Raw genomic sequence first — 54,509 nt, forward strand, 5'->3', positions numbered from 1 at the left:
TCCCAAGACGGTCTGCATCTCGCGCAACCACGTGGTCTGCCACGGCATCCCGGGCGACTGGACCCTGCGCGAAGGCGACATCGCCAACATCGACGTCACCGTCATCGTCGACGGCTGGCACGGCGACACCTCGCGCATGTACGGCGTGGGCGACGTCGGCCCGCGCGCCCGCCGCCTGGTCGACATCACCTACGAAAGCCTGGCCCGGGGCCTGGCGGCGGTGAAGCCGGGCGCGACGCTGGGCGATATCGGCCACGCCATCCAGTCCTATGTCGAGGCTCAGCGCTGCAGCGTCGTGCGCGACTTCTGCGGCCACGGCCTGGGCAAGGTTTTCCACGACGCCCCCAACATCCTGCACTTTGGCCGTCCCGGTCAGGGCGCGGTGCTGAAGGCGGGCATGTTCTTCACCGTCGAGCCGATGGTGAACCTGGGCAAGCCGGCGGTGAAGGTGCTGGGCGACGGCTGGACGGCCGTGACCCGCGACAAGTCGCTGTCGGCCCAGTGCGAGCATTCGATCGGCGTGACCGAGGACGGCTGCGAGATTTTCACGGCCTCGCCCACGGGCCTGTTCCAGCCGCCGATGCAGGGCGCCTGAGGCCAAGACCCTTACGGGCGCGAAGCCACTAGGCGAAACTGACATTTCAGCCTACCTATCAGTCCGAGGATAATACTCGGAGCGGTTTCGTGCGCCAGCCTTCGCCCCCTCGGGCCCCTGACGACGCCCCCTACAACGTCGCTGGCGGCGGCGCGCGCTCGCGCATGCTGGTGCTGGACGTCTGCTCCTCGTCGGGCCTGGAAGACTGGTCGCCCGACCTGCAGAAGGCCAAGGTCTACGAGAAGATCCTGCTGGACCTGATCCTGGGCGAGCTGCCGCCGGGCGCGCGCCTGGACGAGCAGTCGCTGGCGGCGCGCTACGACGCGGGCCTGGCCGGGGTGCGCGACGCGCTGGGGCGCCTGGCGCTGGAGGGGCTGGTGATCCGCCGCGCCCGTTCGGGCACCACGGTGGCGCCGCTGGACCTGGTCGACCTGCGCCAGGGCTACGAGGCCCGCGCCCTGATCGAGCCGCACTGCGCGGGCCTGGCCGCCCGCCACGCCTCCAAGGCCGACATCGCCGCCATCAAGGCCGTGTTCGACGACGCCGAGGCCGCCGCCAAGGCTCGCGACCTGCCGGCCCTGGTGGCCATGGACCAGCGCTTCCACGCCGCCGTGGCGCGCGCTTCGGGCAACCTGGCGCTGGCGCGGATCCTGATCCCGCTGCAGCACAAGGCCGCCCGCTTCTGGGTGTTCTCGTTCGGCGGCGCTACCGAGGCCGAGCTGATGGCCGACATCGAGCAGCACCGCGAGGTCGCCGACGTGATCGCCAGCGGCGACGTCGAGGCCTCCAAGGCCGCCATGATGCGCGTGCTCAGCGTCACGCCCGAGGCCGTGCAGCGGCCGCCTGTGGAGGCTTAAGGGCGGATCGACATTCATCCAACCGCGACGCCCATTAGGCCGATTTTCCCCGCGGAGGCGGGGATCCAAGCTGACGTTCAGGCTTGGGCGCGGCCGTGGACTATCGGCGACCTCGGCTTGGGTCCCCGCCTTCGCGGGGATGCTCGGTGAAAATCGGGGCAAGCGATTGAATGTCGATCCGCCCTAAGGGCCTTCATCCTTCGCGTCGTCATCCCGGCCGTGGCGTCGGGACGGCAAGGCAAGCAGGCGTCCTCTTTCGAAAAGTCCAAATTTGGACTATATGTGGATCTGGATGGAGGTCCGCATGTCGCTCGCCAAGCACAGACCTGTCGAAGTCGCCGCCGGTCCGGGCGTGCTGGACCTGTCGCGGTTCTCGGCCGCCAATCGCCGCCGGCTGAGCGGGGCGGGGCTTCGCACCTTCCTGTCGATCGCCGACCTGTGGGGCCTGACCGAGGACGAGCGCCTGCTGGTGCTGGGCCTGCCGTCGCGCTCGACCTACTACAACTGGATCAAGGCGGTGCGGGAGCATCGCGACATCACCCTCGACCTCGACATGCTGACCCGCATCTCGGCGGTGCTGGGCGTGCACCAGGCCCTGGGCGTGTTGCATGCGAGCGAGCGCGAGGGGATCGCCTGGCTGCGCAGCCCCCACGCCGCCCCGCTGTTCGGCGGCCGCCCGCCCATGGCGCTCCTGACCTGCGGAACGCAGGACGGCCTGATCAGCGTGCGCCGCTTCCTCGACGCCGCACGGGGCGGGCTCTACATGCCGCCGGGCGACATCGATCGCGACTTCCGCCCGTACGAAGACGGCGAGATCGTCTTTTCGTGAGCGGCGAGCCCCACGCGCCCGCGCCGCGTCCGGCCTGGCGCCTGATCCCCTCGCGCTTTCCGCCGATCGGCCTATTCGACACCGTGGCGACGGCGGCCGACCTCGACGCGGTGATGGACCTGGCCGGCTGGACCAACGATCGGCTGGTGGCCGAGCGCATCGCGCGCCTGCCGGCCGACGAGCGGGTCTATGGCCGGCCCAACGCCAGCATCGTCATGGCCTCGTTCCTGCACGTCGCGCCCGGCGGTATGCGCTTCAACGGCCCGGATCTCGGCGCCTGGTACGCCGCCGAGCGCCTGACGACGGCCGTGGCCGAGGTGGCCCATCACCTGCGCCGCGAGGCGGTCGCGACGGGCGTCGAGACGATCAGCCGCCAGTACCGTGTCTACACCGCGCGGCTGGAGGGCGACTATCTCGACATCCGCGGCCAGCAGGCGTCGCGGCCGGAGGTCTACGCCAGCGACGACTACGCCGCCGGCCAGGTGCTGGGCGAGGCGGTGCGGGCCTCGGGCGGGGCGGGGATCCTGTTCGACAGCCTGCGCCACGCCGGCGGCGTCAATGTCGCGGCCCATCGCCCCCGTAACGTTCAAGACGTGACGCAGGGCGACCACTACGAACTGCGGGTGCAGGCCGCCTCGCGCCGCATCAAGGCCAAGCGGCTGGCGGCCTGAGACTTTCTCAGCTCCGTCCTTCCCCGCCTTCGCGGGGAAGGACGGGCAGGAGCCGGAACATCCCGCCAACTGTGAGGCTTTCCCGACACAGGCCTTCGCAATCGGGTGTAAAATGTCAGAAGAGATTTTGACGAACGTCAAGTCATCCCCATTTGGTGCGGCGAGACGGGGTCATGGCCCCGCTCTTCGGAGCCCGCTTGCATGTCCCGCCGCCTCGCCCTGCTCGCCGCCGCCTCGTTCATCGGGGCCTTCGCCGGCCTCGCCGCCGCCTCAGTCGCGCATGCCGATGACCAGCTGGCCGAGGTCGACGCCGTGGTGGTGGTCGCCCGCGACCGCAATGCGGGCCTCCTGGAAAAGCAGCCGAACGACACGGTCTTCGGCCTGGACAAGCCGCTGATCGAGACGCCGCGCTCGGCCAGCTTCGTCTCGGGCCTGACCCTGCAGCGCTATGGCATCGAGACCCTCGACGGCCTGACGGCGGTGTCGCCGGGGACCTACACCGCCAGCTTCTACGGCGTGCCCGGCGCGCTCAACATCCGCGGCACCCTGGCCGAGAACTACTTCCGCGGCTTCAAGCGCATCGAGAACCGCGGCACCTATTCGACCCCGATCGGCGCGGCCGACCAGATCCAGATCGTGCGGGGACCGCCCACCCCGATCTACGGCTCGGGCAAGGTCGGCGGGATGCTGAACTTCATTCCCAAGTCCGGGAAGGGCGAGGGCGGCTACCTGACCGCGCCCGAGGGCGAGCTGACCGCCACCTTCGGCAGCTACAACCGCAAGAACGCCACCGCCCAGATCGGCTTGCCCGCCAACTTTGGCGAGGTGGTCGGCGGCGTGCATGTCTACGGCGAGATCGAAGACAGCCACAGCTACTACAAGGGCGTCTATCCGCGCCGCCAGACCCTGCAGGTCTCGTCCGACTTCGACCTGGGGAACGGCTGGAGCACGGCGCTGGGCGGCATGGTCTATCGCTCGAAGGGCGACGTGCAGACCGCCGGCTGGAACCGCCTGACCCAGGACCTGATCGACAACGGAACCTACGTCACCGGCCGCGATACGAGCCTTGTCGACGTCGACGGCAACGGCCGCCTGACGCCGGGCGAGATCGGCGGGGCGCTGTACCTGCCCTATTACGGGTTCCCGAGCAGCGACGCCGCCCACACCCTGGACGTCGGCGTCGGCGCGACCAAGCTGTCGCCGCGCACCGTCTACATCTCGGGCGCAGACTTCTCGAAGACCGCGACCAACACCCTCTATTTCGACATCGCCCGGAAGCTGTCGCCCGACAGCGCGGTGAAGCTGCAGCTGTTCTACGACGACCTGGAGAACAAGCGCTTCGTCTCCTACGGCTATCCGGCGCGCTTCGACAGCAAGGTCTGGGAGGCGCGGGCGACCTACGAGTTCGCCAATCGCTTCCTCGACGACGCCGTGACGGCCCGCTCGTTCGTCGGCGCCTCGTACCGTTCGTTCAAGGGCCGTCGGCGCGAGAGCTACAACAGCGGCCTGATCGCGCTGGACCGGCGCGACCTGTCGGTGGGCCAGACCGCCACCGACCTGATCGGCAGCCCGTTCACCGATCCGTCGATGACCGGGGAGAACGACAACCACACCACGTGGACGCAGGCCGGGATCTTCTTCACCACCGACATCAAGGTGGGCGAGCGCCTGAACCTGATGCTGGGCGGCCGCTACGACGACTACGACGTAACCTCCGAAGACACCGGCTCGCTCAGCTTTACCACGCCCGGCGTGCAGAGCGACGCCAAGGGCAAGGGGACCTACACCGCCAGCATCACCTACAAGGCGCCCTTCGGCCTGATGCCCTATGTCTCCTACGCTAAGGCCAGCGCCCTGGAGATGAGCCAGGCCGGCGACGTCAATCCGAGCCTGGTGGCCGACGCGGGCGACGCCTGGCTGTCGGACAGCGACCTCGCCGAGGCCGGCGTGAAGTTCCAGTGGCTGAAGGGGGCGCTGATCGGCTCGCTGGCCGGCTATCGCCAGAACCGCACCCAGCTGATGGGCATCAACGGCGATCCGGCCGGCACGCGATCCAAGGGCGTCGAGCTGGAAGTGCGCTGGCTGGCCTCGCAGCACTTCAGCTTCACCTTCTCGGGCAACACCCAGCACACGACGGTGAAGGGCCCCGACACCTCGTTCCAGTACGTGCCGACCTATACGGCCGGCGTGTCCGGCGCGCAGGGCTATGGCGGCTCGTACGTGGTGTGGAGCTTCGCCAGCGTCCGGCCGGGCGACTACGACTACACCCTGATCCCGAAATCGGTGGTCAGCCTGTACGGCGCCTACGCCTCGGACCAGCACGACTGGGGCAAGCTTTATGGAACCCTGGGCGTGACCCATGTGACCAAGACCTCGGGCACGGTTCCGGGCGCGGTGGTCTATCCGGCCTATGCGGTGGTCAATGGTTCGCTGGCCTATGAGTACGGCCCCTACACGGCCACGCTCAACGTCGATAACCTGCTCGACGAGCTCTATTTCACGCCCGTCGCCGACACCTACGCCAATCTCGCCGCCCTTCCGGGCAAGGGGCGCGAGTGGCGGATCACCCTCGCAAGGCGCTTCTGATGACCAACCACCAGATCCAGCACCGCCCCTGGCTGCTGCTGGGCGCCTTTTCCCTGCTGCTGTTCCTGATCACGGCGGCGACCTATTCGTCGCTGGGCGTGATGATCCCGGCCATGGTCCCGGAACTGGGCTGGAGCTGGCAGAACGCCTTCCTCGGCTTCACCGTCATGGGCGTGGCCACCGGCGCCTCGTCCTGGCTGCCGACGATGCTGATCCGCCGCTGGGGCGTACGCGCGACGCTGGTGGCGGGCGCGGCGGTGATGGCCGCCGGCCTGGCCTTGCTGGCCAAGGTGCAGGGCCTGCCGGCCTATTTCCTGGCCACGGCGCTGCTGGGCGTCGGCTTCCAGGCCGCGGCCCTGATCCCGGGCACCCATGTGCTGTCGGCGATCTTCCGCCAGCGGGCCCTGCCGTTCGGGATCTACTTCACCTGCGGCGCCCTGGGCGGCGTCGCCGGGCCGCTGCTGGTGCTGGCCAGCCAGGGCGTCTTCGACGGCCAGTGGCGGATGTACTGGGCGCTGCAGGCGGTGGTCATCGGCTTCTTGGGCCTTCTGTGCGCCGCCGTGGTCGGCGGTCCGAAGTGGCTGGAAGAGGCCGGCCGGGCCATGGACCGCCTGACCGCCGCCGAGGCCAAGGCCGCCCCGGCCCACCCGCGCGTCTATCGCACCGACCATGACTGGAGTGTCCGCGACGCCGTGCGCACCCCGCAGTTCGCCATCCTGGTGGCGGCCTATTTCAGCCACCTGCTGGCCGGTGTCACCGCCGCCAGCCTGACCCAGGCGCACCTGACGCAGTTGGGCGTGGCCGGCGTCGTCGCGGCCGGGGCGCTCAGCGCCGAGGGCCTGATGCAGGTCGTCGCGCGGATGGCCGGCGGAGCGGTGGGCGACCGCATCGATCCGCGCTGGCTGCTGGTGCTGGCCCAGGGGCTGCTGGTCGCGGGCCTGCTGGCCCTGGCCCACGCCACCACCCTGCCGCTGCAGGCGCTGTACGCCGTGGGGGTGGGCCTGGGGTTTGGCCTGACGGTGCTGGCGGTCAGCCTGCTGCTGCTCAACTATTTCGGCCGCCGCAACAACGTCGAGCTGTTCTCGCTGGTCTGTCTGGTGGGCGCGGTGTCGGCGGCCGGCCCGTTCGTCGGCGGCTTCATGCGCGACCGCCTGGGCAGCTTCACCCCGACCTTCCAGCTGTTCGCGGCCCTGACGGCGGTGGTGTTCCTGGCCGTCCTGATGATGCGGCCGCCCAAGCCCCGTGCCGCGGTCGTCGAAGCCGAGCCCGAGGCCGCGACCACGCCCTGAGGCTCGTCCCAGGCTCTCGCGCCATCGTCCTTTTGGTCTATGGTCGCCCCGACTCGCCGGCAGGGCGAGCGCGGCGGGAGGCGACGATGGGGCAAGACGGCGGGCGCAAGGAATTCGGCGTCTTCCTGCCCGTGGCCAACGGCGGCTGGATCGTCTCCAGCACCACGCCGCCCCTCGACGGCCTCTATCCGCAGAACCGCGCCGCCGCCGTGCTGGCCGACCAGATCGGCCTGGACTTCGTGATGTCGATGGCCAAGTTCCGCGGCTTCGGCGGCGAGACTGACCACTGGGGCGCGGCGTTGGAATCGGTGACGCTGATGGCCGCGATCGCCGAGGCGACGTCGCAGGTGAAGATCTGGGCCACCCTGCATCCGCTGCTGCAAAACCCGGCCGTGGCGGCCAAGATGATCGCTACGCTCGATCACATCAGCGGCGGCCGCGCCGGCCTCAACATCGTCGCCGGAGCCTATCGCGACGAGTTCGCCCAGATGAGCGCCTGGGACGACGCGCTGTCCCACGACGACCGCTACGCCCTGGCCGAGGAGTGGACGCGGCTGGTCAAGCGCCTGTGGACCGAGGACAGCGTCAGCCACCAGGGTCGCTTCTTCACGCTGACCGACTGCCAGTCCAAGCCCAAGCCGCTCAGCAAGCCCCGTCCGGAGTTGATCTGCGCGGGCGTTTCGGAGCGGGGCTTTTCCTTCGCCGTGGCCGAGGCCGACGCCTGCTTCATCGGCGGCGAGGACGAGGCGGCCCTGCGCGACGCCAGCCGCCGCGCGAGGACGCGGGCCGCCGACCTGGGCAAGACCATCCGGACCTACGCCATGTGCACGGTCGTGCACGCGGACACCGACGCGCAGGCCCAGGCCCTGGCGGATCGCTATCGCGACGGGGTGGACATGGGCGCGGTCACCACCATGTTGTCCAACTGGGGCGTGCCGCCCGAGCGCCTGGCCGAGACGGCCGCGCGGCAGGGGGCGTTCATGACCCGCACCGTGATCGGCGCGCCGGCGACCTGCGGCGCGCGGATCGGCGACCTGGTGGAAACCTGCGAACTGGACGGGCTGATGCTGATCTTCCCCGACTACGAGGCGGGCCTGGCGATGTTCGGGGCCGAGATCCTGCCGGGCCTGCGCGAGGCCTATCCGTGAACGCCCTGCCGACCGACGAAGCGCGCGGCCTGGCCGCCTGGATCGCGCCGTCGCGAACGGCGCTGGTGATCGTCGACATGCAGGTGGACTTCGCCGCGCCCGACGGCGTCATCGGCCGGTTCGGGGTCGACCTGGCGTCGACGGCCAAGGCCGTGGAGACGGCGACCTGGCTGGCCGATGCGGCGCGGGAGGCCGGGGCGCCGGTGGTGTTCGTCGGCCTGGAGACGACGCCGGGCAGCGACTCGCCGGTGATGCTGGAGCGCATGCGCCGGCGCGGCGGCGACCCGGAGATCGAACGGGTGATCTGCCGCAAGGGCACGCCCGGCGCGCAGTTCTACGGCCCCACGCCAGAGCCGGGCGAACTGGTGGTGTGGAAGCCGCGCTACAGCGGTTTCGTCGGCACCGACCTCGACGCGCGGCTGCGGGCGCGGGGCGTCGATACGCTGGTCGTGTGCGGCCTGACCACCGAGTGCTGCGTCGACAGCACGGTGCGCGACGCCTTCCACCGCGACTACCACGTGTTCGTGGTCAACGACGCCTGCGCGGCCTACGAGGCCGACCTGCACGAGGGCGCGCTGAAGAGCCTTGGCCTGTCCTTTGCCCTGGTGCTGGGGTCGAGCGAGGTCTCGGCGGCCTGGGGCGTCGGCTGAGCGCACGAAAAAGCCGCCCGGGATGACCCGGGCGGCTCGTTCGTCGTTCCGAAAGCCGTAGCTTAGAACGAGGCCTTCAGCGACACCGCGACGCGCGAGTCGTAGATGTTGCCCCACTCGTGGGCGTCGGTGTCCCAGTAGCGCAGGTCGAGCGACAGCTTGTCGTTCAGGGCGTAGGCGACGCCCAGGTTCCAGGTGGTGTAGTTGGCCGAGTCTTCGATCGCCTGCTTGCCCAGGGCGCCGCTCAGCGAGAACTTGTCGGTCAGCGGGTACGAGCCGTTCACTTCCACGTAGGTGGCGCTGCCCAGGTCGCCCGGCCATTCCGGCGAGAAGTACACGGCGCCGCCGATGGTGGCCTTGGCGATCGGCTTCGACACGGCGGCCTTCAGCTCGGTGTAGCTGTACTTGCCCGGGTTCAGGCCCTTGTCCTTCGAGTAGCCGTAGTAGAGCACGCCGAAGTCCATCGACACGTCGCCGACGGTCGGCTTGATGCCGGCGTAGAAGTCGACTTCCACGGTCGGGTCGTCGGTGCCGAAGTCGACGTTCGAAGCCCACACGCCGGCGTAGCCGACGCCGTAGCCGAGGTCGACGCCGCCGAACACCTGCGGATCTTCCTGGGTCTGGCTGACGCCGCGGAACACGTAGTCGCTGGCGATGCCGACGTTGTACGAGAGGCTGATTTCCTCAGCCATGGCGGCGCCGCCGAGAGCGACCGAGGCGGTGGCGGCGGCCAGCGCGAGCTTGAAGATCTTCATCCGTGTTATCCCCTTTTTTGTGTAGCCCGCCGGGAGTGTGGTCCCAACTTGTGCGGCGCCTGCAAGCGCGTTCCTTCACAAGCCGGGATTAACCGCGGGCCATGCTTTAGTTGCAATCAGCGGGGGCACAGCGCCAGCAATAAGAACATGGATCGCTCAAAACATGAGCAACTGTGGCGTATTTGCCGCGCAAGCGGCAGGTTGGCCACAGTTGTTCGCAAGTTGTCGATCTGCGTTTGCGTGCGACTTCAGCGCATCGACAGGCCCGCCGCGCCCAGATGCAGGCCGGCGTCGACCAGCAGGGTCTCGCCGGTGACGTGACGGGCGGCGGGCGAGGCCAGGAACACGGCGGCGCCGGCGACGTCCTCGGCGGTGGAGGCCACCTGCAGCGGCGTGGCCGCCGCCGCTCCGGCCCGGAGGCGCGCCACCCGGTCCTCGTCCATGGCCTTGCCGAACCACGGGGTGTCGATGAAGCCGGGGCAGATGGCGTTGACCCGGATCTTCGGGGCCAGGGCGCGGGCCAGCGACAGGGTCATGGTGGTCATCGCGCCCTTCGAGGCGGCGTAGGGCACCGACGAGCCGTTGCCCATCACCCCGGCGATCGAGCTGGTGTTGACCACGGCGCCCGGACGGGGCGCGGCCTCCAGCAGGCTGCGGGCGGCGCGGACCATCTGGAAGGCGCCGACCACATTGACCGAATAGAGCTTGAGGAAGTCCTCGGCGCTCACCGCATCGAGGTCGCCGTGCTGCGGGGCGAACTTGGTCATGCCGGCGTTGTTGAACAGGGCGTCGATGCGGCCCGACGGCGCCGCGGCCTCGACGATCCGGCGGCAGTCGGCGTCGTCGGCGACGTCGCCCTGAGCCAGGACGGCCTTGGCGCCCAGCGCCTCGACCTGGCGGGCGGTCTCTTCGGCTTCCTGCGCGCTGCGGGCGAAATTGACGACCACCAGGCCCGCGCCCCGGCGGGCCGTCTCGACCGCGATCGCCCGGCCCAGGCCCGTCGAGGCGCCCGTCACCACCACCGTGAAGCCGTCGAAGTCCGTCATGGCGTCTCTCCCAAACGATTGTTTGCGACACCGTAGCGGGGGCGCCGGCGCTTGTCTCGCCGCGGGCGGAGGCCTAAATCGCCGCCATGACCGAACTTTCCGTGACCCAGCTGGGCCAGACCGTCGCCGCTCCCGAAAGCCCGGAAGCCGCCGTCCTCGAGGCCGTGCCGAACCCGCAGAGCGACGTGCTGTACCTGGCGCGCTTCGTGGCGCCCGAATTCACCTCGCTGTGCCCGGTGACGGGCCAGCCCGACTTCGCCCACCTCGTCATCGACTACGCGCCGGGCGACTGGCTGATCGAGAGCAAGTCGCTGAAGCTCTACCTGACCAGCTTCCGCAATCACGGCTCGTTCCACGAGGACTGCACGGTCAAGGTGGCCCGCAAGATCGTCGAGGTCGCCAAGCCCCGCTGGCTGCGCATCGGCGGCTACTGGTACCCGCGCGGCGGCATCCCGATCGACGTGTTCTGGCAGACCGGCCCGGCGCCGGAAGGCCTGTGGGTGCCCGACCAGGGCGTGGCCCCGTATCGCGGCCGGGGGTGACCGCCCAAGACCTCCGATCCCTCTCCCCCTGCGGGAGAGGGTGGCCTCCCGAAGGGAGGTCGGGTGAGGGGTCTCTCAAAAGCAAGACGCCGCGGCAGCCGATCAGCTGCCGCGGCGTTGTTCGTGGGTGCGACCCCTCATCCGTCAGCTGCGCTGACACCTTCTCCCGCAAGGGGAGAAGGGGTTACGCGCTCCACTCGCTGGTGATCGCCGCGATATCCGGCCGCACGCGTTCCTGCGGCTGTTCGGCCGAGGTGCCGATGTAGAGGAAGCCGGCGACCTTCTCGTCGGCGCCGGCGCCGAGGATGTTGAGGGCCTGCTGGTCGAAGCTGTACCAGTCGGTGATCCAGTTGGCGCCGTAGCCCATGGCCGAGGCGGCCAGCAGCAGTTGGGTGCAGACCGCGCCGGCGCTGAGCACCTGCTCCCATTCGGGCACCTCGTGCGGCGCGGGGCGCGAGATCACCGCGATCGCCAGCGGCGGGGTCGTCAGCTTGCGCATGGCGGCCGTGGCCTTGGTCGGGTTGGCCTGGTCGGCGGCCAGCGGCGCGATCCTGGCCGCGAAGGCGGCCTTGGCCTCGCCGCGCAGGATCACGAACCGCCAGGGAAAGAGTTTGCCGTGGTCGGGCACGCGCGCGGCCAGGCGCAGCAGGTCGGAAAGCTCGTCCTCGCTGGGGCCCGGCGCGACCAGGGCCATCGCCGAGGCAGAGCGGCGGCGCGCCAGGAAGGCGAGAACCTCGGGCGCCGCCTCGATCGCGATCGGTTCGCCGAATTCGGGGGCGGGGGGAATGGAACCGGCCAAGACGATCTCCTGAAAGCGCGCTACAGGCACGTCACCTATGGCCGAGCCACGGCCGGCACAAGTCGCGAGCCGTTCGCATGTCCGAGAAATTCGCCTGGCTGAAACCACACGGCGAGGCCTGGGGCGTCACCAGCGCCAAGGTCGTCTACGACAATCCCTGGATCGAGGTGACCGAGTATCAGGCGGTCGCCCCGACCGGCCGTCCGGCCCTGTACGGCAAGGTCCGCTTCAAGAACCAGGCGATCGGCGTCGTGCCGCTGCATGCCGACGGCACGGTGACCCTGGTCGGCCAGGCTCGCTTTCCGCGCGGCAACTACAGCTGGGAGATCCCCGAGGGCGGCGCGCCCATGGGCGAGGATCCGCTGGACGGGGCCAAGCGGGAACTGGCCGAGGAGGTCGGCCTGGCCGCCGCCGACTGGCGGCCGATCCTGACCATGGAGCTCTCCAACTCGATCAGCGACGAGATCGCCTACGGCTTTCTGGCGCTCGATCTTTCGCCGACCAGGGCCGAGCCCGACGACACCGAGGACCTGGCCGTGGCGCGCGTGCCGTTCGGCGAGGCTCTCCACGCGGCGGTCACGGGAAAGATGCCGGACTCGTTGACGGTGGCGTTACTGCTCCGGGTGCACCATATGGCGTCCGTGGGCGAGCTGCCGGCCGATCTGGCCGCGCTCGTCTGCGCCGCTAAGTCTGCGTCGCCTGTTCGGCTGGAGCGTTTTGAATAAATATGCTCTAGTCTCCGCTGGGAAGGGAGAGCCCCGTGGCCAAGCCTCTGGAAGTCGTGACCGATAAGGCCGCGCCGCCCGTCTGGGCCGCGCTGCGCAACCAGGCCGAACACGCCGCCAAGGCCGAGCCGGCCCTGGCCTCGCTGCTCAACGCCGTGATCCTCAGCCACGACAACCTCGCTGACGCCCTGACCTTCCAACTAGCCCGCAAGCTGGGCGACCAGGAGATGCGGGCGATGACCGCCCGCGAATTCGCCGCCGAGGCCTTCGAGCGCGACCCGGCCCTGGTGGCCGCCGCCGAGGCCGACCTGCGCGCGGTGTTCGAGCGCGACCCGGCCACCAAGGGCTATGTCCAGCCGTTCCTGTTCTTCAAGGGCTTCCTGGCCCTGCAGACCCACCGCGTGTCGCACTGGCTGTGGGAGAACAATCGCGAGACCCTGGCCTTCTACCTGCAGAGCCGGGCCAGCGAGGTCTTCCAGGTCGACATCCACCCCGCCTCGCGCGTGGGCGCGGGCGTGTTCATCGACCACGGCACCGGCATCGTCATCGGCGAGACGGCGGTGGTCGGCGACGACGTCTCGATGCTGCACGGCGTGACCCTGGGCGGCACCGGCGCCGAGCGCGGCGACCGCCACCCGAAGATTGGCAAGGGCGTGCTGCTGGGCGCGGGCGCCAAGGTGCTGGGCAACATCCAGATCGGCGACTACGCCAAGGTGGCCTCCGGCTCGGTGGTGCTCAAGCCCATCCCGCCGCACTGCACGGCCGCCGGCGTGCCCGCCCGCATCGTCAACTGCCCCACCTGCGAAGAGCCGGCCCGGACCATGGACCACACCCTGGCCGACGTGGTGTACGACTACGTGATCTGAGTGCGTTGCGTCCTTCGAGGCTCGCCTTCGGCTCGCACCTCAGGATGAGGTGATCAGTGCAGGGACGTCCTCATCCTGAGGCGCCCGCGCAGCGGGCCTCGAAGGACGCACGTCCGGTCAGCCGAGCCTGCTCGGGCCTCTCGGCCGGCTTGGCCGTCATCCCGTAGATCGCCAGCGCCCACAGGGCCGCGATCGCCGCCCACTGGGCCGGCGTGATCTTCCGCGTTCTGTCCATGCGTTCGCTTATCCGGCGGTTGCGGTCGCGCGGCTAACGACTTATCGGTCGAGGTCTGTGAGGTTTCATCACATGGCCCGACGTCCGCTGCCGCCGCTGAACGCCCTGCGCGCCTTCGAGGCCTTCGGCCGCCGTGGCCGCATGACCCTGGCCGCCGACGAGCTGTGCGTCACCCATGGCGCGGTCAGCCGCCAGATCCGGCAGCTGGAAGATCACTTGGGCGTGGCCCTGACCGAAGGGCCGCGCAACCGCCTGACCATGACCGAAGCCGGGCTGAGGCTGGCCCAGGGCCTGACGCGGGCCTTCGACATCCTGGACGAGGCCGTGCCGCGGCCGCCCGAGGACGAGCCGCGCCCGACGGTGGTGTCGTGCCTGCCGACCTTCGCCATGAAGTGGCTGATCCCGCGCCTGCCCGACTTCCTCGAGCGCTTTCCCGACACGCCGGTGCGGGTGGCCGAATCCAACGGGCCGTTCGACTTCCGCGCCGACGGGATCGATCTGGCCATCCGCATGCGCGATCCCGACGGGCCAGCCTCGCCGGACGGCGAGGCGACGGCCTTCCTCGACACCCATGTCGGTCCGGTCGTCGCGCCGGACCTGGCGGCCAGGGCCTCCAGCGTCCAGGGCCTGCTGACCCTGCCGCGTCTGCACACCAGGACCTTCCTGCACGGCTGGAACCAGTGGGCGAACGGGGCGGGCGTCGCCCTGCCGCCGGCCGGGGTGGTGCGCGAGTTCGACCACTATTTCTACATGATCGAGGCCGCGGCGGCGGGGCTGGGCGTGGCCATGGTCCCGCACGCCTTCGTCGAGCGCGACCTTGCGGCCGGACGGCTGGTGGCGCCGCTCGGCATGGTCCCGCAGCCCACCCTGCTATGCGCGCTGACCCCCAAGGCGGGAGCCTCGCGCGGGGCGCGGCGGTTCCGCGACTGGCTGGTCGAGCAGGGCAGGGCCGCCTCGCCGCCGCGGTTTTCTCAACAGACCTGAGCGGGCGCCCGCGCAAAAGGCCTTACACTTTGCGCCGTGGACCTCTAGTTTCCCGCCATTCCGCCCCACGGGGGCGAAAGACCAACAACGAGATCAGGAGCCCCCCGTGGACGCCGCCGCCATCGCCAAGCTCGAAGCCCACCTGAAGCGCACCTTCGGCAACCCGCACATCGCCGTGAAGGCCCGTCCCAAGCAGAAGGACTCGGCCGAGGTCGAGGTGAAGGGCGAATTCATCGGCGTCGTCTTCCAGGACGAGGACGAGGACGGCTCGTACATGTTCGAGATGGCCATCCTGGCCGAAGACCTCGACTAAGCCTCTAAGCGCCTTCGGCTTTGAAAAAACGACCACCCTGGCTATCCTGCCCGGGTGGTCGTTTTCTTTGGTGAGGGCGTCATGCCTGACGGGACCTGGAGCCTGGCAGAAGCCGAGGCCAAGTTCGGCGAGGTGGTCGAGCGCGCCCGCACGCAGGGGCCCCAGCACCTGACTCGGGACGGCCAGGACGCCGCCGTCGTGCTGTCGGCCGAAGAGTACGAGCGGCTGCGAGCCGCCGCGCCGGGCGCGTCGAGATCCGTCATCGACGTACTGTTGGATCCCAGCATTCGTGGTCTTCTGACCAACGAGGAAACCGACGAACTTTTCGCCCGCGACAAGGACCCCGGACGGATCATCGAGCTCTGATGTTTCTGCTCGACACCAATACGGTCTGTGAGCCCTTCAAGGATCGCGGAGACACCGCCGTGCTCGCTTGGATTCGAGCTTGCCCGCCGGATCAGGTGTTCGTCAGCTCGCTCACCATCGCCGAGATCAGTTATGGCTTGGAAAGAGTGGCGCCCAGCCGCAAAGCGGAACGTATCAGGGTCTGGCGGGACCAGTTGATCGTCGACTTGGCCGGTCGCGTCCTGCCGGTGGACGCGGAAGTCGCCAAGGCGCAGGCCCGCATACGCCGTGCCGCCGAGAACGCTCGGCGGACTATTCCCATCATCGACTCGTTCCTGGCCGCCACCGCCGAGGTGCACGGCCTGACGCTGGTCACCCGAAACGTCCGCGATTTCGAGGCCTGGGGCGGCGCCGTGCTCGATCCCTGGAGCGCCTAGACCGCCGCCGCCTTCACCTCGCGGCGGATCAGCAGCGAGGCGCCCGCCGCGATCAGGCCGGCCACGCCCGCCAGCACGAAGGCCTGGACGTACTGGCCCTGGGCCGCGCGGATCATGCCCGCGCCCACGGCCGCCGTCGCCGCGCCCAGCTGGTGGCCGGCGGCGATCCAGCCGAACACGATCGGGCCGTCTCGGTCGCCGAAGGCCTGGGTGGCCAGGCGCGCGGTCGGCGGCACGGTGGCGATCCAGTCCAGGCCGTAGAACACCGCGAACACCGACAGGCTGACGATCGAGAAGTCCGAATAGGGCAGGTAGATCAGCGAGAGGCCGCGCAGGGCGTAGTAGACGAAGAGCAGCTTGCGCGGGTCGTAGCGGTCGGTCAGCCACCCCGAAGCGGTGGTGCCGAAGAGGTCGAACAGGCCCATCAGCGCCAGCAGGCCGGCGGCGCGCACCTCGGGCATGCCGCGGTCGCCGCAGAAGGCGATCATGTGCACGCCGATCAGGCCGTTGGTGGTCAGGCCGCAGATGAAGAAGCCCAGGAACAGCAGCCAGAAGGTGCGGGTCTTGGATGCGCGGGCAAGGGCCCCGAAGGCGCCGGCCAGGGCGTTGGAAGCCGAGCCGCGCGGCGGCTCCACCCAGTCCTCGCCCGCGCCGAACGGCTTGTGGCCGATGTCGGAGGGGCGCTCGGGGATCAGCAGCCAGGCGATGGGGGCCATGAGGGCGGCGACGGCGGCCACGGTCAGCACCACGGGGCGCCAGCCGCCGTGTTCGGCGATGAAGGCCATGGCCGGCAGGAAGATCAGCGAGCCGGTCGCCGTGGCGGCGGTCAGCAGGCCCAGCATCAGGCCGCGCCGCTCGACGAACCAGCGATTGACGATCGTCGCGCCCAGCACCATGGCCACCGCGCCGCTGCCAAAGCCCGCCAGTACGCCCCAGGTGGCCACGTAGTGCCAGCTCTGCGTCATGAAGGCCGAAAGGCCGGTGGAGATCGCCATCAGCACCAGGGCCAGGCTGACGGTCTTGCGCACGCCGAACGACTGCATCAGCGCGGCCGCGAAGGGGCCGGTCAGGCCGTAGAGGAAGATGCCGATGGCCGCGGCCAGCGAGATCGAGCCGCGATCCCAGCCGAAGCTCTTTTCCAGCGGCAGGATCAGCGCGCCCGGCGCGGCCCGCAGGCCGGCCGCGGCCAGCAGGGCCAGGAAGGTCACGCCCGCCACCACGAAGGCGTAGTTGCGGCCGAAGGGGCGTCGGATCGTCGCCATGCGGGCTTCCTCGTGGAAAATGTAACCGATCGGTACGGGTCTTGATGGCGTTGTACGTACCGGTTAGTAACATCGTCAAGAGGCCTTCTGAGCTATGACGAAAAACGACGCCGACACCCCCCTCCACCTGCAGCCGTACGCGCCCGGCGCGCGGGCGGCCGAGAAGATCTTCGAGACGGCCCGCGACCTCTTCTATCGCGAGGGCATCCGCGCCGTCGGGGTGGACGAGATCGTCAGCAGGGCCGGCGTGACCAAGCCCAGCCTCTATCGCAGCTTCAAGTCCAAGGACGACCTGGTCGCCGCGGTGCTGCGCGAGGTGGAGGACGGTTTCTGGGATCGCTTCAAGTCGGCCGAGGATGCGTTTCCCGACGACCCGAAGGCGCAGATGATCGCCTATTTCGAAGGCCTGGCCGCGCGTTCGGGCGGCGCCGATTATCGCGGCTGCGCGCTCAGCAACGCGGTGGTCGAGTATCCCGACCGCGCCCATGCCGGCCGCGCCGTGTCGCAGGCGCACAAGCAGGACCTGCGTGACCGCCTGCGTGAAAAGGCCGCCCATATGGGCGCGTCCGACCCCAAGGCCCTGGGCGATGCGATGATGCTGCTGATCGAAGGCGTCTTCACCTCCAGCCAGATGTTCGACGACGACGACAAGCCGGCCCTGGCGGTGGTGGGTGCGGTGAAGGCCCTGATCGCGGCCTATTGCTGAGGCTTGGGCGCCGAGGCCAGGCAGGCGTCGGCGGCCTTGAGTATCGGAACGACGTGGGCCTCGACCGCCTTGCTCGTGGTCTCCAGGGTCACGGCGCCGTCCTCGCGCATCAGGCCCAGGGTGTAGACCCATTGGCTGGAGTGCGGCATGGGCGCTCTTAGAACGGCGTCCTTGCCGACGCCGAAAAGGTCCAGCCGCAGATCAAGGCTCGCCGCGTCGAGCGCCGCGAAGGCCTTGGCCATGGCGGGGCAGTCGCGGGAATCGACACGCTCGATCCGAAGTTCGGCTTTCAGGGCGGCGGCCGGCGAGGCCGAGGCGGCGAAGATCCTGGCGCGGTCGGCGAACCACCAGTCGGTCTGCGGCGAGACGCCTTCGGCCTTCAGATGCCGGGCGAGGGCGGGGCCGTCGAAGTTCTCGCGCATCCAGCGTGACAGCGAGGTCGGCTTGCTGTGGCCGCCGACCTCGACCGGGATGCTGACCTTGCGCAGCACGATGTGGCAGCTGTCCTTGTCGAAGCCGTAGGGCTGAGCGGGCCTGCAAAAGAGCTGGGCGTCGCCGCCGGCGAACAGGCCCATCTCCCCAAAGCCCTTGAAATATAGCTGCCGCTGTCCGAACGCCCTTTCGCCCGGCGGAGGCGTGGCGGGCGTGTCGATCACCGCCTCGATGATCGGACCCTTGCTGTGCTCGATCCAGTACCACCACAGCTGGTAAGGCGTGCGCAGGTCGTAGCCGTCGATCGGCTTTTCCAGTTCCGGCGGGGTGGGAACGGGCGGCGGCGGCGCGGCGCCGCCAGGGCCGGCGACCATTAGGGCCAGGGCGAGGCTCGCGATCGCGGCTGCGGACTTCATCGGCGCCTTTCGGGTGGCGGTGGGGGCGATGCAATCCTAGATCGCTGTCGTCGGCGGCGAAACCTCTGTGAAGCTCGCGTCGCGTTGCAGGGAGCCGCCATGTCCGCCCATCCTCTCGATCGTCCCGTCTGGTCCAGCCTGACCGGCCGGCAGGCGCATCTGGCGATCCCGCGCGGCGGGGCGCTGCGGATGGATCCGGACTTCGGCCTGTTCGCCGCGCTGGCCGACGAGACGGCCGAGAGCCTGGCGGCCCTGGGCGAACTGGTGCGCGAGCATGGACCCTCGGGCCTCGTGGAGCTTTCCCCGCCGCCGCCGGTTCCCGGCGCCGACGCAGCCTCCAGCGCCCTGTGCTGGCAGATGACGGCGCGGGCGATCACGCCGCTGAAGCCGCTCGACTTCGAGATCATTTCGCTGGGCGACGCCGACGCGGCCGACATGCTGGCCCTGGCCACGCTGACCAAGCCCGGCCCGTTCTTCTCGCGCACCCACGAACTGGGCGACTTCGTCGGCGTGAAGGTCGGCGGCGAACTGGCGGCCATGGCCGGCGAGCGGATGCGGCCCGACGGTTTCACCGAGGTCAGCGGCGTCTGCACCGGGCCCGACTTTCGCGGCAAGGGCTACGCCGCCGGCCTGATGGCCCACGTGGCGGGCGCGATCCTGGCGCGGGGCGAGACGCCGTTCCTGCACAGCTACGCCTACAACGCCGGGGCCAACGCGCTGTACCAGGCCCTGGGGTTCGCACGGCGGGCCGACGTGTGGTTCACGGTGCTGGCGGCGGCGTAGGCGGTCCATATTTCCGCACCCCTAATCCGAGCATCCCCGTGCAGGCGGGGATCCAAGCAGGGCAGGCGGATGATCCATGGGCGCGCCTCTTCCTGAAAGACAGCTTGGATCCCCGCCTGCGCGGGGAAGCTCGGTGAAGAATGAGCGGAGCCTGCTAGCATGGCCCCTAAACGAAAAGACCCCGGAAGGCGCTGGCCGTCCGGGGTCTTCGTCTATCCGCGGAGAGAGACCGATCAGGCCTCTTCCATCTTCCGCGCCTGGATCCGGCACCAGCCGTAGAGGCCGGCGACCACGACCGCCGCGACGATGATGGCGATGATCATGCCCAGGTGCTCGGGCGGCGGGTTGGCGATGGCCAGCGGCGCGCCCTTGTTGGTCGAGACGATCAGCAGGGCCAGGGCCACGTTGAACAGGCTCTCGCCGACGATGAAGCCCGAGGCGATCAGCACGCCCAGGCGCTTGGCGACCTMGGCCTTGCGGTCCCTGGAGACCACGCGCTCGAAGATCCAGCCGGCCAGGGCGCCGACGACCACCGGGGCGGTCACGGCGCTGGGCAGGTAGATGGCCAGGCCGACGCCCAGCGGCGGCAGGCTGAAGCGGTCCTTGCTGGCGCGGCGCAGCACGATGTCGACCACCACCAGCGCCAGGCCGATCAGGGCGCCGACGCCCAGGAGGTCCCACTGCAGGTTATGGCCGATGACGCCCTTGGCCAGGGTCGAGATCAGCGTCGCCTGCGGCGCGGCCAGCGGTTCGGCGCCGGGCACGACGTTGAGGTTCGGCGCGCCGACGAAGCCGTTGGACTTGGCCAGCAGGTCCAGCACGAAGGGGATCACCACGGCGCCCGACAGCACGCCGATCACCAGGGCCGACTGCTGCTTCCACGGGGTGGCGTCGACCAGCTGGCCGGTCTTCAGGTCCTGCAGGTTGTCGTTGGCCACGACGGCCACGGCCAGCACGGTGGCGGTGACGTAGAGGGCGAAGGCGACCAGGGCCTTGGCGGCGTCCGGACCGATCAGGCCGCGGCCGATGGCCCCGACCAGCAGCGAGGCGCCCAGCACCGTCAGGATGGCGATGCCCGAGACGGGGCTGTTGGACGAGCCGATCAGGCCGGCCATGTAGCCGCAGACGGCGGCGGCCAGAAGGCCGGCGAACACCAGGTAGGCGACGGCGGCGATGGTCAGCGGCAGGGCCAGGGCGCCGGCCGGACCGCCCAGCGCGAAGGCCGCCAGCAGCCAGCCGGCCGGAGCCAGCAGGGCCACCGACACCAGGCCGACGACGAACAGCGGGATGTCCTGCTCGACGCGCGGCAGGTCGCCGCCGCCCGAGCGACGGGCCTTGCCCGCCTCGAAGGCCGAGACCAGGCCGCGCCAGATCGGAACGACCAGCTTGCCCAGGGTCCAGATGGCGGCCGCGCCGATGACGCCGGCGCCCAGGAAGCGCACCTTGGTGGCCCAGACGGTCAGGGCGTGGTCGGCGACGCTGGCGCCGGCTTCGGCTGGGAACACGCCGGTCAGGATCGGCACCAGCACCGCCCAGGCGATGAACAGGCCGGTGAACATGGCGATGCCGACGGTGATGCCCATCAGGTGGCCCGCGCCCATCAGGGCCAGCGAGCTGGACGCGCCGATGCCGGTCGCGCCCTTGCCCACCTTGACGAAGGCGGCGACCTCGGCGGCGAAGATCTTGGCCGCGCCCAGGGCGGCGAAGGCCGCCGAGCTGAGGGTGCCGGCGATCACGGCCCACAGGCCCGCCTTGCCCTCGGCCGCGCCTTCGCGCGAGCCCGAGCCCACCTTCAGCACCTCGGCGGCGGCGACGCCTTCGGGGTAGGGCAGGGGCGAGTTGGTCACCAGGGCCCGGCGAAGGGGGATGGTGTACATCACGCCCAGGATGCCGCCGACGGCGCAGATGCCGAAGGTGGCCAGGAACGGGATGTTCGACCACCAGCCGATCATCAGCAGGCCCGGCAGCACGAAGATCACCGACGACAGCGTGCCCGCGGCCGAGGCGATCGTCTGGACGATGTTGTTTTCCTGGATCGTCGAGGTCTGGAAGAAGCGCAGCAGCGCCATCGAGATCACCGCGGCCGGGATCGAGGTGGCGAAGGTCAGGCCGACCTTCAGCCCCAGATAGACCTGGGCGGCCGTGAAGACGACGGTGATGAGTATGCCCAGGATCACGCCGCGGAGCGTGAACTCCGAGCGCGGGGCGGCGGTGATATCGGACATGCGGGTTCCGCAAAAAGTTAAGGCGGCCGGACCTTGCCGTCCGACCGCCCCATACTCAAGCCCGGAAGGGCATGAACTGTTATGAAATTACAGAATGAGGGTCACAGAACGCCCAGCATCTCGGCCACCAACGGATGGCGGACGATGTCCTGGTCGGCCAGGCGGACCACGGCGATGTTCGACATCTGCTCGAAGCGATCGGCCACGTCGCCCAGGCCCGAGATGCCCGGCAGCAGGTCCGACTGGTTCGGGTCGCCCGTGACCACCATGGTCGAATGCCAGCCCAGGCGCGTCAGCAGCATCTTCAGCTGCATGTAGGTGCAGTTCTGGGCCTCGTCGATCACCACGAAGGCGTTGTTCAGCGTGCGGCCGCGCATGAAGCCGACCGGCGCGATCTCGATCGCCCCCTCGGCCATCAGGGCCCGCATGCGCTTGACCGACAGGCGGTCGGTCAGGGCGTCGTAGAGCGGCCGCAGGTAGGGGGCCAGCTTGTCTTCCATGTCGCCCGGCAGGTAGCCGATCGACTCCCCGGCCTCGACGGCGGGGCGCGACAGGACGATGCGGTTGACCCGGCCGGCCTCCAGCGCCTCGACGGCCTTGGCGATGGCCAGGTAGGTCTTGCCGGTGCCGGCCGGACCCAGCGCCATGACTAGGTTCTTGCTGTCCATCGCTTCCAGCAGTTGCGCCTGGCCTGGCGATTTCGGTTTTATCGTCTTGATGTAGCTCTGATCCCGGGGCGCGTTGTCCGCTTCACCCAGCGGCGACCAGCCGCCGCGATGCTCCACCGGCAGGCGACGCACCTTGGCGTCGTCGTCGTAGCGGCCGTCAGCGCCTTCGCGCACCATCCGCTTCAGGGCTCGCTTGGTCATCAAAGCCTCCATTCAGGCATAAAAAAAAGGACGAGGCCGTAAGGCGTCGTCCTTGGGTCGATGAGAGGAGCAGAAGACGGAGCCGCAGGCGCGGCCAGGCGGCTCGGTGGAGCCCCAGGAAGGCGGTGCTGTACGCCGGAACGCCGAACGCAAGACCTGTTTCTCCGTCGTCAGGAGGCCGCGGACGGTATGGACCGCGGCGGATACGGTAGGAAAGTCCCCCGATGGAAGGATGTTCCACCCCGAATCACCGGATCTACAATAGGGGCTTTTATGGTTTATGAGCGATTAAAGGTCGCAGCCTTGGAAGAACACGGGGTGTACGGATGACTGTCTATTCGTTGGGCGATATCGCGCCGAACCTTCCGTCGGAAGACGAATACTGGATCGCGCCGACCGCCAGCGTGATGGGCAATGTCGTGCTCGAACAGAACGCCAGCGTCTGGTGGGGCGCGGTGGTGCGCGGCGACAACGACCCGATCACCATCGGGCGGGGCAGCAACATCCAGGACGGCTCGGTGCTGCACACCGACGCGGGGATCCCGCTGACCATCGGCGCGAACGTCACCGTCGGCCACATGGTCATGCTGCACGGCTGCTCGATCGGCGACGGCTCGCTGATCGGCATCGGCTCGATCATCCTCAACGGGGCCAAGATCGGGAAGAACTGCCTGATCGGCGCCGGCGCCCTGATCACCGAGGGCAAGGAGATTCCCGACAACTCGATGGTGGTCGGCGCGCCGGGCAAGATCATCCGCGAGGTCAGCGAGCATCAGGCGATGATCCTGCAGGCCTCGGCCCTGCACTATGTCGAGAACTGGAAGCGCTATCGCGCCGGCCTCAAGGCGATCTGAGCGAAAAGCGCAGGAGCGCCGCCCGGAGGGGGGGATGGGCGGCGCTCCTGTCAGACCCGCGCAAAGGGGCTGGATGCGCGGGGCCTTCTCACGGCGGCGGCGGGACTGTCGCCGGCGTGGAAGTCGGACGGGCCGGTAGGGCGCTCTCCACGAAGCCGCCGGCCGATCTGATGACCGTCATGATGTCGGCCGCCCCTTCCGATCGGATTAAGGTTGAGTTCGCGCAAAATCCGTAACGGCGTTCTTCGTGGCGTTTCTGTCGGCGCCGGTTTGGACCGACCGGCTAAGCCGTTGAACTCCCGAGGCCGGGCGAAACCTGCAACGAGGGGACACGGCTTACCTTTGTCCTCACGAGGCGATTTCCAGCTTAGAAGCGTCCCCGGTTCCTCTTGTCGCCGACAGGCAGCCGGCGAAGTCGGAGCGCCCGAGTTTGCGCTTCCCGTACTTTCCGCATCGAAACGGCGTCAGCCTGGACCGCTGAGCCATTCTGGCCGATCATTCGCGGCGTAGCAGCGGGACGTGCGGCAATATGACCAACGCCGAGTACGAGGCCCACCTGAAGCGGATCGACCGCGCCCTGGCGCGCAGCCGCGCCGGCTCGCCGGTTTCGAACACGTGGCTGACAACCTTGCTGATCGCCTCTCCGCTGATCGGAGCCTCGATCTTCGCGGCGGGGATGCTGGTCGGACGAGCGCTGTTCTAGCGCCCGCCCTCTAACATCGACGTCCTGTCGAAGCCGTCCCATGGCTGAACGCTGTCGCCGAACAGCTTGGCGAAATGCTCCTCGACCGCACTTCGGAGCCAGAAAGGGCCGACGGCGCGATCGGGCAGGGCATCGCGCATCGTCGGCGAGACACGCCAGCGCCAACTGATCTCGCGAGCGCTGATCAGCTTCCGCGCCAGCTTCTCGACCTTGGCCCGCCCGACGAACTGGCCGTTGCTGTGGGACGAGATGTGCCTCCCGGAGATCAGCCAGGCCAGGTCACGCGGGAAGCAGTTCAGGTAGCGCTCGGCCTCGATGCGATTGAAGTCCGCGGCGGGGTCTAGGAGCTTCGACCTGCGCGGCAGGGCCAGAAGATCGGGGTAGCGCCCGGCCAGGAACTCCCAAGCGAACTGCCGCGAGATCGTCAGTCGCTGGAATTGAAGGCGCTCGCCAGGTTCGACGCCGAGCCCGCCCGGGATCCGCCCATCGAGGGCGGCCTGGATCACCAGGCCCCACGGCTTCTCGCCGCCGCCTACGCCATGAAAGACGTCCTCCAGCGCGACGCTGTCGGGAAGCGGCGGCGCCAAGGCTTCGGCCAGCCGATCTACGAAACCGAGTACGCTCACCCGATCCAGCTGGAAGCCAGGATAGAGCAGTTGCACGATCGGCTCGGTGCAGGGCTCCAGAAGGCCCAGGCTTACCAATTGCTCCACGCCCGCAAGCGGCAATTGATAGCTCTGGACGAACTCGATCGGCGCCATGCGTTGGCGAAGTGAGATGCCCAGCGGGTAGACCTCGCTGGATCTGACCCAGCGTATATCGCGCACCGCGTCTTTGCGGTCAGTGGGCGCCACCAGGCCCGCGGTGACGACCTTTTTGAACTGATAGAATGGGATCCCCAGCCACACGGCCGACCGTTGGAACGTCCATTCGCCATCCTCCTCCCGGATTTTCCTGGCGCGGACCGGGCCATGATGCGTGCTCTCGGCGCGATCGACCATCGACAGGAGCAAGGCCTTGGTGATGCCGCTTCTCTCCTTGGCGCGGCGTCTCAGCTTTGCGAAGAGCGGCTTGACGCTGTGGTCGGTTTCGCTGCGACCGGCTTGCGTCAACCGGTCGAAGGTTGCCGGATAGTCCAGCAACACCTGCGCCGCGAGCGCTAGGTTCGCCGTATCGAACCGGGGCGACGTGCCCAGCCTGACGTGTTCGGGTTCTACTGATCTGGCGATCAGAAACAGCATCTCGAACACGTCCTGGGCGAGGAGGTCGTTGAGCGGCGGCGGCAACCTGGCGACCGCGCCGGCCTGCACGCCGGGCGTGGGATGAACGAGATCCGTGACGAAACTCAATGTGTCGCGGAGTTCGTCTGGAACGAGGGATGAACTGGCGAGCTTGAGGTCGAAATCGCAGTGCTCGCAGCGATCGAGCTCAAGGCAGTCGGTCCAGCGAAGTGGTGTGGCGCAGGTGGGGTTCGGGCACTTGTCTATCAGGTGCTCCCAGCTTTCTGGACAAAACGGCAGCAATCGAATTTGCCATCGGGCGCGGTGATGGCGAGACAGCCGCAGAGAGGCGGGCGAGACGCGGCGAAAATCCAGTTCCAGTTGGCGGCGAGGGATCGCTAGGCCGAAGTAGTTCACGCCCTCGAACTTGCCCCCGATGCTCGGGTTCAAGATTCGGCGCAGGGACCCTTCCCGTATGCCGAGCACCTGGGAGACGGCCGAGATTTCCGTCGAAATCCGATCGGAGACGTCACGGCCGATATAGGTCAGGCCCGCGAAACGTAGAGGGGCGTTTCGCCTGTCGAAGCAGTTCCAGTCCGCGACCCGGGCCAGATACCCCCGAATGCTCTCGTCGAGCATTGGCTCCAGCGGGAAGAGGATCGAGGCGCCGCGGGTGCGGCGCCTGATTTCCACGGCCATGTTCATGACGGCCGCGCCTGGAGGAAAGGGTTGGTTTGGCAGATGGCGTTCGGGATCGCCCATCGGTCGACCGCATCGGCGAGGTCGGAAGTTTCTAGCTGGCTGGCGTCCCGGCGTAGGGCGATTTCGAGYGCCGCCCCCACCAGCCTCGAGACCCGTCCGATCACGCCGCTGGAGACGGCATGGAGGCAGCCGAGCACCCACGGATCGTTCAGCCCGGACAGGTTGGGCAGTATTCGTTGTTCGACGATAGCCCGATCCAAGAGGGTGACGTAGCCAGCCAGAAGCGATCGATCCGCGGGGCTCGAAAGAGTCAGGGCCCTGAAGTCGCAGGGCACGATGAGCCTGCCGCTCAGTTGAAGGTTTCTGGTGAAGAGATCTTCGGCATCGTCTGTCCCGAGGAACACGATTGGAACGACGCCGTCGTCGAGCAGGCGCTTCAAGCTGTCGGTGACGTCGTTCTTGTCGGAGACGCGAGCGTTCAGGTGCTGCACCTCATCAATGATCAGCAGCTCCGTGCCGAAACGCTCGAAGCAAGCCTTCACCCGCTTCTTGAGGGTCTGCTCGTTGCCGCTGCTGGAGTAGTTGTCGCCGAAGAAGTCGAGGATCGACATCATCAGCTTCTTGGCCGTCGTTGCACGTTCCAGCGCGATCAGCACGATGGGCACATATCCCTCCGTGCGGGGGTGGCCGGTTTCGAAGCGTCGGACGAACGCCTCGGCCGCCGTGGTTTTCCCCGACCCCGTCGCCGCCAGCGTTCGTAGGCCCTTCTGGGCTCGGCCGCGCGTCGCGCGGCCGAGCTTGATCAGATAATCGCAAGCCTCCTGGAATTCGGAGTGTGGCGGATAGGGGATGTAGATCGATCCGAAGTCGGCGATTTTCGCTGCGATCTGGTCGCGGTTCATAGTTCCGGCTCCTGCCACTTGGTGATGTCGACGGAGAAGTCGGCGTCGCTACGCACGTTCGGCGGGGTGAGGGCCTTGGATGATTTCCGCGTCCTCTTGCGCGGGCTCGATTTGGGCTTCTTCGGCCTGGCCGGCCGCTTTGGGGCCTGCCCGCCATCGGCGCGGCTCCCCGCAAGCAGGTCGTGCTCGATGATCGGAGCCAGCCCGTCATGCCGCGCTGGTGCGTAGGCGATCACAGGGCTTCCGCTCGGCCTCTGGACCTTGGGGCCGTTCAGGAAGCGGCGCATCGCATTGCGAGCCTTGCCCTTCAGGTGCGGGGCGCTGGCCTCGATCCGTTCGATGAGGTTGGCTCTGGCGACCAAGCGTTCAACCCGCGTGTTGAAGGCGAGGCCCCGGTTCTTGGCCCATTCCTGAAGTTTCCGGTGGTGCCAGAACGACATGCCGGCGGCGTAGCGCTCGTCCTCGCAGGGGAGCGTCACATAGGTGTTGCGACGCCTGTTCCAGACGTGGATCTCGGCCAGGTTCGCCGGGTTGTATTTGACCTTCACCGTGACGACGGCGGAGCCTTTTCTCTGGCCCCGAACGGGTTCGAAAGCGATCAGCTCTTCGAGGAGCGCTCCGACCTTGTCCTCGTCGTGGTAGCGCAGGCCAAAGAGGGTGACGCCCGACGTAGTGACGCGGCAGGACGTGACCGCGCCGAGCGCCTTGTCGAGTAGCCGCTCATCCCCAATGACACTGATGCCATGGGCTTCCATGTCCTGTTGCCAGAGCTGGGCTGGCGGAGCGTCGACACCGGTATGGTGACTGACATGGTAGACGGCGATGGCCTCGTGTAGGAGCTCCTCGAGCTCTTCCAGCGTCAGCACGGCGTCTTTCGATGGATCATAGCCCATCTCTCGAAGCAGCTCCGTCTTGAAGACGGCRCCCGGTAGCTTCGTATTGAGCAGGCTATTGAGGGTTCCGAAGAACCTTTCCACAACAGCCTTGTAGGTGGGCGAGCCGACAGGAGCGAAGCGCACGGTGGTGCCGACGTCGGCCATAGCGTCTTCAAGGGAGGTCCCTGAAAATTCCTTGCCGTTGTCGACCACGATCTCGTCGAAGCGACCGAAGATCTGGTCGAGAACGGGGTATCGTTTGGCCAGCGCGCCGGTGTGCAGCTTCGGTCGGTTACCGCGTTTTATGCACTCCATCACCGAATAGAGGGACGGTGGCTCGAAACTCAGCAGGGAGCCCACGATACAGCGTGTCCTGACATCCATCAGGACGGTGAGGGTTGGCCGGCCAGCCGGCAGCATGAGGTTTGTGTCGATGACCACCATGCCGTCGAGCACTGTGTGGTCCATGCAGCCCAGGCGCAGGAAGCGGCTGGCCGACAGTCCAACTCCGCACGCTTTGAAGCGCAGGTGGGCCTTCTTGGTGCCGTGCTTGAGCCGGCAGGTTTCGTAGTTCTCCTGCCTGCGAACTTCCATTCGGAACGTCTCGTAGGCAGGCCGGTTGAGCTGTGAAAGTCGTCCGCCGCGGCTGCGACGCCGGTTGATGTAGTCGAACAGCTTGGTGAACCGAGCGTAGGCGTCCACGATGCTCCAGCCGGTGCGGGTCCAGTACCAGAAGGCCCATCGCCGTATTAGCGCCCGGGTGGTAGGCGGTAGCCGGCGAGATCGCTCCATCTGGCGGTTCAGCGCGACCATGTCCTTGAGGGCGCGTTCGCCGGGCAGTCCGCGGCCATTGAGCCAACGGCGCACGGAACGGGTTGATGGTTTGCCCCCGAACGCCGCAGCCTTCTCGGGATGTTCAGCCCACAGCCGCGAGAGCGCCAGTGTCAGGGCCCTGTCACTACGGGGAATATCCCCCATGGCGTCGAGGCCGCGGGTGACGAACAGGCGCAGGCGCGCTCTCGGGTCCAGCGCGTTTAGGGCCTCGTGGTCGTCGTCGAGTGAAGGCCGTTTCTGGCGGCCTGCGAGACCATCTCGCATGGCGACCTTCCTGAGATCGCCAGTGCGAAGTCCGTCCAAGAACCACTGGGTATCGGGCCATCCCAACACCCCCAGGGCGCCTTCGATTTGGAACGGCCCGCCGTTCTGCTCGCGGATGAAGTAGATGAAGTTGTCGCCCAGCTCGCGCTCGAAGATTAGTCGCTGGCCGCGAAACTCCCACAGCTCGCCGGTGCTGATGCGGATCGGAAGGCTCATGATGCAGCTCCTTCCTGACGAAGAGATTCGACGCCGCAGATCGCGCTTACGGCGCTGTCGGCGCCGAGCGGGCGGGTGAGATCGATGTCGATGAGACGGGCGACCATCATCGCCTTGGCGATCGCCATGCCGACACGCCGGTCGCCGATACGCTCGGCCAGGGCGCCGAGCGGCGCCTGACCGCCCATGCTTTCGATCAGGTCGAGCGCGATGTAGCCGTGGGAGGCGTCGAACCGAACCTGGCGGCAAGCCTGTACGTCCTCCACATTGGCGAAGACCGTGGCCGGCAGGAAAATCTCGTTCTTCAGAACGACCCGAAAGCTCCATCCGAGCTGAGCGCAGATCTGCTCCACGTGGGCCAGCTTCAAGGCGTAGTCGGGGTCCTTCAGCGCCCGGCGGTCGTTCTTCACCTCGACGACCTCGATCCGCCCGTCAGCCAGCAGGCGGGCGCAGTCGGCGATGTAGATGCGCTTGACGCCGTCGACCACGAACTCGAACCGGAAGGGCTGCGCCTGGTAGTCGACGACGCGGGTGTCGACCTCGCTGCGCATGAAGAAGCCACGCTCGTTCATGCCCTCGAAGGGATGAGACCGGCCGCTCTTGATGCTCGGGTAGGCGCCGGTCGTGATCCGCCGACGACCGGTGATGATCGTGCGGATGGGGCGGTCGTCGGGCGTGGTGACGATCCGGCCGACGGCGTTGATCGCCGCCCAGCTCAGCGGGGTTGGCGATGCGCCCAGGGTCAGCTCGATGGTCTTGCGAACCGAGGGGCGCGTCGAAGGGTATGGCCGAGCAGGACCTCGGCGCATGGGGAAAGACAGGTCGTTCATGTTGTTCCTCTTCCAGGGTTGGGAGGGGCGGAGCCCAGGCATGCGCTCGCAATCCGCCCATCAGGGCGGTTGACTATTCGGCGATGTCGGGGGAGAGTTCCTAGGTCGATATCCAACGACTTCGGATTCTCTCCGAAACAAGGCCCGGGCCTGCAAGCCCGGGCTTCTTGTTCCTCCGCCTAAGCGGACGGTTTCAAAAAAGTATCTGGTCAGGCCCTCCTTTCGAGCACAGGCGTGAGCATTCGACCGCTGCCGATACGGAGCGGGCGCTTGACCTTGCATCGAGGTAGGGCGTCTTCGCGCGAAGCTTCGCGCAGCCGTTTTTCCTGGCCTTGATCCAGCGCTAGCGAATACGAGATTAAATTTCGAGTCTGATCAAGTCTTTAGGTTGATGTGGTGTTTCGGTTGGTTCCGATCACTATCGAAGATCGCCTGAATATGGCGGCGCTACATACGCCTTTGCTTGCCTATGGGTAAGCAATTGGTGTGTTTGCGTCCGGCATGTGGTGCTTTGATTTGTTGCAACGTGGGGCGATGTGCATTGATCTGATGCTGGTCTCTGCCGTTGAAGCGGACCTTGTTAGTCGGGAGATGACTCTTAGGCGACCTTAGCAAGGTCTGCTTCACGGCGCTCGCAGGAAGCTCTATCCGCGTCGGCAAGCCGCTGAGGATCGGCGCTTAACAACCGAGCGCTGCCGTTGTGAGTGCCTCACCGGCACGGTAGTGTCGCGCAAAGGGTGGTGCGGGGAACGGCTGTGAAACTCGTCGGTCTGAAGATCAACAATTTTAGATCGTACAGGACTCCCGTCCATCTCAGCATTGACGACTTCACCGCCGTCGTCGGCCGGAATGACGTCGGAAAAAGCACCCTGCTTGAAGCGTTAGATATTTTCTTCAATCACAAGAGCATCAAACTCGACCAAAGCGATCCGTGCGTACACAACCAAGGCAAGGTGGTTGAAATCACCTGCGTGTTCGAAGAGCTGCCGACGGTTCTCACAATCGACGCGCGTTCCGAGACAACCTTGCAAGCCGAGTGGTTGCTCAACCCGCTGGGCCAGCTCGAAATCCAGAAGCGCTTTGACTGCGGCCCCAAGACGCCCAAGCTTGAAGTGTTCGCGAGCGCGGTCGCGTCGACCAACCCGCAGCTCGCCGATCTGCTGAAGCTGAAGAACGCAGGTTTGAAGGAGCGCGCCGCCGCGGTGGGCGCGGACCTGTCCCAGGTGGACCAGCGGTCCAACGCAGCGCTTCGGGCGGCGATCCGGGCTACCGTCGGCGACGCCGAAATGGCCCTCCAGCTGGTCCCGTTGAATGAAGAGGATGGCAAAAAGGCCTGGGACCAGATCGAGCAGCAGATGCCCACCTTTGCGCTCTTCCAGGCGGATCGTCCCAGCAAAGACGATGATCCTGAAGTCGCCGATCCGATGAAGCTGGCGGTGGCCGAGGCGGTCCAGGCGGTGCAGGCCGAATTGGACGGGATCAAGGAAAGAGTTCGGCAGAGCGCGATGGATGTTGCCAACCGCACCTTGGCGAAGCTGCGGGAGATGGACCCAGACTTGGCCAACGAGCTAACTCCGTCGTTCAAGGCGGAGCCCAAGTGGGACGGCTTCAAGCTGAGCTTGGCGAGCGACAACGAGATCCCGATCAACAAGCGAGGCTCAGGCGTCCGGCGCCTCATCCTGCTGAGCTTCTTCCGAGCGGAGGCGGAACGTCGACGGGAGGCCGCCAAAACCAGGCGTGTGATTTATGCGATCGAGGAGCCGGAAAGCTCGCAGCACCCGGACAGCCAACAGGTACTGATCCGCACACTGCTAGAGCTTGCAGAGGACCCGAACACCCAAGTGCTCATTACGACCCACGTCCCCGGGGTCGCCGGCCTGGTGCCGACGGACGCGGTTCGATTGGTCACGAAGCAGCAGGAGGCTTCTCCGCTGATAGAAATGGGCGCTGACGACGTGTATCGGAGGGTAGCGGATACGCTGGGTGTGTTGCCGGATAAGCGGGCTCGCGTGGCGATCTATGTCGAGGGGCCAAACGACGTAGAGTTTCTGCGCCACGCCTCTCGATTGCACCGCGCCGCCGATGACACCCTGCTTGACCTCGACGGCGACCATAGAGTGGTCTTCGTGGTGACGGGCGGCGGCAACCTGCAGCACTGGGTGGACCAGCGGTATCTGGCGAATGCTCAGATGGCCGAAGTGCATATCTACGACACCGACGACCAGGCGGCTCCGAAGTATATGGACGCGATGGCCACCGTGAACAGGCGTGGCAATGGGGATATCGGCTTTCTGACGAGCAAGCGCGAGATGGAGAACTACATCCATCCGGACGCCATCCACGCTGCCTTCGGGCACCAGATCGTGGTGGACGACTGGTGTGACGTTCCCGACCTTGTGGCCGAGCAGGTTCATATCGCCGGCGGAGGGGCCGACCTCTGGGCCCAGATCGACGCGGAGAAGAAAAGCAAGAAGGTAGGCAGGGCGAAGCGGCGCCTCAACAGGGAGGCAATGAGCCACATGACCTTGGCCCTGCTACAAGCCAGGGACACCGGAGGCGATATTGTAGTGTGGCTTCAGGCCGCTCGTGATCGGGCCTGATTGCATGGCGGATGATCAGGCGCTAGCGCCAGTCGGCGCCCCCGCCTCGCGACGCCAAGCGGTTGGGCCATGGTCGGACTTGGCGTTGCACACCATCGGCTGGCGGGCATTCCAAGATCTCTGCGCACAGGTCTGCGAGGTGGTCCTCGATCGGCCGGTCGAGATTTTTCGCGAAGCCCAGGATGGCGGGCAGGACGCAGTTTTCTTGCTGCCCGCGGAGGGCAAGGAGACGGCCGTCGGCACGGTGCAGTGCAAGCATACCTCCGACGTGCGCAAAGCGCTGACGCCTGGGGATCTCGCTGCAGAGGTCGAGCATGTCGAGCAACTCGTCGCCCTCGGCCAGGCCGACACCTATGTGCTGATGACCAACATGAGCGTGGATGCGCCTGTCGCAGTCAAAATACGCGAGGAATTGCGGCGGTTGGGGGTGCGCAAGCCGCATGTTTTGGGCAAGCAATATATAGTTAGAGCTATTCGGCGTAGCAGCAAGCTGCGGGCCTTTGTCCCGCAGGTCTACGGCCTCGGTGATCTCACGTCTCTGCTAGATGAGCGCCTGTCCGCCCAGAGCCGAGCGTTGCTCGATCAGTGGATTCCAAAGCTGAAGGCTTATGTTCCGACCCAATCGCATCGCCGCGCGGTGCGCGCGCTGACCGAACATGGCGTTGTTCTCCTGTTAGGTAACCCGTCCAGCGGCAAGTCGGCTATCGGCGCGATCCTCGCCACCCTCGCATCCGATTCCGGAAGCCAGACGGTTCTGGCCCTGACCAGTCCACAGGAGTTCGAGGCGAGCTGGAATCCCGACGACCCGAACCGCTTCTTTTGGATCGACGATGCCTTCGGCTCAAACGTGCTACGCGAGGATTACATCGAGAACTGGTCCTCCGCCTTCCGGAAGGTTCAGGCCGCAATCGCGCGGGGCAATCGGTTTCTGTTCACGTCGCGTCGGCACATTTACGAGGCGGCGAAGCGCCGGCTGGGCGGCCGCAATCTCCCTCTGTTTTCCAACGGATCGGCGGTCGTCGATGTAGGTAGGCTCTCGGCCGAAGAGCGAGCGCAGATCCTCTACAATCATGTGAATTTCGGTCTGCAAAGCCAGTCATGGAAGACCGGGGCCAAGAAGCATTTGGATGCGGTGGCGGCCGTGCCCGATTTCCTACCGGGCATCGCCGAACGGCTTGGCGACCCAAGCTTCACCAAGGGCCTGCAGCTTCGCCAGGCGTCGCTTGTGCGGTTCATGGAGCATCCTCGCGAGCACCTGATCGACACCATCAACGCTCTAGACCCCAGCGCTAGCGCAGCATTGGTCCTCGTCTATGTGCATGAGGGCGCCTTTGATGAAGCCGGCTACGACCGAACCGCTGCGCAAGCGGTGACTGAGCTGACCGGAATCGCGCTGCCGAAAATCCTCGAAGCGTTCGCCGATCTGAAGGGGTCATTTCTTCGCCGCCCAGCGCCTGGCCGCACGATCTGGGGTTTCGCCCACCCAACCATTGCCGACGCCTTGACGGAAATCCTGCGCCAGCGGCCTCTGATGGTTCCCGCGCTCCTCCGGGGCGCGACTATCGACACCATCTTGAGCGGGTTCATCTGCGAAGGCGCCGGGGAGCTGATGGACGCGATGGTCGTTCCCGCGACCCTCAACGCGCAGCTTGTTGGTCGGCTGATTGCGACACCAGATGAAGCTCAGCGGAACTGGTCGCTCTTTTTCTTCCTCGCCTATCGCGCCAGCGACGAGGTGCTCCGCCAAGCCATAGCGGCTGATGGCGTTCTGCTGAAGCGGCGCACTTGGGGATCGACGGTCATCCATCACCACCCGCGGATGCGAGTCCTGGCGCGGGTGCATCGCCTGGGCCTGCTCCCGGAAAGCCTCCGCGGCGAAGCGGCAGACGACCTTGAGCGGGCTGCCCTCGATTTCGATATGGGCTTCTTCGACGATCAGGACCTCCTGGCCCTGGTGCCGCCGACCCGCCTTCTTGCTCTCGGCCTGCGAGTTCGTGGTGCAACCCTGCAGACGCTTGAGGATAAGATCGGCACCGTCTCGGATGAGGCCGACCTCGATGAGGACCCGAGCGACCAATTCCATGCCTTGCGAACGAGCTTGGATAGCTTGGCCGACCTTGTTGATGATGACGAAGCGGCTGAGTTGATTTCGACGGCCCGTCGGCAGATTGAAGAGGCCGTGCAAAGCTTATCGGACAAGATCGAAGAGCGTGATCGTGCGCGTCGAGAAGAAGCTGACCCCGATTGGGATGCGGTTCTCAGCAAGCTGTCAGAGGACCTGGAGCCCATGGCGACTTCCACTACGCAGAGCCGGCCGCGGTCGATATTTGAGGACGTCGACGAAAGCTGAACTGCTGGAAGTCGTCGCTCACCGAAATCAGGCTCAGCTTTTCTGGCAAGGCGCGGGTCAACTCGTCTGCGACCTCGCGATGCGTCGTGCCGTCGCCAACAGCGGCTTTCCGGGCCGCCCTGGCTTCTATCGGGTTCAGCGGATCGTACATTCCAACGAAGATGTGACGACTGAAACTTGGCTATAGCGTAGCGGTGCCCCGCGTCGCATGATTTGCGCCGATGCGCTTCTTGGCTGACGGTCCCGATCTGCCTCACGACCTGCTCGTCGCGCGCGACGAGGGGCAGGTCATCTTCTTTTGCGGCGCCGGCGTTTCGCGCGCCCGCGCCGGGCTGGCCGACTTCTTCGGCCTGGCCGATGCGGTGGTCGATGCGCTGGGTGTCGGCCCGCAAAGCCCCGCGCGCCAAGTACTGGCGACCGCCAGGGCTCAGCAGCCGATCGCCGGCGTTGGCGGTCTTCTCGCCGCCGACCGGGTGTTCGCCCTGCTCGAACGCGAGTTCGACGTCGTCGGCATTCGAAACGCCGTCGCCCGCGCCCTGACCCCGGCCGTCGCGCCGGACCTGACCGCCCACCGCATCATGCTCGACCTGGCTACCGGCCCCAACGGCGATGTCCGCCTGGTCACCACCAATTTCGACCTGCTGTTTCAAGCCTGTGATCCGGCCCTGCGCTGGCACGCGCCGCCCTATCTGCCCGATCCGCGCCGGGCCAACGACATCGTCGGGATCACCCACCTGCACGGGCGGGTGAGCGACGATTATGAGGGCGCGCATAATGACGCCTTCGTGCTGTCGAGCGCCGATTTCGGGCGCGCCTATCTGGCCGAGGGCTGGGCGACCCGGTTCATCCGGGGGCTGCTCGACCAGTACCAGCTGGTGTTCGTCGGCTACACCGCCGACGACCCGCCCGTGCAGTACCTGCTCGAAGCGCTCAACGACCATCGCACGCCGCCCAAGGGCCTCTACGCCTTCCAGGCCGGCGATCCCGACGAGGCAAGGGCGATGTGGCGGGCCAAGGGCGTGGAGGCCATTCCCTTCGATCCCGCCAACAATTTCGGCGCGCTGTGGAACACCCTGGAAGCCTGGGCCGAGCGCGCCCGCGATCCGCAGGCCTGGCGCGATCGGGTCTTGACCGCCGCCGCCGAGGGGCCGGCCGCCATGGCCCCTTTCGAGCGCGGCCAGGTGGCCCACATCGTCTCGACATTGCCGGGGGCGCGCCGCTTCGCCGAGGTCGCGCCGCCGGCCGAATGGCTCGCCGTCTTCGACCCCGCGATCCGCTACGCGCGCAACGCCAAGGGCTGGAATTTCGACCCTTTCGAACGCTACGGACTCGATAGCGACATCCGGCCGCCGCCACAGGAGGAGGGGAGCCGCGGTCGCGATAAAACCATTCCCACCGACGCGTGGGACGGGCTGATGCTGACCCGCCATGACCGCAGCGATCTCGACGACCATGAGATCGGCGCCCTGCGCGGCCCGGCGGCCTTGCGGTCCTCGCGCCTGGTGCGCCGCCTCTCGTTCATGGGCGAGTGGATCGCCAAGGTCGCCGACCAGCCCTTCTCGGCCTGGTGGGCGGCCGGCCAAGGCGGTCTCCACCCCGACATCGAGGCCTCGGTGCTTGATCGCCTCAACCGCGCCGAGGGCGATCCGACGCCGAGCGAAACGGCCTGGCGGCAACTGGCCCGCAGCGGCGCCGCCCGCGAGACCAATCTCTTCGAACTGGGGCGGGAGGCTGCGCGGTGCGGTTGGTCCAGCGCCATGGCGCGCGACTACGGCGCGGCCCTCACGCCCAGGATCCAAGCCACGCGCGCCCCGGCCGGGCCTCTGGCCGTGGGGCGCGCGGCCAGCCCCGGCGAGATCATCCGGCTGGAGATCGAGTATCCCTCGCCAAGGCCGGGCGCGACGCCCAGCGACGCGGTACTGCCTCTGGTCCTGGCGGCGCTTCGCGAGGCCTTGGCCCTGGCGCTCACCTATCGCCAGGAGCTGGGCGAGGGCGGGGCCACGCGCCTGCCATCCATCCGGCCCGAGCAGGACGACGATGACGACGGCTTCAGCCGCACCCACAAGCTGGCGGCCCTGGTTTTCCACTATGTCGCGCTGCTGGATCGACTGCGCGGCGTTGATATCGATGCGGCGCGCGCGGAGCTGACGGCCTGGCGCGGCGATGATGACATCGCCGTTCGCTTGCGGATCTGGGCGGCCGGGGAAGTTGACCTTCAAGCGCCGGGCGAGGCGGCCGAAACCCTCCTGGCGGTCGATCAGGACGCCTTCTGGGACGACTATCACCAGCGCGACCTGATGCTGTCGATAAAAGCGCGCTGGGAGGCGTTCTCGCCCGAGGACAGGGCGGCGTTGGAACAGCGCATTCTCGCCGGCCGCGCCCCCTGGCGTAACGAAGAGGCCGCCGAAGCCGCGACCGGCGCGGCCTGGTGGTCCATCCAGCGGCTGCAATGGCTGGTCGACGAAGGCTGCGCCCTGACCCTCGACTGGCCCGTCGAGAAGGCGCGGCTGATGGCGATCGCCCCGGATTGGCGCGACGTCGCCGCCCCCCAGGCCGCCGCGTCGCTGGAAAGCCGCAGCGGTTGGATCGAGACCAAGCCCGATCCCGACGACATCCTGGACGTGGCGCCGGGCAAGGTGCTGCAGGCGGCCCGCGAGATCGCCGCCCAGCGCGACTTCTCCTCGTTCGTGGTCCGCAAGCCGCTCGAAGGCTTGGCCAAGGTGCGCCCGGTCAAGTTCCTGCGGGCGCTGGTGCTGGCCGGACGGCAAGGCGATGTCCCGGCCCATGACTGGGAAACCTTCCTCGATCGCGAAGCCCGCGCCAAGGATCGCCCCCGTCTGGTCGACCAGATCGCCCAGCGCCTGGCCAGACTGCCGGACGAAGACCTCGGCGCGATGCTGCTGACGACGGCGCGTTGGTTCGCGCAGGCCGTCCAAGCGCTGGAACGCTTCACGCCGGGGCTCCAGGCGTTGTGGATGGCGATGGTCAAGGTGATGGCTGTACGGCCGGAGAGCGGGCGGTCGGCCATTCTGGGCGGGGACCGCGATTGGCTGCTCTATGCGATCAATGCGCCTAGCGGCGCCCTGGTCGACGCTATGATGGATCGGGCCGATCGCCTGCTGGACCCCGAGCCGGGCTTCAATCCCGCATGGCGCGCGACCCTGGACGAACTGCTGGCCCTGCCAGGCGACGCGGGACGCTACGCGGCGGTCGCTCTGCTGCGTTATGGCCTGGGCTTCTTCAACTACCACGACAGCGCCTGGACCCATCACAGGATCCTGCCGCTGAAGGACAGCGTCTCGGTCGACGATCGCGCGGCGTTCTGGACGGGGTTCTTGTCCAGCGGCCAGATCCCCGGCGGCGACCTCTATCGCGAAATGGCCCCGGCGATGCTGGACATGGTCGGCGCACCGTCCTTGCCGGACGACTATGCCGGCAACCTGGCCAGCGTGCTGCTGGCCGGGTGGGGCACGAGGCCCGCCGACGGCAGCCGCTACATCACCGACGACCAGATGCGCCAGGCCCTGCTGGCCGGTGGTGATCGCTTCCGCGCCCACATGCTCTGGCGCCTGGAGCGCTGGTGGGGCGGCGACAGCCAGGATGGGCGCGATCGTGTGATCGAGCTTCTGCAGACGACCTGGCCGCGGCAGCAGACGGTCCGCACGCCCAGCACCACAGACCGGCTGGTCGGATTGGCGCTGTCGTCCAAGGACGATTTCCCGCGCATGGTCGCGGCGGCCGCGCCCCATCTGGGACGGCTATCGGCCGACGGCTCAACACTCTACGGCCTGCACCCCGACGAGACCGACCTGGTGGTGAGCCACCCGGAAGAGATCCTGGTGCTGCTTTCAGCGGTGCTCGATGAGACCGCTCGCAACTGGCCCTATGGCGCGGAACAGGCGGTCATGCGCTTGGCTCAACAGCCGGCCGTCAGCCTAGATCCACGTCTGCTCGAACTGCGTCGACGGCTGGTCGCACGTTAGCCGCCATTGACGACCCAGAAGACATCGAGACTGCCTACAATGTCGAAAGATCGATCTGGTTGGGAAGGCGCGCGGCGTGTTCATCCGTTATTCCGGCTGAAGACCAGCGTAATCCAACGTCGTGCTCGGGATGCAAGCCAACGGCGGCAATTGGCGCAGCACAGCTGGGCAGCCGGACGTGCCCGTTAGCCGGGCGGGCCGAACACTGGGGCCCTCGTAACTGTGGCCGCCTGCGATGACCTACGACCTTCTGTGACGTAGCTTCACGATAGAATGATCGAAATCGGCATCGCTATGGCCGTGCTTTCGAGGCGCTCCGTCCTATCGGATCGTGGGGAGAGAGACGGTCGGGTGCAGCATTTCGGAGGGGACATGGACAACCGCATTGACCTTCAGGATTTCCTAGGCCTTCCCGGGATGTTCGATATGCAACGGCATATGAGCCGCGTCGCCCCCGACGAGGCGGGCGAGGCGGCCGCCCTGACGCAAATGGATCCCGTGCGGGCCGCAGCGACATTTGGCGCGCTGTTGACGGCTCCCGAGTTGCAGAGCAACTGCGCGCGCCTGGAAATGCTCGTCCATCAGGCGCTGGCGCTTGGGGAGGGCGGCAAGAAGCCCTCCGAAAACTGGCTCGCGTCGCGTTTCCGCAAGATCGGCGAAGGCCGGGTCGGCCGCCTTGAGGATCCGGCCGAGGACGTTTTCGTCAGCCTGATCTGCACCTCGCGGGGAGACTTTCGAATTCTGGAGGGGATATGGGAGGGCGCTGGTTTCTACCTCCAGCGGTTCGTCAACGTGGTCGAAGGCATGCCCGAGGGCGCGCCCTATGATGAGTTGCGCGTCGCGATTTTTTCCCTTCTGCGGCTTTCCGATCTGGTCTGCGAACGATCTAAGCTATGGCGCAACCAGCTGGGATCGGCGTACCCGCAAGACACAATTCCAAGGTCCATCCTGAGCCGTGCCGCCTCGCTTCAGCGGCGGGTGCGGTTCACCCTGGACGAGTTGCGCGCTGCCGGCGTTTCGCTCAGGGGCCTCGCACCTTTCACGTTCCGCCAAGACGGTCGCGAGGGGCTTCTGGACCAGAAACTCGGACATACGAATCTCGAGCGGCGGCCGCTCGTTATCAAGGGCCAAGAGGTTTTCTTTGTCCTGCCCACCGCCGCCAGCGCCGCCATCCGGCGGTTCTTGCTCGAAAAGCTTGACGCCCTGAGGGCGCGAGAAACGTTTTTGGCTGCCCTGGGCCGGGACTATCTCGATCTCATCGAGTCGATGCCACTGCTGGGTGGCCGCATGGGCGCGCGGCTGCACTTCCATCGCGGCGAGCGTTTCGCGCTCGCCGGCGGCACGATTCAAGCCGATCAGGGCCGCCATTTGAATCTCGTTCTACTCTTGGACACGCTCGAAGGCATCGAGACGACGGGCCTCATCGACCCCAACCCTGATCCAGAGCAAGTCACCGAGGTGCTTCAGACCTGGATCGAGAACGCGTATCGTCAGGCACAGCAAGAGCCCAACTTCGTCGAGGGCTTAACGGTGATTGTCGGCTGCGGTGTCGGCCGGGCGGCCGCGCACGCCTTGCCGGATCTCGCCGCGGCCGACTGGCGGCTGGAGTTCCTATCCGCGCCCGAGCTTTGCACCCTAAGCTGGGCGCACGGTTTCAGCCCGTTGTCATTGTGGCGGCTGCTGGATGGTCAAGCGGCGCTCGAACGCGGCGGCGTGGCCTTGCAAAGCATCAACGGGCCTTTGAATCTCGTGGCTTGGTCAAGGTCCCTGGGCGGCCACCTCGTGCCCCATGCGCAATTGCCGGACGATTTCGGTGGGGGCGACCATGCCGACACGTTGATGGTGCCTCAGAACCTCCTGCGCGATCTTCGCCATGAGGTGGCGATGGACTTCGACGTCCATGTCCGCACCGATGTCACCGGCCGCCAGCTGACCGTGCGCTGGCAAAAGGACAGGATTTTCGCCGAGGACGACGCCGAGCGCGTCTACGTCAGCGACGAAGACCGCGAACGACGCGGATCGGCTGGTGTCTTCATCACACCAGCGCGGGACTGGTGGTTCGACATCCTCGTCCCTGACGATCTGCCCGCGACCCCTGCTCACGACTACTGGCTGATGCTGCGGACGTGGACCGTCAGGGCCGCACCCGTCCTCGATCGGCGCTTCCCGGGCCTTGGAGCATCTTCCTTACTGATCGAAGCCGACTTCACCGACTGCGCGTGGAATGGCGGGGAGCGCTCCTCGCCGCTCGACTACCCTCAGGTCCGAGCGGGGCTGGTCGTCGCGGCCGATCTCGAGCGACGCACCATCGTGATCAAGGCGTCCGAGGCGTTCGAGCGGGGTGGCTTTCATGTCGACAATATCGCTGAGCAAGCCCTGGTGGGCGCTATCGCCGTGGGCGTCGCGGGCTTGGCCGGCGAAGCCCTCGACGCGGCTGCCGAGCGCCAGCTCGTCAACGAGATCTGCCCTGATCCAAAGGCGCGTCATCGCCACATCTTCGCGGTGGCGACCTTCCTTGACCAGGTTCGCGCCGATATTCCCAAAGCCTCGGTGCGCGTGGATCGTGATGACGACGCCCTGGTGCGTCTTGGCCTGGGCTGGCGGGCCCGTGAGCGCTCCGAGGGAGCCTGGATCCGTGGCAAGGCCGACGCCATGCGGTTCCTCAATCGCACGGTGCGGCTCCTCGAAGAGGAGTTGTGTGCGGACCTACGCGGCTTTGGCCGAGAGGTCCTGATCCGGGCGCTGCTCTATAATCACGAAGCCGCCGCCGCTGAAGGTCAGCGCTGGGGGAGGACCGCGGCCGCCATCTTGGCGTTGCGCAAGGACAAGGACGCGGTTCGCGACGTCATCGGCAAGGAAGCCTCCGAACGGGCCGAGGTTTCGCAGACTTCGCGCTCGCTTGTAGAGCTGGCGCTCTGCGAGGCGCCGTTGGAGGGGCGTGCGCCAGGCACACTCGACCTTTCCCGCCTAATGGCCAAGATGGGGTTGATCCTCGTCATTAGCGGCTGGTCGGGCGCCATCCGCTGGGACGTGATGGAACCGACGCTGAAGATTTCGCCCCTGGGCGACGTCCTAGCCAAGCTAGACTTCGTCGAGGAGATCTTGGCACCGTTCGCGCGGGCCTTTAGCGATGTGTCGGTCGACGCCTCGGTCGCCAAATACGCCAAGAACCTTGAAGAGGCGGACATTACCCCGGCTGTCGAGCACCTGTTCGAAGGCAAGTTCACGACAGCTCTGGCCGAGGAGCTCGGGGCACCGATAGACGCCTACCGACAGTTCGTTGACTGGCTGGAAAACCGGGCCATCGATGCGGGCAAGGCTGTGCTGAAGATGAAGAAGAGCCAACTCTTGCTTGCCCCAGGCGACGCGCGGGGGCGACTGCGGCCTGAGCATATGCCCGCCATTCTCTCGACGCTGACCCTAACGCCCCGTGCCGGATGGCGCTCGCCAGACAACGACATCGATCCGCGCGACTTGGAGATCTGGCGCTTTCGCCGGCGTCTGAGCGTCCTACGCAAGCCCCTCCTGCAAATCGACGAGACCGACGACCCCACTTTCCTGATCGCGCCTGGTCTGGCGCGTCAGGGCTTTGGCTATACGCTCGGCGGTTTTTATGACGGAAGCTTTCCTAGCTGGCAGCTGGGCAAGGCAATGACCTCATGGGCGGCCGTGACGGCGGACAAGCGAGGCAAGGCGTTTTCGGTGTCTATCGGCGAGTTGCTCGCCGCCAATGGCTGGCAGATCGCCGAGCCAGATCTCAAGATCACCAAGCTCTTGCGCAAGGGTTTCGAGCGCGATTACGGCGACGTCGATGTCCTCGCCTGGCACCCCGCCGATCGACGCGTGCTGATCATTGAGTGCAAGGATCTACAGTTCAAAAAGAACCTCGGGGAGATCGCCGAACAACTGGCCGACTTTCGGGGCGAGATGGCCGAAGACGGCAAGCGCGACTATCTCCGTAGACACCTAGATCGTATCGACCTTCTCGACCAGCACCACGCGGAGATCGCGGCTTTCATCGGGTGGGGCGTCGTAGAGAAGCTCGAAAGCCACCTCGTCTTCAAGAACCCCGTGCCCATGCAGTTCGCCCTGGACCGCCTGCGCGAGCAGGTGACGGTCAGCACAGCCAAGACGCTGCTCTCTACATTGGAGGAAGCCAGGTAGATTTTGCGAATGTCTGGTTTCTGGATCGAAACCAATGATTGCTGATGGCGCTCTGGAGAAATTAGCATTTTCAACATGCCGCGGTCCGCATGGTCCATCCGGCTTACGGTGTGTTTTCCGACACAGGTGAGGCCATGGAGTGCAAACCGCAGTGCCCGACCCCTCGCTCTTCAGGCGAAATAAGAAAGAGGCTCTTGAACGCAAATACCAGGGCGTGTCGGGTTGGACGCAGTTCACAGACGAAATATGCAGCTCTGCTGCGGTCAAGAGTGCGCTGCACGTGTCCCAGGACGGCTGCTGCGCCGATTGCGGCAATGCCGTCGTCAGCCGCAGCCTAGACGATAGTGTCATCCACCATCTGTCCTACGATCACCGCTGCACCTTCGGTGGCAACGCCACGCAACATCCTGATTGCAAAGACTGTCTGTCCCAAGCGCCGCAAAAGGCCGCCGCGTGCTTGAGGCTTTTGCGTCTCGTGCATATCGACTGCCATGAGACGCTACATAACGCTGAGGAGAATGATCCGGTCTGGCGGCGCGCGCTCGGGCTGAAGGATCGGACCTCCGCTCGGCCGCTCAAAGTGCGCAGGTTCCACACGCGCCGATCCGTAGGGCCGTGAGGGGCGGCGGATGTCGGACCCGTTCGAGTAATGAACTGTCGCGCACGTACATGCGACCGCCTCTCATTATTGACAACTTAAGCCTGTTTTGAGGACAGCTCTAACCTGTACCGACAGTTTCATGCCCTCTTGCCGCCGTCCCGGGACCGGGTCACTGTGCTGTCTAAACAACGATAACATTGTGGGAGGGACGCCATGTCGGGCACGCGCTACGACTACGTCATCATCGGCGCCGGCTCGGCGGGTTGCGTGCTGGCCGCGCGGCTGACCGAGGATCCGGCCGTGAAGGTGCTGCTGCTGGAGGCCGGCGGCAAGAACGGCTCGGTGCTGGTGCGCATGCCCGCCGGCGTGGGCGAGCTGATCAAGGCCAAGGGCGAGTGCAATTGGGGCTTCTGGACCGAGGCCGAGCCGCATCTCGACGGCCGCAAGCTGTGGTGGCCACGCGGGCGGGGCCTGGGCGGATCCTCGGCGATCAACGGCATGATCTACATCCGCGGCCATGCGCGCGACTACGACCAGTGGCGGCAGATGGGCCTGTCCGGCTGGTCCTACGCCGAGGTGCTGCCCTACTTCAAACGCTCGGAGACCTTCCACGGCGGGGGCTGCGCCTATCACGGCGACAGCGGACCGCTGCACGTTTCGGCCGGCGAGTCCGACAGCCCGTTCTACAAGGCCCTGATCGAGGCGGGCCGCCAGGCGGGCCACCCGGTGACAAAGGATTTCAACGGCTTCCAGCAGGAGGGCTTCGGCCCCTACGACCTGACCATCCGCGACGGCAAGCGCTGGAGCGCGGCCGCCGCCTATCTGGCCCAGGCCCTGTCGCGACCCAACCTGACCTGCCTGACCGAGGCGCGCACCACCCGCATCGTGGTCGAGAACGGCAAGGCCGTGGGCGTCGAATATGTCGCAGGCAAGGGCGGCCAGACGGCGCTCGCCTACGCCGACGCCGAGGTGCTGCTGAGCGCCGGCGCAGTGCAATCTCCGCAAATCCTGCAACTTTCGGGGATCGGCGATCCTGACGCTCTGAAGGCGGCCGGCGTGGCGCCCGTCCACGAGGCCCGCGGGGTCGGCCAGAACCTGCAGGACCACCTGGACGTCTGCCTGTCGTGGACGACCAAGGGGCTGAAGACGGCCTACTCGGCCAACAAGGGCCTGAACAAGCTGGGCGTCGGCCTGTCCTACCTGCTGATGGGCAAGGGGATCGGCCGGCAGAACTTCCTGGAGTCGGGCGCCTTCCTGCGCTCGCGGCCCGATCTCGACCGGCCCGACCTGCAGATCCACGCCGTGCTGGCGATCATGCAGGACCACGGCAAGGTGGTGGTCGAGAAGGACGGCTTCACCCTGCACGTCTGTCAGCTGCGTCCGGAAAGCCGAGGCTCGGTGGGGCTGCAGTCTCCGGATCCGTTCGCCGACCCGAAGATCCTGGCCAACTATCTGGCGACCGAGGAAGACCGCCGGGCCATGCGCGAGGGCGTGCGGATCGGCCGCGACGTGGCCGCCCAGGCCGCGCTGGATCCCTACCGCGACAGCGAGTACGCGCCGGGGGCGGCGGTGAGGAGCGACCAGGAGATCGACGCCTGGATCCGCGCCAAGGCCGAGACGATCTACCACCCGGTCGGCACCTGCCGCATGGGCGCGGCGGGCGATCCGCTGGCGGTGGTCGACGACCAGCTGCGCGTGCAGGGGATCGACGGCCTGCGGGTGATCGACGCCTCGGTGATGCCCACCCTGATCGGCGGCAACACCAACGCTCCGACGATCATGATCGCCGAGCGCGCCGCCGACCTGCTGCGCGGCAAGGCGGCCCTGGCGCCGCAGGACGCCCCGGTGTTCGACGGGGCGCCGGCCGCGGCGGCCTGAGGGCGCGTTTCGGATAGATCCGCAGTTCGCGCCCAATAGGTCTTATTTCGAAGTTTGATTGGGCAGGGGCGGGGAAACCCGCCCACACTTCCGGCCGTCTTGCGAACAAGGACCCGCTCATGAGCCAACGCCCCCTCGGCCGCTCCGGCCTTTCGATCGCCCCGCTGGTGTTCGGCGGCGACGTCTTCGGCTGGACGGCCGACGAAGCGACCTCGTTCCGCCTGATCGACGCCTTCGTCGACGGCGGTTTCGACGCGATCGACACGGCCGACGCCTATTCGGTCTGGGTTCCCGGGCACGAGGGCGGCGAGTCGGAGACCGTCATCGGCCGCTGGCTGGCGGCCGGCGGTCGGCGCGACCGCATCAAGATCCTGACCAAGGTGGCCAAGTCGCCCAAGCGCCCCGGGCTGTCGGCCGCCAACATCGTCGCGGCGCTGGAAGACTCGCTGCGCCGGCTGAACACCGACCATGTGGATCTCTACCAGTCGCACGAGGACGATGCGGCCACGCCGCAGGACGAGACGCTGGAAGCCTTCGACCGGCTGGTGAAGGCCGGCAAGGTGCACGCGATCGGCGCCTCGAACTTCTCGGTCGACCGCCTGGAGGCCTCGCTGAAGACCTCGGCCGACAAGGGCCTGGTCCGCTACGAGTCGATCCAGCCGAAATTCAATCTCTACGACCGCGACGAGGTCGAGGGGCCGCTGGCGGACCTGGCGGCGCGCGAGGGGATCGGGATCATCCCGTTCTACGGCCTGGCCGCGGGCTTCCTGACCGGCAAGTACCGCAGCGAGGCCGACCTGGAGGGCAAGGCGCGGGGCCGCACCGTCGCGCGCGACTATCTGAACGAGAAGGGCTTTCGGGTCCTGGCCGCGCTCGACGAGGCGGCCGAGGCCACGGGCGCGACCCAGGCCCAGGTCGCCCTGGCCTGGATCGTCGCCCACCCAGCCATCACCGCCCCGATCGCCAGCGCCACCAGCGTCGCCCAGCTGGAGGAGCTGTTGGCCGGCGTGCGCCTGACCCTGCCGCCCGAGGTGATCGCGACGCTGGACGCGGCCGGGCGGTAGTCGACAGGCGCGGCGTCAGCGACTACACCTTGTTGAGATCGATTCTCAACTGAGGGGCCACCGATGACCGAGCGCAACGTCAACCAGATCGCCGACTGGAACGGCCGCACCGGCGAGCGCTGGGTGGYCAACCAGGCGCGGCTGGACCGCATGCTCGGGGCCTATGGCGCCGAGGCGATCGCCGCCGCCGCGCCGGCCGCGGGCGAGCAGGTGCTGGACATCGGCTGCGGGGCTGGGGCGGGCAGCCTGGAGATCGCCGCCCAGGTCGGGCCGTCGGGCGCGGTGCTGGGCGTCGACGTGTCCGAGCCGCTGGTCGCCCGGGCGCGCGAGCTGGCGGGGGATGTCGCCAACGCCCGGTTCCAGGTCGCCGACGCCAGCCGCGCCCTGCTGCCGGTCGAGCAGTTCGACCTTCTGTTCTCGCGCTTTGGCGTGATGTTCTTCGACGAGCCGGCGGGGGCCTTCGCCCACATGCGGCGGGCGCTGAAGCCGGGCGGGCGCTTGGCCTTCGTCTGCTGGCGTGGGGCGGCCGAAAACGACTGGGTGCGGCTGCCGATGAAGGCGATCGCGCCGATCGTCGGCGCGCCCGCCCCGCCGCCGCCGGAGGCGCCGGGGCCGTTCTCGTTCGGAGACAAGGCCCGGGTGGAGAGGATCCTGAGCGAGGCCGGCTTCGTCGACATCGCCTTTGCGGCCATCGATCATCCGATCACCTTCGGCGAGGGCGAGACCCGGCAGGCGGCGATCGAGGATGCGGTGGACCTGGCCTTCCAGGTGGGACCCCTGACCCGGGCCCTGGCCGATCAGCCGGACGCCGTGCGCCAGCAGGCGATCCCGCTCGTGCGCGAGGCCTTCGCGGCCAAGGCCGTGGACGAGGCGGTGGTGATCGCGGGCGCGGGCTGGGTGGTCACGGCTCGGAACCCGAGCCTCTAGGGGCGCAAGGGTCGGACGGAGGGGCGCTCCCGCCGTGGCGGCGCTCTCCCGAGCGCCCCTCCGTCCTTCCGGCGTCGTCTCCGGCAAGCCGACGCAAAACCTCCCGCCAGAGCACGGGAGGAAACTCGTATGTCGCCGCCTCAGGCGATCAGGCGCCCGTCCAGGCTGGCCAGGCGCAGGCGCGGGGCCTCGGCGTTGGTCGGGGCCAGGGCCTGGATCCGGCGCACGCCCAGTTCGTAGGCCGGCCGGCCCATCAGGCGCTGCATCATGGCGATCGGCTGGTAGAGCCCCAGGAAGCGATCGGCTTCGCCGCTGGATCCGGTCATCGGGGCCAGCAGCACCTCCATGCCCACCGAGGCCACGCCGTGGGCGCGGATGTCGGCGGTGACCACCACCGGCTCGCCTCGGCGGCGCGCGACTTCCAGCGCCGACTTCACCTCCAGCCGGTGCGACAGCGCCCACATCGACAGCTGGTCCTCGCCGCGCAGGTCGCGGGCGTGCAGGTCGGTGACGAAGCCGCCGGCCAGGCGGAAGGGATAGCGGCCGGCGCCGCGCCCGAGAATGAACACCTGGGGCAGCAGGTCGAGGAAATCGCCCGGATCGACGCTGGCGCGCGCGGGCATCCGGCCCTCGCCGGCCCGGCTTCGCCAATAGTCTATCAACCGTTCCGTGCTTGGATGGAACATCGTCGTCCCCTTGCGGGTCCTTTCGCGGTCCAGATCGACCGCATGGGGCTTGCTAGGAGAACCGGGCCAGGAGCCCCGTCGTATCGTCTTGGCACAGAGTCGGGGCGTGACGGGCCGATGGCTTGTTTCTTGCTGGAGAACCGGCTGGAAGACGCACGCTGTGTGAAGGGGAGACGCCATGACGGCGCCGAAACTGACCGTGTCCAAGCTGTGGATCGCCATCGGGGCGGCCGTGGCCGGACTCTTCGTGGGCGGCGTCGCCTACGCCCAATGCAACAGCGGCTGCACGCCGACGCCTCCGACCTGCTGTGCGCCTCCGCCCGCGCCCCCGCGCCCGCCCAAGCCGCCGAGCGGCTGCGATAACGGCTGCGGCGGCGGTGGCGGCCACTGGGGCGGCGGCGGCAAGACCAACGTCAACGTGAACGTCAACGTCAACGCCAATGCGAGCGCCAACGCCTCGGTGCGGGCCGGATCGAACGCCTCGGCCGGCGCGACCGTCTATTACGGCGGCGGCGCCCATGGCGGCTACTATTCGGGCCCCCAGCCCACCGGCTACATCCAGGGCCTGAACGTCACCGGCGGCGAAGCCGCGCGCCGCACGGCCTACGAGGCCACCCGCACCCGTTTCAAGCGCGTGGTCGTCCGCGCCGTCTGCCTGGACGACAAGGACATCCCGCACCCGGCCTCGCAGGTCACCCCCGACCGCGAGATCGACGACCTCTATGACGGCGAGCTCTATCGCTGCATCGCCGGCAGCCGCATGCAGTACGTCGTGGGCGAATATTCCGGCCTGATCGACGCCAGCACCGGCGGCCAGACCTATATCTGCGCCAAGAACGAGGCCCTCTATCACGTGCCCGGCGCGCGTGGGGGTCAGGGCGGCGAAGCCGGCGGGACCCTGGTCTGCCGTCCGCAGCGCCCGGCCCGCGACTGCAACGAGCGCTCGCTGCTGCGCCGCTACGGCGCCGGCGTGAAGATCCTGTCGATCCTGACCACCGAGACCTACACCGCCTATCGCGAAGAGACCGTGCGCGAGTCCAGCTCGAGCATGAGCCTCAGCCTCGACGGCGGCGTCGGCGGCGTCGTCTACTGATCGTCTAGAGCAGCGCTTTCCTAAAGCGAAGGTCCAGAAAAGAAGGCCTCCGTCCGAAAGGACGGAGGCCTTTTTCGTGGCTGGTTCAGTCTCGGGCGGCGGCGTCGCGCTCCGCCTGGAGCTGCGCCTTTAGCTTGGGGTCGAGCGACAGATCCGACTCGATCTCGAGTTCGAAGAGCAGGAGGTCCAGCACGAGGGCCCGGCGCACGTTTCCTGCGTTCGACAGCAGCCAGGGATTGCGCTTCACGAGCTTCCTCAGCAGCCAGCGCGGCAGCTTGATATCCATCCAGTCCTCCAGCCTCACGCATATTAATGTGCGGCGGAGCTGCGTCAGATCCGGTCGCCCCGTCCCTTCGCCGCGAGGAGAAGGGACGGGAGGCGGTTACTTGCCTTCCGGCTTGACCTCGAAGGTCCAGCTCTTGTCGTCGGAGAGGAAGGTGCGGGCCGCCTTCTGGACGTCGGCGGCGGTGACGCGCTGCAGGCCGGCGATCACCGAGCGGGTGGCGTCCAGCAGGCGCGGGTCGGTCTGGGCGCCCGACAGCGCGCCCAGCCAGTACTCGTTGGTCTCGCGCGCCTTCTCCAGCTGGTCGATGCGCGGCAGCTTGGCCCGTTCCAACTCGTCGGCGGTGACCGGCTTGTCGCGCAGGTCGGCGGCGATCTGGCGGACGCTGGCGATCACCTGGTCGATCTTCTCGGGCGGGACCTCGACCGACAGGCCGATATAGCCCCAGCCGGGGAAGGTGGCGTTGTGGGTCGCCGAGACCGAGGGCGAATAGGTCGCGCCCTGCTTCTCGCGCAGCTCGTCGGTCAGCCGCAGCTGCATCACCGAGGCCAGGACCTGGGTGTTGCGCGAGCGCTGCAGGTCGCTGAACAGGTCGTCGGTCTTCCAGGCCATGAACAGCAGGCCCTGGTCGGCGCGGCCCTTGTGGGTGCGCACCACCGGAACCTTGGACGGGGCCGGGAAGGCGATCTGGGCGGCGTCGGCCGGCGCCGGGACGCCGGTGCGGGCGGGCAGGGCGCCGAAGGTCTCGCCCACGGCGGCGATGGCCTTCTCGACCGTGGTGTCGCCGACCACGACCACCTCGATCTGGCCGGTCGCCAGCGGACCGCCCACGGCCGACTTCAGCTGGTCGATCGAGCCGTCGGCGATCTCCTTGCGGTCGGGGAAGGCGAAACGCTCGTCGCCGGGGTGCATCAGCGCCGACAGGTCGCGGGTGACGACGCCGCCGCTAGTGCGTTCCAGCTGGTCGTGGACCGTGCCGTAATAGGTCTTCACGCGGTTGAAGGCCTCGGGCCGCCAGCCGGCGTCCGACGCGTAGGCCGCCAGCACCTGCAGCTCGGTGGAGAGGTCCTCGGGGCGGGTGCGGCCCGACAGCACGAAAGCGTCGTCCTCGACGCCCAGGCCGGCGTTCCACACCTTGCCGGTCAGCACCTGCTCCATGTCCTGGGCGGTGATCTGCTTGAGGCCGCCCTCGATCATCGACGAGGCCGACCACAGCGGGCTCTGGCTGGTCTTGGCCAGGTCGAGCAGGCCGTTGCCGATGCGGGCCTTCACCAGGATCTGGTCGTCGCGGAACTTGGTCGGCTTGACCGTCAGGCGCACGCCGTTCTCGAAGCGCACGAAGACCGTGTCGAGATCGGCGACGTCCTTCTGCTCGACCGCCTTGCCGGTGGAGCCGAACACCGCATAGGGCCAGGTCGTGGTCGCGGGCGCGGCCGGCGGGGTCACCGGCGTCTTGCCGGACTCCTGGTAGGCCGCGGTCACCGTGGCCTCGCCGCCGTCGATGGCGGTGGGCGTCGGCAGCACGATCAGCGGGCCCTGGCCCGCGAACAGAGTCTTGACCGCGGCCGAGACGGTCTCGGCCTTGAGGTCCTTGGTGATGGCCTCGAAGGCGGCCAGGTTCTGCGAGGGGCTGGTGACCACCTCGCGGTCGCCCAGCGTGCCGACGATCTGGCCGGCCAGGGCGGGGGTGCGCTGGGTGGCCTCGCCGGCGGCGGCGGCCACGTACGAGGCGCGCATGGCGGCGAGCTCGCGGTCCAGTTCGTCCTGGCGCACGCCGAACTGCATCAGACGGCGCTGTTCCTGGTCGAGCACCTGCAGGGCCGCTTTCCAGCCGCCCGGCTTCACCTGGGCGAACAGGCCGTTGATCTGGGCGGCGTGGTACTGGTCGTTGCGCAGGGCGCCGGCCGAGATGAACGGCGGTTCGGCGCTGCGGGTCAGGGCGCGCAGGCGGCGGTTCAGCACCGCCATGCCCAGCGACTCCAGCATGTACTCGCGGTCGGAGGCCTTGCTCTCGATGCGCAGGTCGGGCGACTGCACCCAGCCCAGCTGGACGGACTCGCCCGAGCCCGGCTCGACGATGACCTTGGCGGTCAGGCCGCGCTGGGGAATGGCGCCGAGGTCGGGACGCGCGCCCGGCTCGCCCTTGCCTTTCCAGTCGCCGAAGCGGGCCTTGATCTTGGCCTCCATGGCGTCGACGTCGAAGTCGCCGACGGCCACGAACACCGCGTTCTCGGGCCGGTACCAGGCCTCGTAGAAGTCGCGGATGCGCTGGGCCGGGGCCGTGGAGATCACCTCCGTCTGGCCGATCGGCAGGCGCTGGGGCGGGCGCTGGCCTTCCAGGTTGAAGGCGAAGCCCTGCTTGAACACGCGATAGCCGGGGCTGTCGCGGGTGCGTTCCTCCGACAGCACCACGCCGCGCTCGCGGTCGACGGCGGCCTGGTCGATGGTCAGTTCGCCGGCCGCCTCGCGCAGCAGCATCATGGCGTCGTCGACGGTCGGGTCGTCGGTCTTGGGCAGGTCCAGCGTGTAGACGGTCTCGTCGAAGCTGGTCGAGGCGTTGGTGTCGGCCCCGAAGGCCAGGCCGCGGCGCTCGAGGATCTTGACCATCTCGCCTTCGGGCACGTTCTTCGACCCGTTGAAGGCCATGTGCTCGAGGAAGTGGGCCAGGCCCTGCTGGTCGTCGGCCTCCATCAGCGAGCCGGCGTCGAACCACAGGCGCAGGGCGCCCTGGCCGGGCGGGGTGGCGTTCTTGCGGATGGCGTAGCGCATGCCGTTGGGCAGCACGCCGAAGCGGATGGCCGGGTCGACGGCGACGTCCGAGACCTCCTGCGGCCACTGGCCGGGCTTGAGGTCCGAGAACTGCGGGCCGGCGGTCTTGACCGGCGCGGCGGGCGCCTTGGCCGGAACCGGGGTCGCCGCCGACGGCGCGGCGTCGGCCTTCTTGTCCGAACCGGGCAGGACCGAAGACAGGGTGGAGCAGGCGGTGAGCGCCAGGCCGGCGGAAACGACGAGCGCCAGGCGCGAGACAGAGATCATGGAGACCGTTCGATTACCGGAAGTGTCGGGGCGGCAGCTAAGCCTTCGCGCGTGGCGCAAGCAAGGCCGACCGGCGGCGAAGTCGGCGTCCGTCGCTTCAGAATTGCAACATCCGCGCGCCTGGCCTGTGGGAAACTGGGCGGGCCGCCTTGCGCAAGGGCGATCGGCCGCCCACTCCCTATGGGGCCGGAACGCTTCCGGCGACGAGGGAGTGCCGACATGCGTCTTTGGCTTGCGGGCGTCGCCGCCCTGGCTGTTCTGTCCGGCGGGCCGGCCATTGCCCCGGCCCAGGCGGCGCCGGCCGTCGTCGCCCCGGCCGTCGTCCCCCTGGCCCCGGACGCCGCGCTGTCGGCCCGCATCGACGCCGTGCTCGACCGGGCGGTCGCCGACCAGCGGCTGGTGGGCGCGGTGGTGCTGGTCGCCCGCGACGGCAAGCTCGTCTATCACCGGGCCGCGGGCCTGGCTGACCGCGAGGCCAAGGCGCCGATGCGCGAGAACACCGTCTTCCGCCTGGCTTCGGTGACCAAGCCCTTCGTCAGCGCGGCGATCATGCGGCTGGCCGAAGAGGGCAAGCTGTCGCTGGCCGACCCGGTGACCAAGTGGCTGCCCGACTTCAAGCCGGCCCTGGCCGACGGCTCGACCCCGACCATCACGCTGGGCCAGCTGCTCAGCCACACCGCCGGCCTGACCTACGGCCTGTCGGAAAAGGCCGACCATCCGTACCACAAGCTGGGCGTCTCGGACGGGCTCGACATCTCGGGCCTGACGCTGGACGAGGACGTCGCCCGCATCGGCAAGGGGCCGCTGGCCTTCGCGCCGGGTTCGGCCTGGCGCTACTCGCTGGCCATCGACGTGCTGGGCCTGGTGGCGCAAAAGGCCGATGGCCGGCCGCTGCCGCAGGTGGTGGCGCGCACGGTCACCGAGCCCCTGGGTTTGAAGGACGCCGGCTTCCAGGCCGCCGACCCGGCCCGCCTGGCCACGCCCTACGCCAACGCCGCGCCTGCGCCGACCCGTATCACCGACAACCAGGACGTCTCGCTGGGCGCGACCGCCGTGCGCATGGCGCCCAGCCGCGCCGTCGACCCGACCGCCTTCCCCTCGGGCGGCGCGGGCATGGTCGGCACGGCCGGCGACGTGCTGGCCCTGCTGGAGGCGGTGCGCACCGGCGGCGGCCCGATCCTGTCGGCCGCCAGCGTCCAGGCGATGACCACCGACCAGGCCGGGATCAAGGCCGCGACGCAAGGTCCCGGCTGGGGCTTCGGCTACGGCTGGGCCGTGCTCGACGATCCGGCGATCGCCAAGACCCCGCAAGGCGCCGGCACCCTGGCCTGGGGCGGGGTCTACGGCCACAACTGGTTCGTCGACCCGCAGGCCAAGCTGACCGTGGTGCTGCTGACCAACACCGCCTTCGAAGGCATGAACGGCCAGGTGACGCGCGAGCTGCGCGACGCGGTCTACGGGCGATAGACGGCGCCAAGATGCTCCCCCTGAAGGGGGAGCTGTCGCGGAGCGACTGAGGGGGAAGTGGTAGCTCATCAGATGCTTCCCCCTCCGGCCCTTCGGGCCACCTCCTCCTTCGGGGGGGGGTCTTAGTCGGCGGACCTCCCCCTGTGGGGGAGGCGATCGCGTCAGCGATCGGCGGGGGGAGTTGGTGGGTGATCGGCCAGCGCCTCGACAGCTGAGAACGGCCCCCCACCGGCCTTCGGCCGCCTCCCCCAGAGGGGGAGGTTCTTTGGCGGACGCACGGCTTCTCAGCCTCTCGTGGAAACCACGGAAGTTGATGGAGAGGGCGCGGGGCGTCCGGGCCTCGCCCGGATGTGTTTGTTTCAAGTACCGTTTCGACGAAGCTTAAACGCCCCGCGCGATCGTTATTCCTCAGGCCGGGACGCGCAGGCCTCTTCCGCCTTTTGCCCCTTCCCCATGCAGTGCGGCCCCGTTTCTTGGCGGCCAGGCGTGCATGGCGGCGCGGACCCTTGGACGGGCGGAGGTTCATGACAGGCGAACCAACCGATAGGCGGGTTTACGTCCCCCGCCCTCTAAACCCGCTCGATCGCATCCACGTCGCCGCTTCGGGCCGGA

At 67.7% G+C, this 54,509-nt stretch carries 43 protein-coding genes and 1 pseudogene (1 of these 44 cut by a window edge); 30 read left to right on the forward strand and 14 right to left on the reverse strand.

Annotation, left to right across the window (positions count from 1 at the left end):
* From map to AC1DCG_RS11830, 8 genes are all read left to right on the forward strand, one after another.
* Positions 1-595 carry the 3' portion of a type I methionyl aminopeptidase gene (gene map / locus AC1DCG_RS11795; RefSeq protein ID WP_477030521.1) on the forward strand. 236 nt of this gene lie to the left of the window's left edge, so the window shows 595 of its 831 coding nt (coding positions 237-831); the start codon falls outside the window, past its left edge; the stop codon is at positions 593-595.
* Between the two features lie 164 nt (positions 596-759).
* Entirely contained in the window at positions 760-1,452 is a 693-nt protein-coding gene (locus AC1DCG_RS11800; RefSeq protein ID WP_116488713.1) for a GntR family transcriptional regulator, read from the forward strand.
* A gap of 304 nt (positions 1,453-1,756) precedes the next feature.
* Positions 1,757-2,281, forward strand: coding sequence for an MbcA/ParS/Xre antitoxin family protein (locus tag AC1DCG_RS11805; protein WP_205691774.1), 525 nt, complete (start codon positions 1,757-1,759; stop codon positions 2,279-2,281).
* Complete coding sequence (locus tag AC1DCG_RS11810; RefSeq protein ID WP_477030522.1) at positions 2,278-2,952, forward strand: RES family NAD+ phosphorylase; 675 nt, start codon at positions 2,278-2,280, stop codon at positions 2,950-2,952. The genes AC1DCG_RS11805 and AC1DCG_RS11810 overlap by 4 nt, the downstream gene beginning before the upstream one ends.
* A 201-nt stretch (positions 2,953-3,153) precedes the next feature.
* On the forward strand, positions 3,154-5,538 hold the full coding sequence (locus AC1DCG_RS11815) for a TonB-dependent siderophore receptor (protein WP_477030523.1): 2,385 nt from the start codon (positions 3,154-3,156) through the stop codon (positions 5,536-5,538).
* A complete protein-coding gene (locus tag AC1DCG_RS11820; RefSeq protein ID WP_477036596.1) occupies positions 5,538-6,827 on the forward strand; it encodes an MFS transporter in 1,290 nt (429 codons plus the stop codon). Before AC1DCG_RS11815 ends, AC1DCG_RS11820 begins: the two co-directional genes overlap by 1 nt.
* Before the next feature lie 86 nt (positions 6,828-6,913).
* Positions 6,914-7,975: an LLM class flavin-dependent oxidoreductase gene (locus AC1DCG_RS11825; RefSeq protein WP_477030525.1), complete on the forward strand. Its 1,062-nt coding sequence runs from the start codon at positions 6,914-6,916 to the stop codon at positions 7,973-7,975.
* Positions 7,972-8,625 carry a cysteine hydrolase family protein gene (locus tag AC1DCG_RS11830; RefSeq protein ID WP_477030526.1) on the forward strand — a complete coding sequence of 218 codons (654 nt, stop codon included), beginning with the start codon at positions 7,972-7,974 and terminating at the stop codon, positions 8,623-8,625. The genes AC1DCG_RS11825 and AC1DCG_RS11830 overlap by 4 nt, the downstream gene beginning before the upstream one ends.
* Positions 8,626-8,687: 62 nt before the next feature.
* Here AC1DCG_RS11830 and AC1DCG_RS11835 read toward each other — a convergent pair whose 3' ends face one another.
* Complete coding sequence (locus tag AC1DCG_RS11835; RefSeq protein ID WP_477030527.1) at positions 8,688-9,380, reverse strand: TorF family putative porin; 693 nt, start codon at positions 9,378-9,380, stop codon at positions 8,688-8,690.
* Between the two features lie 248 nt (positions 9,381-9,628).
* The gene (locus tag AC1DCG_RS11840) at positions 9,629-10,426 is read right to left on the reverse strand and encodes an SDR family NAD(P)-dependent oxidoreductase (protein ID WP_477030528.1); all 798 of its coding nucleotides are present in this window, start codon (positions 10,424-10,426) and stop codon (positions 9,629-9,631) included.
* A gap of 86 nt (positions 10,427-10,512) precedes the next feature.
* On the opposite strand from AC1DCG_RS11840, the gene queF reads away from it, so the two are divergent.
* Entirely contained in the window at positions 10,513-10,968 is a 456-nt protein-coding gene (queF, locus tag AC1DCG_RS11845) for a preQ(1) synthase (protein ID WP_477030529.1), read from the forward strand.
* A gap of 184 nt (positions 10,969-11,152) precedes the next feature.
* On the opposite strand, the gene AC1DCG_RS11850 is transcribed toward queF, so the two are convergent.
* Complete coding sequence (locus tag AC1DCG_RS11850; RefSeq protein WP_477030530.1) at positions 11,153-11,767, reverse strand: nitroreductase family protein; 615 nt, start codon at positions 11,765-11,767, stop codon at positions 11,153-11,155.
* A gap of 77 nt (positions 11,768-11,844) precedes the next feature.
* On the opposite strand from AC1DCG_RS11850, the gene AC1DCG_RS11855 reads away from it, so the two are divergent.
* From AC1DCG_RS11855 to AC1DCG_RS11885, 7 genes and pseudogenes are all read left to right on the forward strand, one after another.
* Positions 11,845-12,492: an NUDIX domain-containing protein gene (locus AC1DCG_RS11855; RefSeq protein ID WP_477030531.1), complete on the forward strand. Its 648-nt coding sequence runs from the start codon at positions 11,845-11,847 to the stop codon at positions 12,490-12,492.
* Positions 12,493-12,527: 35 nt separating this feature from the next.
* Positions 12,528-13,358: a serine O-acetyltransferase gene (gene cysE, locus AC1DCG_RS11860; protein WP_165261685.1), complete on the forward strand. Its 831-nt coding sequence runs from the start codon at positions 12,528-12,530 to the stop codon at positions 13,356-13,358.
* A gap of 7 nt (positions 13,359-13,365) precedes the next feature.
* Positions 13,366-13,525 (forward strand): annotated as a pseudogene (locus AC1DCG_RS11865) (hypothetical protein); the annotation flags it as partial.
* A 140-nt stretch (positions 13,526-13,665) separates the two neighbouring features.
* The gene (locus AC1DCG_RS11870) at positions 13,666-14,577 is read left to right on the forward strand and encodes a LysR substrate-binding domain-containing protein (RefSeq protein ID WP_477030532.1); all 912 of its coding nucleotides are present in this window, start codon (positions 13,666-13,668) and stop codon (positions 14,575-14,577) included.
* A 106-nt stretch (positions 14,578-14,683) separates the two neighbouring features.
* Positions 14,684-14,890, forward strand: coding sequence for a DUF3126 family protein (locus tag AC1DCG_RS11875; protein WP_101711814.1), 207 nt, complete (start codon positions 14,684-14,686; stop codon positions 14,888-14,890).
* Positions 14,891-14,971: 81 nt separating this feature from the next.
* Positions 14,972-15,256: a type II toxin-antitoxin system Phd/YefM family antitoxin gene (locus tag AC1DCG_RS11880; protein WP_477030533.1), complete on the forward strand. Its 285-nt coding sequence runs from the start codon at positions 14,972-14,974 to the stop codon at positions 15,254-15,256.
* A complete protein-coding gene (locus AC1DCG_RS11885) occupies positions 15,256-15,672 on the forward strand; it encodes a PIN domain-containing protein (RefSeq protein WP_477030534.1) in 417 nt (138 codons plus the stop codon). Before AC1DCG_RS11880 ends, AC1DCG_RS11885 begins: the two co-directional genes overlap by 1 nt.
* On the opposite strand, the gene AC1DCG_RS11890 is transcribed toward AC1DCG_RS11885, so the two are convergent.
* On the reverse strand, positions 15,669-16,934 hold the full coding sequence (locus AC1DCG_RS11890) for an MFS transporter (RefSeq protein ID WP_477030535.1): 1,266 nt from the start codon (positions 16,932-16,934) through the stop codon (positions 15,669-15,671). The two genes, AC1DCG_RS11885 and AC1DCG_RS11890, sit on opposite strands and share 4 nt — an antisense overlap.
* A 94-nt stretch (positions 16,935-17,028) precedes the next feature.
* Between AC1DCG_RS11890 and AC1DCG_RS11895 the strand changes: the two genes are divergently transcribed.
* The gene (locus AC1DCG_RS11895) at positions 17,029-17,640 is read left to right on the forward strand and encodes a TetR/AcrR family transcriptional regulator (protein WP_165261695.1); all 612 of its coding nucleotides are present in this window, start codon (positions 17,029-17,031) and stop codon (positions 17,638-17,640) included.
* Here AC1DCG_RS11895 and AC1DCG_RS11900 read toward each other — a convergent pair.
* Positions 17,631-18,488: a hypothetical protein gene (locus tag AC1DCG_RS11900; protein WP_477030536.1), complete on the reverse strand. Its 858-nt coding sequence runs from the start codon at positions 18,486-18,488 to the stop codon at positions 17,631-17,633. The two genes, AC1DCG_RS11895 and AC1DCG_RS11900, sit on opposite strands and share 10 nt — an antisense overlap.
* A gap of 99 nt (positions 18,489-18,587) precedes the next feature.
* Here AC1DCG_RS11900 and AC1DCG_RS11905 point away from each other — a divergent pair, with 99 nt between their 5' ends.
* On the forward strand, positions 18,588-19,271 hold the full coding sequence (locus AC1DCG_RS11905; RefSeq protein ID WP_477030537.1) for a GNAT family N-acetyltransferase: 684 nt from the start codon (positions 18,588-18,590) through the stop codon (positions 19,269-19,271).
* A gap of 233 nt (positions 19,272-19,504) precedes the next feature.
* Here the strand turns inward: AC1DCG_RS11905 and AC1DCG_RS11910 are convergent, their stop codons facing one another.
* Complete coding sequence (locus AC1DCG_RS11910) at positions 19,505-21,496, reverse strand: OPT family oligopeptide transporter (RefSeq protein ID WP_477041496.1); 1,992 nt, start codon at positions 21,494-21,496, stop codon at positions 19,505-19,507.
* 101 nt (positions 21,497-21,597) lie between these two features.
* Positions 21,598-22,377, reverse strand: a complete 780-nt coding sequence (locus AC1DCG_RS11915) for a PhoH family protein (RefSeq protein ID WP_165261703.1) — start codon at positions 22,375-22,377, stop codon at positions 21,598-21,600.
* 314 nt (positions 22,378-22,691) lie between these two features.
* Between AC1DCG_RS11915 and AC1DCG_RS11920 the strand changes: the two genes are divergently transcribed.
* Complete coding sequence (locus AC1DCG_RS11920; RefSeq protein ID WP_477030539.1) at positions 22,692-23,219, forward strand: gamma carbonic anhydrase family protein; 528 nt, start codon at positions 22,692-22,694, stop codon at positions 23,217-23,219.
* A gap of 529 nt (positions 23,220-23,748) precedes the next feature.
* A complete protein-coding gene (locus AC1DCG_RS11925) occupies positions 23,749-23,922 on the forward strand; it encodes a hypothetical protein (RefSeq protein WP_477030540.1) in 174 nt (57 codons plus the stop codon).
* Here AC1DCG_RS11925 and AC1DCG_RS11930 read toward each other — a convergent pair.
* Genes AC1DCG_RS11930 through AC1DCG_RS11945 form a run of 4 tightly spaced genes read right to left on the reverse strand, consistent with a single transcriptional unit; the run spans position 23,919 to position 29,765 of the window.
* The gene (locus AC1DCG_RS11930; protein ID WP_477030541.1) at positions 23,919-25,847 is read right to left on the reverse strand and encodes a hypothetical protein; all 1,929 of its coding nucleotides are present in this window, start codon (positions 25,845-25,847) and stop codon (positions 23,919-23,921) included. The genes AC1DCG_RS11925 and AC1DCG_RS11930 overlap by 4 nt on opposite strands.
* On the reverse strand, positions 25,844-26,746 hold the full coding sequence (locus AC1DCG_RS11935) for a TniB family NTP-binding protein (protein WP_477030542.1): 903 nt from the start codon (positions 26,744-26,746) through the stop codon (positions 25,844-25,846). The genes AC1DCG_RS11930 and AC1DCG_RS11935 overlap by 4 nt, the downstream gene beginning before the upstream one ends.
* The gene (locus AC1DCG_RS11940; RefSeq protein WP_477030543.1) at positions 26,743-28,935 is read right to left on the reverse strand and encodes a hypothetical protein; all 2,193 of its coding nucleotides are present in this window, start codon (positions 28,933-28,935) and stop codon (positions 26,743-26,745) included. Before AC1DCG_RS11940 ends, AC1DCG_RS11935 begins: the two co-directional genes overlap by 4 nt.
* Positions 28,932-29,765: a TnsA endonuclease N-terminal domain-containing protein gene (locus AC1DCG_RS11945; RefSeq protein ID WP_477030544.1), complete on the reverse strand. Its 834-nt coding sequence runs from the start codon at positions 29,763-29,765 to the stop codon at positions 28,932-28,934. Before AC1DCG_RS11945 ends, AC1DCG_RS11940 begins: the two co-directional genes overlap by 4 nt.
* A gap of 755 nt (positions 29,766-30,520) precedes the next feature.
* Here AC1DCG_RS11945 and AC1DCG_RS11950 point away from each other — a divergent pair.
* From AC1DCG_RS11950 to AC1DCG_RS11985, 8 genes are all read left to right on the forward strand, one after another.
* Positions 30,521-32,365: an ATP-binding protein gene (locus AC1DCG_RS11950; RefSeq protein WP_477036597.1), complete on the forward strand. Its 1,845-nt coding sequence runs from the start codon at positions 30,521-30,523 to the stop codon at positions 32,363-32,365.
* Positions 32,366-32,450: 85 nt separating this feature from the next.
* The gene (locus AC1DCG_RS11955) at positions 32,451-34,715 is read left to right on the forward strand and encodes an nSTAND3 domain-containing NTPase (RefSeq protein WP_477030546.1); all 2,265 of its coding nucleotides are present in this window, start codon (positions 32,451-32,453) and stop codon (positions 34,713-34,715) included.
* A gap of 221 nt (positions 34,716-34,936) precedes the next feature.
* Entirely contained in the window at positions 34,937-38,698 is a 3,762-nt protein-coding gene (locus tag AC1DCG_RS11960) for an SIR2 family protein (RefSeq protein ID WP_477030547.1), read from the forward strand.
* A gap of 372 nt (positions 38,699-39,070) precedes the next feature.
* The gene (locus AC1DCG_RS11965) at positions 39,071-42,862 is read left to right on the forward strand and encodes a hypothetical protein (protein ID WP_477030548.1); all 3,792 of its coding nucleotides are present in this window, start codon (positions 39,071-39,073) and stop codon (positions 42,860-42,862) included.
* A gap of 151 nt (positions 42,863-43,013) precedes the next feature.
* A complete protein-coding gene (locus AC1DCG_RS11970) occupies positions 43,014-43,481 on the forward strand; it encodes a hypothetical protein (RefSeq protein WP_476870077.1) in 468 nt (155 codons plus the stop codon).
* A gap of 195 nt (positions 43,482-43,676) precedes the next feature.
* Positions 43,677-45,341 carry a choline dehydrogenase gene (locus tag AC1DCG_RS11975; protein WP_477030549.1) on the forward strand — a complete coding sequence of 555 codons (1,665 nt, stop codon included), beginning with the start codon at positions 43,677-43,679 and terminating at the stop codon, positions 45,339-45,341.
* A 119-nt stretch (positions 45,342-45,460) separates the two neighbouring features.
* A complete protein-coding gene (locus AC1DCG_RS11980; protein WP_477030550.1) occupies positions 45,461-46,405 on the forward strand; it encodes an aldo/keto reductase in 945 nt (314 codons plus the stop codon).
* A gap of 63 nt (positions 46,406-46,468) precedes the next feature.
* Complete coding sequence (locus AC1DCG_RS11985) at positions 46,469-47,332, forward strand: class I SAM-dependent methyltransferase (RefSeq protein WP_477041497.1); 864 nt, start codon at positions 46,469-46,471, stop codon at positions 47,330-47,332.
* Between the two features lie 140 nt (positions 47,333-47,472).
* On the opposite strand, the gene AC1DCG_RS11990 is transcribed toward AC1DCG_RS11985, so the two are convergent.
* Entirely contained in the window at positions 47,473-48,018 is a 546-nt protein-coding gene (locus AC1DCG_RS11990) for a PAS domain-containing protein (protein WP_165261713.1), read from the reverse strand.
* A gap of 178 nt (positions 48,019-48,196) precedes the next feature.
* Here AC1DCG_RS11990 and AC1DCG_RS11995 point away from each other — a divergent pair, with 178 nt between their 5' ends.
* On the forward strand, positions 48,197-49,111 hold the full coding sequence (locus AC1DCG_RS11995) for a hypothetical protein (protein WP_205691775.1): 915 nt from the start codon (positions 48,197-48,199) through the stop codon (positions 49,109-49,111).
* Positions 49,112-49,196: 85 nt separating this feature from the next.
* On the opposite strand, the gene AC1DCG_RS12000 is transcribed toward AC1DCG_RS11995, so the two are convergent.
* Positions 49,197-49,397 carry a hypothetical protein gene (locus AC1DCG_RS12000; RefSeq protein WP_477030552.1) on the reverse strand — a complete coding sequence of 67 codons (201 nt, stop codon included), beginning with the start codon at positions 49,395-49,397 and terminating at the stop codon, positions 49,197-49,199.
* 96 nt (positions 49,398-49,493) lie between these two features.
* On the reverse strand, positions 49,494-52,430 hold the full coding sequence (locus tag AC1DCG_RS12005; RefSeq protein ID WP_477036598.1) for a M16 family metallopeptidase: 2,937 nt from the start codon (positions 52,428-52,430) through the stop codon (positions 49,494-49,496).
* A gap of 219 nt (positions 52,431-52,649) precedes the next feature.
* On the opposite strand from AC1DCG_RS12005, the gene AC1DCG_RS12010 reads away from it, so the two are divergent.
* Positions 52,650-53,897, forward strand: coding sequence for a serine hydrolase domain-containing protein (locus tag AC1DCG_RS12010; RefSeq protein ID WP_477030554.1), 1,248 nt, complete (start codon positions 52,650-52,652; stop codon positions 53,895-53,897).
* The last annotated feature ends 612 nt before the right edge of the window (positions 53,898-54,509 follow it).

The sequence above is a fragment of the Caulobacter sp. 10L414 genome, from assembly GCF_056395525.1.

Excerpts from the sequence above, each read along its gene's own strand:
- AC1DCG_RS11800 (WP_116488713.1), top strand. The coding sequence starts at position 760 with ATGCTGGTGCTGGACGTCTGCTCCTCGTCGGGCCTGGAAGACTGGTCG.
- AC1DCG_RS11805 (WP_205691774.1), top strand. The coding sequence starts at position 1,757 with ATGTCGCTCGCCAAGCACAGACCTGTCGAAGTCGCCGCCGGTCCGGGC.
- AC1DCG_RS11815 (WP_477030523.1), top strand. The coding sequence starts at position 3,154 with ATGTCCCGCCGCCTCGCCCTGCTCGCCGCCGCCTCGTTCATCGGGGCC.
- AC1DCG_RS11820 (WP_477036596.1), top strand. The coding sequence starts at position 5,538 with ATGACCAACCACCAGATCCAGCACCGCCCCTGGCTGCTGCTGGGCGCC.
- AC1DCG_RS11825 (WP_477030525.1), top strand. The coding sequence starts at position 6,914 with ATGGGGCAAGACGGCGGGCGCAAGGAATTCGGCGTCTTCCTGCCCGTG.
- AC1DCG_RS11835 (WP_477030527.1), bottom strand. The coding sequence starts at position 9,380 with ATGAAGATCTTCAAGCTCGCGCTGGCCGCCGCCACCGCCTCGGTCGCT.
- AC1DCG_RS11840 (WP_477030528.1), bottom strand. The coding sequence starts at position 10,426 with ATGACGGACTTCGACGGCTTCACGGTGGTGGTGACGGGCGCCTCGACG.
- queF (WP_477030529.1), top strand. The coding sequence starts at position 10,513 with ATGACCGAACTTTCCGTGACCCAGCTGGGCCAGACCGTCGCCGCTCCC.
- AC1DCG_RS11855 (WP_477030531.1), top strand. The coding sequence starts at position 11,845 with ATGTCCGAGAAATTCGCCTGGCTGAAACCACACGGCGAGGCCTGGGGC.
- AC1DCG_RS11870 (WP_477030532.1), top strand. The coding sequence starts at position 13,666 with ATGGCCCGACGTCCGCTGCCGCCGCTGAACGCCCTGCGCGCCTTCGAG.
- AC1DCG_RS11880 (WP_477030533.1), top strand. The coding sequence starts at position 14,972 with ATGCCTGACGGGACCTGGAGCCTGGCAGAAGCCGAGGCCAAGTTCGGC.
- AC1DCG_RS11885 (WP_477030534.1), top strand. The coding sequence starts at position 15,256 with ATGTTTCTGCTCGACACCAATACGGTCTGTGAGCCCTTCAAGGATCGC.
- AC1DCG_RS11890 (WP_477030535.1), bottom strand. The coding sequence starts at position 16,934 with ATGGCGACGATCCGACGCCCCTTCGGCCGCAACTACGCCTTCGTGGTG.
- AC1DCG_RS11895 (WP_165261695.1), top strand. The coding sequence starts at position 17,029 with ATGACGAAAAACGACGCCGACACCCCCCTCCACCTGCAGCCGTACGCG.
- AC1DCG_RS11900 (WP_477030536.1), bottom strand. The coding sequence starts at position 18,488 with ATGAAGTCCGCAGCCGCGATCGCGAGCCTCGCCCTGGCCCTAATGGTC.
- AC1DCG_RS11905 (WP_477030537.1), top strand. The coding sequence starts at position 18,588 with ATGTCCGCCCATCCTCTCGATCGTCCCGTCTGGTCCAGCCTGACCGGC.
- AC1DCG_RS11915 (WP_165261703.1), bottom strand. The coding sequence starts at position 22,377 with ATGGAGGCTTTGATGACCAAGCGAGCCCTGAAGCGGATGGTGCGCGAA.
- AC1DCG_RS11920 (WP_477030539.1), top strand. The coding sequence starts at position 22,692 with ATGACTGTCTATTCGTTGGGCGATATCGCGCCGAACCTTCCGTCGGAA.
- AC1DCG_RS11925 (WP_477030540.1), top strand. The coding sequence starts at position 23,749 with ATGACCAACGCCGAGTACGAGGCCCACCTGAAGCGGATCGACCGCGCC.
- AC1DCG_RS11930 (WP_477030541.1), bottom strand. The coding sequence starts at position 25,847 with ATGAACATGGCCGTGGAAATCAGGCGCCGCACCCGCGGCGCCTCGATC.
- AC1DCG_RS11945 (WP_477030544.1), bottom strand. The coding sequence starts at position 29,765 with ATGAACGACCTGTCTTTCCCCATGCGCCGAGGTCCTGCTCGGCCATAC.
- AC1DCG_RS11960 (WP_477030547.1), top strand. The coding sequence starts at position 34,937 with ATGCGCTTCTTGGCTGACGGTCCCGATCTGCCTCACGACCTGCTCGTC.
- AC1DCG_RS11965 (WP_477030548.1), top strand. The coding sequence starts at position 39,071 with ATGGACAACCGCATTGACCTTCAGGATTTCCTAGGCCTTCCCGGGATG.
- AC1DCG_RS11975 (WP_477030549.1), top strand. The coding sequence starts at position 43,677 with ATGTCGGGCACGCGCTACGACTACGTCATCATCGGCGCCGGCTCGGCG.
- AC1DCG_RS11980 (WP_477030550.1), top strand. The coding sequence starts at position 45,461 with ATGAGCCAACGCCCCCTCGGCCGCTCCGGCCTTTCGATCGCCCCGCTG.
- AC1DCG_RS11990 (WP_165261713.1), bottom strand. The coding sequence starts at position 48,018 with ATGTTCCATCCAAGCACGGAACGGTTGATAGACTATTGGCGAAGCCGG.
- AC1DCG_RS11995 (WP_205691775.1), top strand. The coding sequence starts at position 48,197 with ATGACGGCGCCGAAACTGACCGTGTCCAAGCTGTGGATCGCCATCGGG.
- AC1DCG_RS12000 (WP_477030552.1), bottom strand. The coding sequence starts at position 49,397 with ATGGATATCAAGCTGCCGCGCTGGCTGCTGAGGAAGCTCGTGAAGCGC.
- AC1DCG_RS12005 (WP_477036598.1), bottom strand. The coding sequence starts at position 52,430 with ATGATCTCTGTCTCGCGCCTGGCGCTCGTCGTTTCCGCCGGCCTGGCG.
- AC1DCG_RS12010 (WP_477030554.1), top strand. The coding sequence starts at position 52,650 with ATGCGTCTTTGGCTTGCGGGCGTCGCCGCCCTGGCTGTTCTGTCCGGC.